Below are 57671 nucleotides of genomic sequence, written 5' to 3' on the forward strand. Positions count from 1 at the left end.
GTTGGTAATGGCCTGGCAACTGCAGCGTCGCGCGAGCACCCTTCAGTCAGAGGTAGCACTGCTGCAAGAGCGCTTGTCCACAGCCCAGCTGGCGCAGGATGGATTGAACGCCCAGCTCGACGCCTGTCGCGATGAAATCGGTGATTTGAGTCAGGTCAACACCCTGCGGCAATCGGATCTGGCGGCTTTGCGTCGTGAAGTCGAGCTGCTGCAGATCGAACGCGATGACGCACGCGATGCATCGCACGCATGGAATATCGAACGTGCCGGCAAAGAGGCAGATTTGCGTCGCCTCGACGCGCAGACCGCTTCGCTCAACGCCGAGCTGCGGGAGCAGCGGGAAAGCCACCAGCAGCGTCTCAATGACCTGCAAGGCTCGCGAGACGAGCTACGTGCGCAGTTTGCCGAGTTGGCGGGCAAGATTTTCGATGAGCGTGAGCAGCGTTTTGCCGAATCCAGCCAGCAACGTCTTGGTCAACTGCTCGATCCGTTGAAAGAACGCATTCAGTCCTTTGAAAAGCGCGTTGAGGAAAGCTACCAGGCGGAAGCGCGAGAGCGTTTCTCCCTGGCCAAGGAGCTCGAGCGCCTGCAGCAGTTGAACCTGCGGTTGAGCGACGAGGCGACGAACCTTACCCGCGCCCTGAAGGGGCAGAAGACTCAAGGCAACTGGGGCGAGCTGATTCTTGAGCGCGTGCTGGAGCACGCAGGACTGGAAAAGGGCCGTGAGTACCAGACTCAGGTCAATCTGAAAGGCCCGGACGGCGAGCGTTTTCAGCCGGACGTGATCATTTATCTGCCGGGTGACAAGCAGGTGGTGGTCGACTCCAAGGTCAGTCTTACGGCCTATCAGCAATACGTCGCGGCCGAAGACGATGCCATCGGCCAGATCGCCATCAAGCAACACGTGCTGTCCCTGCGCAATCACGTGAAAGGCTTGGCGGGCAAGGATTACAAGCGGCTGGACGGCTTGCACAGCCTGGATTTCGTCCTGCTTTTCGTGCCGATAGAAGCGGCGTTTTCCGCGGCACTGCAGTCCGAGCCAACGCTGTTTCAGGAGGCGTTCGACCGCAATATCGTGATCGTCAGTCCGACAACCTTGCTCGCCACGCTGCGTGTCATCGACAGCCTGTGGAAGCAGGAGCGCCAAAGCCAGAACGCTCGGGAAATTGCCGAGCGGGCGGGTTGGCTGTACGACAAATTCGTGTTGTTCATTCAGGATCTGGATGAAGTCGGCAATCGCCTGCAGCAGTTGGACAAAGCCTACAGTTCGGCGCGTAACAAGCTGACAGAGGGCCGTGGCAACCTGGTGAGTCGCAGTGAACAGCTCAAGTTGCTGGGCGCGCGGGCGAGCAAGAGTCTGCCAGCTGATTTGCTGGAGCGGGCGATGACGGATGTGGACGGATTGGCTGAGTTGCCAGAATAAAGATCAAAAGATCGCAGCCTTCGGCAGCTCCTACAGATGCACGTAGATCCCTGTAGGAGCTGCCGAAGGCTGCGATCTTTTAGGGCTTACAACGGCAGATGTCGACTCAATAACGCCCGCAGCGCCGCCGGCTTCACTGGTTTCGCCAGGTAATCCAGCCCCGCCGCATGCACCTGGGCCACCGTCTCCGGCCGGCCATCAGCGCTGATCACTACGCCCGGCACAGGCTCACCCAGACGGGTTCGCAGCCACGCCATCAGGTCCGTCCCGGTTTCACCATCATCCAGGTGATAATCCACCAGCGCCAACTGCGGACGTACGCCTTCATTGAGCAACGCGGCGCATTCTTCACGATTGCGCGCCGTCCAGACCTGGCAACCCCAACGGGTCAGCAAACTGTTCATGCCGATCAAGATGCTGTCTTCATTATCGATACACAGCACCTGAGCCCCGCTGAGCAATTTACCGTTGAGTTCGGCGACTTTGACGGGCATTGCGGTTTGCGTTCGGGCCAACGGCACGCGGACGCTGAACACACTGCCGCGACCCGGCCAGGAGCGTACCTGCAAGGTATGTCCCAGAACGCGGCATAACCCGTCAGCGATCGCCAGCCCGAGCCCAAGGCCTTTCTCGGCACGCGTCTGGTGACTGTCGAGGCGTTTGAACTCTTCGAAAATCACCTTTTGCTTGTCTTCCGGAATGCCCGGCCCGCGGTCCCACACTTCCAGGCTCAGCTCGCCTTTGTGTCGCCGAACACCTAGCAACACCGGCCCTTTGGCGTAGCGAAAGGCGTTGGTGAGGAAGTTTTGCAGAATTCGCCTCAGCAATTTGCTGTCGCTTTCGACACGCAGCGAACTGCCTCTGATGCGGAAATTCAGACCTTGGTCCCGAGCCAGCGCTTTGAATTCCGCACCGAGAATGTCGAAGAGCTCGTTAAGCACGAACGGTTTTGAATCGGGATTTATCTTGCCGTTTTCCAGGCGGGAAATGTCCAGAAGGTCGCTGATCAGGTCTTCGGCCGAACGTAGCGAGGTGTCGAGGTGTTGCACCAGTTTCTGGGCATCTGCGGACAGGCCGTCGTCCTGGTGGGAAAGGGCGGCTGAAAACAGTCGAGCAGCGTTCAGTGGTTGCATCAAGTCATGGCTGACGGCGGCCAGAAACCGGGTTTTCGACTGGTTCGCGGACTCGGCGGTGCCTTTGGCTTCGGTCAGGGCCACGTTCAATTGCGACAGTTCATGAGTACGTTCGGTGACGCGACGCTCCAGGCCTTCATTGGCTTCAGTCAGCGCCTGCTCGGCCTCGCGAAACGCGGTGATGTCGGTGAAACTCATGACGAAGCCGCCGCCCGGCATCGGGTTGCCGATCAGCTCGATCACCCGCCCATTCGGAAACAGTCTCTCAGACGTGTGGGCGCGGCCCTGGCGCATCCAGTGCAGGCGCCTGGCGACGTGCACTTCGGCCTCCCCTGGGCCGCACAGGCCACGCTCGGCGTTATGGCGAATGATGTCTGCGATGGGGCGACCGACGCTGATCAATCCATCCGGATAGTTGAACAATTCCAGGTAGCGACGGTTCCACGCCACCAACTTGAGCGACTGGTCGACCACGCTGATGCCCTGGGTAATGTTCTCGATCGCGCCTTGCAGCAATGCACGGTTGAATTGCAGGACTTCAGAGGCTTCGTCGGCGATTCGCACGACATCCTCGAGTTGCATTTCACGACCTTCAATGGCCGCCTTCACCACGGCGCGCGTCGATGAAGCGCCCAGTACACCTGCCAGCAGGCGTTCGGTGTGTGCGATCCACTCGCCGTCGGCATTCTGGTTCGGATTGAAGCCTTTGCCTTGGCGATAGGCGAAGCGGATGAAGCTCTGACGAGCGCGTTCCTCACCGACAAAGCGTGCCGCGAGTTGCAGCAAGTCGTCGATCTGTACGGCCAGCATTGAGCGTGCGCTTGGGCGTGCACTGATTTCCTGTCCGATAAAACGACCGGCCTGCCAGTGTTCCGACACCCGCGTGCGTGACAGCACCGAGACCCAGGCGAACAGCGTGAAGTTGGCCGCCAGCGATAACACCACGCCCTGGGTCAGCGGAGTCAGTGGCAGATTCAGCGGGTTGCTGTGCAGCCATGCCAGTCCCGGGAAGGTGTTGAGCGACCAACCCAGGCTGTGGGCGGCAATGGGCAGGATCAGGGTGTAGAACCAAATAAATGTCCCGGCGGCGAGGCCGGCGAACACACCTCGGCGGTTGGCCTGTTTCCAGTACAGCGCGCCGAGCATGGCCGGGGCCAGTTGGGTCACCGCAGCGAAGGCGATCTGGCCAATGGTCGCCAGGCTCGCGGTGGAGCCCAGCAAGCGATAGCTGACATACGCCAGGAGCAGAATCACCACGATGCTGACGCGACGTACCGACAGCATCCACTGACGGAACACTTCGAATGGACGCTCGGCATTGTTGCGGCGCAATAGCCATGGCAACAGCATGTCGTTGGAGACCATGGTCGACAGCGCCACGCTGGCGACGATCACCATGCCGGTCGCGGCCGAGGCGCCACCAATAAACGCCAGGAGTGCCAGGGCAGGGTGGGACTGGGCCAGCGGCAGGCTGATAACGAACGAGTCTGGCAGCACCGAGCTGGGCAGCAACATCTGACCTGCCAGTGCGATGGGTACGACAAACAGAGCCGCGAGTGCCAGGTAGGCGGGAAACACCCACTTTGCCAGGCGTAAGTCCTGAGGCTCGATGTTCTCGACCACGGTCACGTGGAATTGCCGGGGCAGGCAGATAATCGCCATCATCGCGACACCGGTCTGGACAACCATGGACGGCCAGTTGATCGTTTCCTTCCAGTATTGCTCCAGCCGCGGGGCAAGCATGGCCTGATTGAACAGGTCGTCGAATCCGTCGTAGAGGCCATAGGTCACGAATGCACCGACGGCAAGAAAAGCGAAGAGCTTGACCAGCGACTCGAACGCGATCGCCAGAACCATGCCCCGGTGGTGTTCCGTGGCATCGAGGTTGCGGGTACCGAACACGATGGTGAACAGCGCAAGCACCAGCGACACGATCAGCGCCGTGTCCTGGGCGCGTACACCCATCGCGTCAGCACCAGCGCCGATCAGCAAATTCACGCCGAGCACGATGCCTTTGAGTTGCAAAGCGATATAGGGCAAGACCCCGACCAGGCAGATCAGCGCAACGACCACGGCCAGCGACTGGGATTTGCCGTAGCGCGCAGCGATAAAGTCGGCGATGGAGGTGATGTTCTCCTGTTTGCTGATCATCACCATTTTCTGCAGGACCCAAGGGGCGCAGACCAGCAACAGGATCGGCCCGAGGTAGATTGGCAGGAACGACCAGAGTTGTTCGGCGGCCTGGCCTACGGCCCCGAAAAAAGTCCAGCTGGTGCAATAGACCGCCAGCGACAGGCTGTACACCCAGGCACGCACGCGCGGTGGCAACGGCGCGGCGCGGCGGTCACCGTAGAAGGCGATAGCGAACATGATGGCCATGTAGGCCAGGGCGACGGCGGCGATCAGCCCGCTGGACAGCGACATGAGAACTCCAGACAAAAGACACCCGGGACTCCAGCCCGGTCAGACAGTCTCGCACGATGTCGGGGGTTCGTCAGTGTCGACCAAGGTCGAGGCGTGGCGGGGTGTCGCAGGGTAGAAAGGCCGGTAGTTTTTCTGGTGTTTTTGCGGGCCTTATCGCGAGCTCGCTTGCGATGACGTCGTCACTGATCCAGCGCGATCTCGAGCAACGTGTGCAATTCCTCAACCTCAAGCGCCTTCTCTGAAAATAGAATGCGAAAAACGGTTGGCGCCGCCACCAGATTGATCAGCCGGTCAACGCTCGGCTTCGGCACATCGGGGTAGCGATCCAGAATCGTCTGCAACTGCGCGCCAATGATCGTCACACAGTAACCGGGTGTAAGGCTGGATTGAACATCGCGCAGCATGTTGCGACCGGGTTCGGAACTCATCTCGTCCAGATATTGCTCGGCCCATGCCCGTACATCACCGCGCAAGCTGCCGGTGTTGGCGGGCTCGCCATCCGGCTGCATACGCGCCAGGGCAACGTCGGCCAGCAACACGGACAAATCGCCCCAACGCCGATAAATGGTCGACGGCGTAACCCCTGCACGGGCAGCGATCTGCGGCACGGTCACGGTTGAGCGCTCCTGTTCTTCCAGAAGTTCGCGGACCGCCGAGTGAATCGACTCTTGCACCCGGGCGCTGCGGCCGCCGGGGCGTAAACCTTCTTTAATAGCCATGCATCGGACCTTAACACAAAGAATTTGCTTTAAGGGCTGGTCAGTAGCACACTCCGCAAAAGCAAAATATTAGCTTTTACGGAGACAGTCCATGCCCAGCTCAGCCTCACAAAAGACCAGCCTGTGGTTTCTGGCGTTTACCTTACTCAGTTTTCTGGCAGCTTCCACCGCGCCGACGCCCCTCTATCACTTGTACCAGGAACATCTCCAGTTCTCGGCCGCAACCCTGACAGTGATTTTTGGTGTCTACGCCATCAGCTTGCTGGTGGCGCTGCTGACCGTCGGTTCGCTGTCGGACTTCCTCGGACGAAAACCGGTCATTTTCGCAGCGGTTTTACTGAACATGCTCGCGATGTTGCTTTTTATCAATGCCGACAGTGTCCCGTGGCTGATCGCCGCCAGGGTGCTGCAGGGATTTGCCACCGGGATGGCGACAGCGGTGCTGAGTGCGGCGCTGCTGGACACTGATCGTCAGCAAGGCCCGTTGGTCAATAGCGTTGCGCCACTGCTGGGGATGGCAATGGGCGCGATGGGGTGCGGCTTGCTGGCCGAATTCGCGCCACTACCGTTGCAGCTCACCTATTGGGTACTGCTAGTGCTGTTCGTAATGCAGGCCCTGTACGTGTGGCGGCTGCCGGAAAGCGTCAGTCGGCAACCGGGTGCCTTGGCTTCGCTGCGCCCGACCTTGCACGTTCCGACTCAGGCCCGGCGTGCGCTATGGCGAGTGTTGCCCATCGACATCGCCGTGTGGGCACTGGGTGGTTTTTACGCCTCGCTGGCACCGTCGCTGGTGCGCACCGCCACCGGATCGACTTCGAACCTGATCGGTGGTGCAACGGTCGCCGCATTGACGGTCACGGGCGCCCTGATGATCTACACGTTGCGTAACCGTCCTGCCGACAAGGTTCTGCAGTTGGGCGCCAGCCTGTTGCCGGTGGGCGTCGCGTTGATTTTGATCGCCGTACACAGTGCGAGCCTGTCGCTGTTTTTCGTGGGGACGCTGGTGGCGGGCTGTGGCTTCGGCGCGGGTTTTCTAGGTGCATTACGCAGTGTTGTGCCGCTGGCACTGCCCCATGAACGAGCGGGGTTGATGTCGGCGTTTTATGTGCTCAGTTATCTGGCGTTCTGCTTGCCATCGTTGTTGGCGGGCAATCTGACGCGGACCTTCGGTCTGGTGGCAACCACTGATGGGTATGGCGCTGTGCTGATTATTCTGTCAGTGGGCGCACTGCTCACGTTGATGCGCCAGCGCTCGTATATCTGCAAAACAGATAACAGTTAGAGATATTACCCGTTATATAGATATTCGATTCGGTTCTACCATGGCTTCCACCTCACCAGAGGACAGGAGACCGCCATGACATGCACTCACGCCAAAACCGGCATCAAACCTTTCAGCCACCTCCAACACCCGCGCGAAGTGATTCGCCAATTCACTCCGAACTGGTTCGCCGCCACCATGGGTACAGGCGTTCTGGCTTTGGCGTTGGCGCAGGTGCCTGTCGCCATCCCCGGCTTGCACGCCCTCGCCGAAGCGCTGTGGCTGTTCAATATTTTCCTGTTCGTGCTATTCACCGTCCTCTATGCGGCGCGCTGGACGTTGTTCTTCGATGAGGCACGGCGGATCTTCGGGCACTCAACGGTATCGATGTTCTTCGGCACCATTCCCATGGGGCTGGCAACGATCATTAACGGTTTTCTGGTGTTCGGCCTGCCGCGGTGGGGCGATGGCGTGATTCATATCGCCGAAGTGTTGTGGTGGTTGGATGTGGCGATGTCCCTGGCGTGCGGGGTGTTGATCCCTTACATGATGTTTACGCGCCAGGAACACAGCATTGACCAGATGACGGCGGTCTGGCTGTTACCGGTGGTCGCTGCGGAAGTTGCAGCGGCCAGCGGGGGCTTGCTCGCACCGCATCTTGTCGACGCCCATTCGCAGCTGGTGATGCTGGTGACCAGCTACGTCCTTTGGGCGTTTTCCCTGCCGGTAGCCTTCAGCATTCTGACGATCCTGTTGCTGCGCATGGCGCTGCATAAATTGCCCCACGAAAACATGGCCGCTTCGAGCTGGCTCGCGCTGGGTCCCATCGGTACTGGGGCGCTCGGGATGTTGCTGCTGGGCGCCGATGCACCGGCGATCTTCGCGTCCAACGGTTTACCGGGTGTCGGTGAAATCGCTGCCGGACTGGGGCTGGTGGCGGGCATTACGCTATGGGGATTCGGCCTGTGGTGGATGCTGATAGCCGTGTTGATCACCGTCCGTTACCTGCGGGCCGGTATTCCTTTCAATCTGGGCTGGTGGGGCTTTACCTTCCCGCTGGGCGTGTATTCGCTGGCGACGTTGAAACTGGCCAGCACTTTGAATCTGGCGTTCTTCGAGGTCTTCGGATGCGTGCTGGTGGGATTGCTGACGCTCATGTGGCTGATCGTCAGCAAACGTACGGTGCGGGGAGCCTGGCGAGGCGAGCTGTTTGTCTCACCCTGTATTGCAGGATTGAAGAAATAACCGGCGAAGATTAGGTAATGTGTGGCCTGGATCGAGCTTCGGCATTCCAATGTCTGTATCCACGCCACTCTTTACTGCAAAAGGGACACACGGAAGATGAGCCACCCCTCACAGTTCACCTTGCTTCGCACCCGCCGTTTCCTGCCTTTTTTCGTGACCCAGTCGCTTGGGGCGTTCAACGACAACATCTTCAAGCAGTCACTGATCCTCGCCATTCTTTACAAATTGACCATCGACGGTGATCGTTCGATTTGGGTCAATCTCTGTGCATTACTGTTCATCCTGCCGTTCTTCCTGTTCTCGGCGTTGGCGGGTCAGTTTGGCGAGAAGTTCGCCAAGGACGCATTGATCCGTCTGATCAAGCTTGGGGAAATCGCCATCATGGCGGTCGGTGCGGTCGGCTTCATGTTCGATCATCTGTCGTTGATGCTGGTGGCGCTGTTCGCCATGGGCACTCACTCGGCGCTGTTCGGGCCGGTGAAGTATTCGATACTGCCCCAGGCCTTGCGTGAGGAAGAGCTGGTCGGCGGCAATGGACTGGTCGAGATGGGAACGTTCCTGGCGATCCTCGCCGGAACCATCGGCGCCGGCATCATGCTGTCATCCACTCATTACGCTCCCATCGTTTCTACCGCGATTATTGGCATCGCCGTACTCGGCTATCTTGCCAGCCGCAGCATTCCTCGCGCGGCGGCCTCATCGCCGAACATGCGCCTGAACTGGAACATTTTCAGTGAGTCCTGGGCCACCTTGAAGCTTGGCCTCGGACAGACGCCAGCGGTGTCGCGCTCCATTGTCGGCAACTCGTGGTTCTGGTTCGTCGGGGCGATTTATCTGACGCAGATCCCGGCGTATGCCAAGGAATGGATGCACGGCGACGAAACCGTGGTGACCCTTATTCTGACGGTGTTCTCGGTGGGTATCGCGCTCGGCTCGATGCTCTGCGAGAAGCTCTCGGGCCGAAAGGTCGAGATCGGCCTGGTGCCGTTCGGATCGTTCGGCCTGACGGTTTTCGGACTACTGCTGTGGTGGCATTCCGGTGGAATCCCGGACAGCGTCGCGGGCCACGGCTGGCTCGAAGTGCTGGGGTTCGGGCACACCTGGCTGGTGCTGTTCGACATTCTCGGTCTGGGTGTATTCGGCGGTTTCTACATCGTGCCGCTTTACGCGCTCATCCAGTCCCGTACTGCCGAGAACGAGCGGGCGCGCGTGATAGCCGCCAACAACATTCTTAACGCGCTGTTCATGGTGGTCTCGGCGATTGTATCCATCGTGCTGCTGAGCATGGTCAAGCTGTCGATCCCCCAGCTGTTCTTGGTGGTGTCACTGCTGAACATCGGCGTGAATGCCTACATTTTCAGCATTGTTCCCGAATTCACCATGCGTTTCATGATCTGGCTGCTGAGCCATTCCATGTACCGTGTCGAGCATCGAAATTTGCAGCTGATTCCCGATGAGGGGGCGGCGTTGCTGGTCTGTAATCATGTGTCGTTCGTCGATGCGTTGCTCATTGGTGGTGCGGTGCGTCGGCCGATTCGCTTTGTGATGTATTACAAGATCTACAACCTGCCGGTGTTGAACTTTATCTTCCGCACGGCCGGCACGATTCCGATCGCGGGGCGCCAGGAAGACATCCAGATCTACGAAAAGGCTTTCAAGCGGATTGCTCAATATCTGAAGGATGGCGAGTTGGTGTGTATCTTTCCGGAGGGCAAGCTGACTACGGATGGCGAGATCAACGAGTTCAAGGGCGGGTTGACGCGGATTCTCGAAGAGACACCGGTGCCAGTGATCCCGTTGGCGTTGCAGGGGTTGTGGGGGAGTTTTTTCAGTCGCGATCCGGACAAAGGTGTGTTTCGTCGGTTGTGGTCGCGGGTGACGCTGGTCGCCGGACCGGCAGTGCCGGTTGAAGCTGCGGAGCCAGCCAAATTGCAAGGTCTGGTGGGGGCATTACGCGGCGCTGTGCGCTGATTCATTCTTTCGCGGGCCGCCCTGAACGCGTGCCCGCTGGGGGGATTTAGCCCGCCATCGCCAACCGGTTGCGTCCCTCGCGCTTGGCCACGTACAGCGCACTGTCGGCGCGGCGCAACAGGCTTTCGGCCGACTCTCCAGGCAACAAGGTTGAACAACCAAGGCTGACCGTCAGTTCGACCGACTTGCCGTCGGCCGAATACTCTTTGGCCTGCGTCGCAAAACGCAGCCGTTCGCCCACCAGGGCCGCGGCTTCACGGCCAGTGTTGGACAGCAGGATCAAAAACTCTTCACCGCCGAAACGGAACACCATGTCTACGTTGCGCAGTTGGCTTTTGATCGCGGCGGCGACGGCTTTGAGGACATCATCACCGGCACTGTGACCATGGTTGTCATTGACGCGTTTGAAGTGATCGATGTCCAGCATCAACAGCGATAAAGGCTGCAGGTGACGGCGCGACATGTCGATTTCCCGTTGCAACGTCTGGTCCATGGCAATGCGGTTACCGGTATCAGTCAGCGGATCGCGTAATGCACTTTGGGTGGCGGCCCGGTAGAGCAGGGTGTTGCGCATCGGAAACAGCAGTGCAGACAACAGGGACTCGAGATGACCCTGTTCCTGATCGCTGAAACGCTGATTGCGGCGAAAAACCAACTCTCCCAGATGCTCACCTTCATGGCTGAGGCTGTAACTGATCGAATGATGACCGCGCTGGCCGAATTCCAGGCGCAGATCAGTGGCCTTGTGTTCGTAGCTCAAGGCGTCGAGCGGTACCAATCGTTGAATTTCGCGGAAAAAGAGACCGAGTATGCGTTGCGGCTCAAGGCTGGTCTGAAGTTGCAGGCAGAGCTGTTGACGCAACTGCGCAAGGCTGACCGGTCTTTCCAGAATCGGGGGCTGCTGTCCAAAGCCCAGGCGTTGCAATTTCGCGCTATCGAAGTCAATCGCGTTGGTCTGGGATGGTGATTTCATATGGCATGCGCCCCTAAGCAGCAAGACAGTCTTACAAGCTGGGTGAGAGCGGCGTTGGGCAGCGCATCATACTGGTCCATCAGTCCCGTAGGACGTTTGAATCAAGTCTAGTCCGCTTTGGCGACGATTATTAACCTATCGACTTACGCATCGCCCGATGTGCCTTCACTCGGCGTGTCTGAGCAAAATTAGAGCGAAAGTCGTGCCATTCAGTTCAGTCGATTTAAAAGCTTTTGAAATCAATAGGCTGAGTATTTGATCGGGCGGTTTTGGCAAATTAGGTGACGGTTGTTTGACGAAGAACTCGTGCATTTGCGACGGCTGTTACGCACCGCGACGGGAAGTCGCCGCGATGCGTAGGGCGACGCACGGTGTTACTGGGCGTTGAATGCCTGACCGTTGACGCCGGTGCTGTCCGGCCCCATCAGGTAGAGGTAGACCGGCATGATCTCCTCGGGTGTCGGGTTGTTCAGCGGGTTTTCACCAGGGTAAGCCTGGGCACGCATGCTGGTGCGAGTTGCGCCGGGATTAATGCTGTTGGAACGCATCGGGGCGACTGTATCGACCTCGTCAGCGAGCGTTTGCATCAGGCCTTCGGTGGCGAACTTGGAGACGCCATAGGCCCCCCAATACGCCCGGCCTTTACGTCCTACGCTGCTGGACGTGAACACAACCGACGCATCCGCAGACAGCTTGAGCAATGGCAAGAGGGTACTGGTGAGCATGAACATGGCGTTGACGTTGACGTGCATGACGCGCATGAAATTTTCGCCGGACAACTGTTCGATCGGCGTGCGCGGACCAATGATCGACGCGTTGTGCAGCAAGCCATCGAGGTGACCGAATTCGGTTTCGATCATCGCTGCCAGCTCATCGTATTGATGGGGCAGGGCGGTTTCGAGGTTGAACGGGATCACGGCCGGTTGTGCATGGCCGGCGGCTTCGATTTCATCGTAGACCTGGGTCAGGTTGGCTTCTGTCTTGCCCAGCAGCAACACGGTGGCGCCGTGAGCGGCGTAGGTCTTGGCGGCAGCAGCGCCGATGCCACGGCCAGCGCCGGTGACCAGAATGACCCGGCCTTTGAGCAGGTCGGGACGGGCGGAATAATCAAACATAAAAAAACCTCAACAAAATCGTGCATCGAACTAGTGGCGAGGGGATTCATCCCCGTTCGGCTGCGAAGCAGTCGTAAATCGTTGCATGCCGCGTATCTGACCGACAGCAATGACGGGCTTGGGGTCGCTTCGCAACCCAGCGGGGCGGTGCGACGTTTCGCTGAATCCCCTCGCCACAGAAGCATCCTTCAGCCAGTCAGGTCAGCACCCACACAAGGCGCTATCCAGCACCTTGCGCAACTCCAGGGGATGATCAACCACCACATCTGCGCCCCAGTGCCGCGGGTTGTCGTCTGGGTGGATGTAGCCATAGGTCACTGCAGCCGTTTTGGTGCCGGCATCGCGACCGGACTCGATATCGCGCAGGTCGTCACCCACAAACAACACGCTCGCCGGATCCAGGTCGAGCATCTTGCAGGCCAGAATCAGCGGTTCCGGATCCGGCTTGCTGTTCTTCACGTGGTCAGGGCAGATCAACAACGCCGAACGCTCGGCCAACCCCAGTTGCTGCATGATCGGCTCGGCGAACCGCAGGGGCTTGTTGGTGACCACTCCCCAGATCAAATTGGCTTTTTCGATATCGGCCAGCAGTTCACCCATGCCGTCGAACAATTTGCTGTGAACGGCACACCCTTTGACGTAGCGATCCAGGAACTCCAGACGAAGCTCCTCGAAGCCAGGCGATTCCGGGTCCATGGAAAAGGTCACTGCGACCATCGCCTTGGCGCCACCGGAAATCTCGTCCCGAATGTGCTTGTCGTTCATCGGCGGCATGCCGCGGTCGGCACGCATCGCCTGACAGATGGCGATAAAGTCCGGCGCGGTGTCGAGCAGCGTGCCGTCCATGTCAAAAAGGACTGCTCTGATACGCATCGGCTTACTCCTCGCGCAGGGTCTGGATCATGTAGTTGACGTCCACATCGGAGGCCAGTTTGTAGTGCTTGGTCAGCGGGTTGTAAGTCAGCCCGATGATGTCCTTGACGGTCAGGCCGGCCATGCGGCTCCAGGCACCGAGCTCCGAAGGGCGGATGAATTTCTTGAAATCATGGGTGCCACGCGGCAACAGCTTCATGATGTATTCAGCGCCGACAATGGCGAACAGGTAGGCTTTCGGGTTGCGATTGATCGTGGAGAAGAATACCTGGCCGCCCGGCTTGACCATCTTGTAGCAAGCGCGGATCACGGAGGACGGGTCCGGCACGTGTTCGAGCATTTCCAGGCAAGTGACTACGTCGAATTGCTCGGGCATTTCTTCCGCCAAGGCTTCGGCGGTGATCTGCCGGTATTCGACCGTCACGCCCGACTCCAGTTGATGCAGCTGCGCCACCGCCAGCGGTGCTTCGCCCATGTCGATGCCCATGACGGTCGCGCCGCGTTGGGCCATGGCCTCGCTCAGAATGCCGCCGCCGCAACCGACGTCGAGGACTTTCTTGCCGGCCAGTTGGACCCTTTCGTCAATCCAGTTGACTCGCAGCGGGTTGATGTCGTGCAGCGGTTTGAACTCGCTCTCGCGGTCCCACCAGCGATGGGCCAGGGCTTCGAATTTGGCGATTTCGGCGTAGTCGACGTTGCTCATGGTTCAGTCCTCTAAAACTTGAAAAATCCTGTTGCCCCGGCAGGTGCCCCGGGGTGCTTACGATTCGGTATGGCCGCTGATCCGCTGGCCCCAGGCCTTGGCGGTAGCGCACAACTGTTCTTCATCCAGACGGGTCAATCGACGGTCGTCGAGCAGTTGCTTGCCGGCCACCCACAGGTGTTTTACGCAATCGCGGCCGGTGGCATATATAAGCTGTGAAACCGGGTCATAGATGGGTTGCTGGGCCAGGCCGGACAGGTCAAAGGCGACAATGTCCGCGGCCTTGCCGACTTCCAGCGATCCTACCTCGGCCTCGATCCCCATTGACCGGGCGCCGTTCAGCGTGGCCATGCGCAATGCGCGGTGCGCGTCGAGTGCGGTGGCAGAGCCCGCGACGGCTTTGGCCAGCAACGCGGCGGTGCGGGTTTCGCCCAGCAAATCCAGATCATTGTTACTGGCGGCGCCATCGGTGCCGATGGCCACATTGACGCCGGCCTGCCACAGACGCTCGACCGGACAAAAGCCGCTGGCCAGTTTCAGGTTCGACTCCGGGCAGTGAATAACGTTGGTGTTGCTTTCTACCAGCAATGCCAGGTCGTCGTCGCTGATCTGAGTCATGTGCACCGCCTGGAAGCGCGGTCCCAGCAAGCCCAGGCGGCCGAGACGAGCGAGAGGACGTTCACCGGTCTGGTCGACCGCCTGTTGCACTTCGAATGCAGTCTCGTGGACGTGCATGTGAATCGAAGCGTCCAGTTCTTCAGCGATCACCCGGATCTTCTCCAGGTTTTCGTCGCACACGGTGTAGGGCGCATGCGGGCCGAAAGTAATCCTGATGCGTTCGTGGTGCTTGAGGTCGCCGAACAATTCCACGCCCTGACGAATGGCTTCGTCCGCCGTGCTTGCGCCTGGAATGGGAAAGTCGAGGATCGGAATCGCGATTTGTGCGCGAATGCCACTGTTGTGCACGCGCTCGCTGGCGACCTTCGGGAAGAAGTACATGTCAGAGAAACAGGTAATGCCGCCTTTGATCTGCTCGGCAATCGCCAGATCGGTACCGTCACGTACGAACGCTTCGTCGACCCACTTGGCTTCAGCCGGCCAGATGTGGTTTTCCAGCCAGGTCATCAGTGGCAGATCGTCAGCCAGGCCGCGGAACAGTGTCATTGCCGCATGGCCGTGCGCATTGATCAGGCCGGGGCAGACCAGCATGTCCGGCAGTTCGCGCACTTCGGTCGCATCAAGCTTGAGTGCGGTGGCGCGTGGGCCGATAAAAACGATGCGCCCGTCGCGGATGCCGATGGCATGCTCCTTGAGGACAACGCCTGCGGGTTCGACAGGTACCAACCAGGTCGGCAGCAGCAACAGGTCGAGCGCAGCGGGAGTGTTCGGCATCGAAGATCGGTTCCAGTGCTTTTGTAAAGGATGGCGAAGTATACCCGAGCGTCTTCGCCGGGGGCTCGCTATAATCGGCGGCTTTGTTACTGAGTACGGGGTGTGGGATGCGCGATCGACTGTTGGCTGCGGAGAAGGTAAAGGCCATCGATTGGCGTGATGGCGCCCTGTACCTGCTGGATCAGCGCGTTTTACCGTTCGAGGAAACCTGGATCGCCTGCACCAGCGCCGCCGGCGTGGCCGAGGCCATTCGCTCGATGGTGGTGAGGGGTGCTCCGGCCATTGGCATCAGCGTCGCCTACGGCGTGGTGCTGGCAGCCCGCGCCCGGTTTGCCGAAGGAGGCGACTGGCAGGCGGCGCTGGAAGCTGATTTTGCACTGCTGGCGGACTCCCGGCCAACGGCGGTCAATCTGTTCTGGGCGCTGGGCCGCATGCGCGACCGCCTGGAACGCTTGAAGAATCACGCCGATCCACTGGCAGTGCTGGAAGCCGAGGCAATCGCCATTCATGAAAGCGATCGGGAAGCCAACCTGACCATGGCGCAGCTGGGTGTGGACCTGATCCGCAAGCATCAGGGAAACGCTCAGGCGATTCTGACTCACTGCAACACCGGCGCGCTGGCCACCGGCGGCTTCGGCACCGCATTGGGGGTGATTCGCGGAGCGTTCATCGAAGGTATGGTCGAGCGCGTTTACGCCGATGAAACCCGCCCATGGCTTCAAGGCTCGCGCTTGACCGCGTGGGAGTTGGCCAACGAAGGCATTCCCGTCACGGTCAATGCCGACTCTGCTGCAGCCCACATCATGAAAACCAAGGGCATTACCTGGGTGATCGTGGGCGCCGACCGGATCACCGCCAATGGCGACGTGGCCAACAAGATCGGTACCTATCAGCTGGCAGTGAACGCCATGCACCACGGCGTGCGCTTCATGGTCGTGGCCCCGAGTTCAACCATCGACATGAACCTGGCCAGTGGCGACGACATTCCCATTGAAGAGCGCGACGGTCGCGAATTGCTGGAAGTGGGTGGCAAGCGCGTCGGCGCGGACGTGGATGCGTTCAATCCGGTATTCGACGTGACCCCTGCGGACCTGATTGATGTCATCGTCACCGAAAAAGGCATTGTCGAGCGGCCAGACACCGCGAAAATGGCACAGTTGATGTGCCGCAAGCGTCTGCATTGATTTTCGTAGCGTCTGAAAGGACGTCATCGCCAGCAGGCTGGCTCCCACAGGGTTTGTGATCGACTTAGATCTAATGTGGGAGCCAGCCTGCTGGCGATTGGGGGCTGAAAGTCAATAAACAACCTTAATTCGGTCGCCAATTCGGCATTCGCAGTAGCTCTAAGCCTCTCTGATCCCCTTCAAGCCTGTCACCGGTCAACTAACTATGCTCCATGCGCATCAGAGGGATAGGTGCGTGGCGGCTCTTGTGATAACATCCGGCGTTTTCCGAGGCAGTCCCGCGGGGTTGTCTTTACTGCGCAAATCCATGGCACAACTCGTTGATTTGTCGTAAGTCGGTGTATGGCACTCCAGCCTGCAGCGGCGAGCTTCGTTCGTCCCATATGGATGTGACGAGGTTTCACCAGAAAAAGGAATCAGGCTTCTCATGGGCGAACTGGCCAAAGAAATCCTCCCGGTCAATATCGAAGACGAGCTGAAGCAGTCCTACCTCGACTACGCAATGAGCGTAATTGTCGGGCGGGCACTGCCGGATGCGCGCGATGGCTTGAAGCCCGTGCACCGGCGTGTGCTGTTCGCGATGAGCGAGCTGGGCAACGACTTCAACAAGCCGTACAAGAAATCTGCCCGTGTTGTCGGTGACGTGATCGGTAAGTATCACCCGCACGGTGATACCGCGGTGTACGACACCATCGTTCGTATGGCGCAGCCGTTCTCGCTGCGTTACCTGCTGGTGGACGGGCAGGGCAACTTCGGTTCGGTGGACGGCGACAACGCCGCGGCCATGCGATACACCGAAGTGCGCATGACCAAGCTGGCGCACGAGCTGCTGGCTGACCTGCACAAAGAAACCGTGGACTGGGTGCCGAACTACGACGGCACCGAAATGATCCCGGCGGTCATGCCGACCCGTATTCCCAACCTGTTGGTCAACGGCTCCAGCGGCATCGCCGTGGGCATGGCCACCAACATCCCGCCGCACAACCTCGGTGAAGTCATCGACGGTTGCCTGGCACTCATCGACAACCCCGAGTTGACCATCGATGAGCTGATGCAATACATCCCCGGTCCGGACTTCCCGACCGCTGCGATCATCAACGGTCGTGCCGGCATCATCGAAGCCTACCGTACCGGTCGCGGCCGCATTTACATGCGCGCCCGCTCGACGATCGAAGACATCGACAAGGTCGGTGGCCGTCAGCAGATCGTCATCACCGAACTCCCTTACCAGCTGAACAAGGCCCGTCTGATCGAGAAGATCGCCGAGCTGGTCAAAGAGAAGAAGCTGGAAGGCATCACTGAATTGCGCGACGAGTCCGACAAGGACGGTATGCGCGTCGTGATCGAGCTGCGTCGTGGCGAAGTGCCTGAGGTGATCCTCAACAACCTCTACGCCCAGACCCAGCTGCAAGCGGTGTTCGGCATCAACATCGTTGCGCTGATCGACGGCCGTCCGCGGATCCTGAACCTCAAGGACCTGCTGGAAGCCTTCGTTCGCCACCGTCGTGAAGTAGTTACCCGTCGTACCGTGTTCGAACTGCGTAAGGCGCGCGAACGGGGTCACATCCTTGAAGGTCAAGCGGTAGCTCTGTCGAACATTGATCCGGTCATCGCCCTGATCAAGGCTTCGCCGACGCCGTCGGAAGCCAAGGAAGCGCTGATCAAGACCGCGTGGGAATCTTCCGCTGTGGTCGCGATGGTCGAGCGCGCCGGTGCGGACTCTTGCCGTCCAGAGACCCTGGACCCGCAATACGGTCTGCGCGAAGGCAAGTACTTCCTGTCGCCAGAACAGGCGCAAGCCATTCTCGAGCTGCGTCTGCACCGCCTGACCGGTCTGGAACACGAGAAGCTGCTGGCCGAGTATCAAGAGATCCTCAACCAGATCGGCGAGCTGATCCGCATCCTCAACAGCGCCACGCGCCTGATGGAAGTGATCCGCGAAGAGCTGGAAGTGATCCGCGCCGAATACGGCGATGTGCGTCGCACCGAAATTCTTGATGCCCGTCTCGACCTGACTCTGGGTGACATGATCCCGGAAGAAGAGCGCGTCGTGACCATCTCCCACGGTGGCTATGCCAAGACCCAGCCATTGGCTGCGTACCAGGCCCAGCGTCGTGGCGGTAAAGGAAAATCGGCTACTGGCGTCAAGGATGAGGACTACATCGCTCACCTGCTGGTCGCCAACAGTCATACCACGCTCTTGCTGTTCTCCAGCAAAGGCAAGGTGTACTGGCTGAAAACCTACGAAATCCCGGAAGCCTCCCGCGCGGCCCGTGGTCGTCCGCTGGTCAACCTGCTGCCGCTGGACAGTGATGAATACATCACCACCATGCTGCCGGTCGAGGAGTACACCGAAGGTCACTTCATCTTCATGGCCACCGCCAAAGGCACCGTGAAGAAGACCCCGCTGGAATCCTTCAGCCGTCAACGCAGCGTCGGTCTGATCGCGCTGGAGCTGGACGAAGGTGACGTACTGATTTCTGCCGCCATTACCGATGGCGAGCGCGAAGTCATGCTGTTCTCCGACGGCGGTAAAGTGACTCGCTTCAAGGAAACCGACGTCCGCGCCATGGGCCGTACTGCTCGCGGTGTTCGCGGCATGCGTCTGCCAGAAGGCCAGAAGTTGATTTCCATGCTGATCCCCGAAGAAGGCAGCGAAATCCTCACCGCTTCGGCGCGTGGTTACGGCAAGCGCACGGCGATCAGTGAGTTCCCTGAGTACAAGCGTGGCGGTCAGGGCGTTATCGCCATGGTCAGCAACGACCGTAACGGCCGTCTGGTCGGTGCGGTCCAGGTGCTCGATGGCGAGGAAATCATGCTGATTTCCGACCAGGGCACGCTGGTTCGTACCCGTGTCGACGAAGTGTCGAGCCTGGGTCGTAATACTCAGGGCGTGACCCTGATCAAGCTGGCCAGCGATGAAACACTGGTTGGTCTGGAGCGGGTTCAGGAACCGTCGGAAGTCGAAGGCGAAGAGCTGGAAGACGGTGAAGAGGGTGCAGTGTTCGACGGTGATGTCGTGATCGACGACAACGTTGCCGAAGACCAGCAACTCGACGCCGCAGCCGACGAAGAACCGCAGGAATAAGCGGACAAGCAGGGGGCGGATGAGAATTCGCCCCCTTGTTGTTTGTCCGAACGGAAAATTTCGATATCAGTGGAGATCCCTTGTGGGAGCGAGCCTGCTCGCGATGCAGGCGCTGCGGTACCTCTGAAATACCGCGGTGATGCATTCGCGAGCAGGCTCGCTCCCACAGGTTTTCTGCTTCGGCAGGAACTCTGTGTCGATTGATGTTGTGATTTATTGCGTGATACCACCAAATCAGAGCGAGATTGGATGTGAGCAAGAGAGCCTATAACTTCTGTGCCGGTCCTGCGGCGCTTCCCGAAGCTGTCCTGAAGCGCGCTCAGGGTGAACTCCTTGATTGGCACGGCAAAGGCCTGTCGGTCATGGAAATGAGCCATCGTAGTGATGAGTTCGTGTCCATTGCCACCAAGGCCGAGCAGGATCTGCGTGATCTGCTGAATATCCCCTCGAACTATAAAGTGCTGTTTCTGCAGGGCGGCGCCAGCCAGCAATTTGCTCAGATCCCTCTGAACCTGTTGCCGGAAAACGGCACGGCCGACTATATCGATACCGGTATCTGGTCGCAGAAAGCCATCGAAGAGGCTTCGCGCTACGGTCACGTCAATGTTGCCGGTACCGCCAAGCCCTACGACTATTTTGCAATTCCCGGTCAGAACGAATGGAAGCTGTCGAAAGACGCGGCCTACGTTCACTACGCACCGAACGAAACCATCGGTGGCCTGGAGTTTCAGTGGATTCCGCAAACCGGTGATGTTCCGCTGGTCGCCGACATGTCCTCGGACATCCTTTCGCGCCCGGTGGATGTGTCGCGCTTCGGCATGATTTACGCCGGCGCACAGAAAAACATCGGCCCTAGCGGCATCGTGGTGAACATCGTTCGCGAAGACCTGTTGGGTCGCGCCCGTTCCCTGTGCCCGACCATGCTCGATTACAAGGTCGCGGCCGATAACGGCTCGATGTACAACACTCCGCCAACGCTGGCCTGGTACTTGTCTGGTCTGGTATTCGAGTGGCTGAAAGAGCAGGGTGGTGTTGAAGCCATCGGCAAGCTCAATGAAGTGAAGCAGCGCACGCTGTACGAATTCATCGACGCCAGCGGCCTGTACAGCAACCCGATCAACACGTCGGACCGCTCGTGGATGAACGTGCCGTTCCGCCTGGCGGACGACCGTCTGGACAAGCCGTTCCTGGCCGGTGCCGAAGAGCGTGGCCTGCTGAACCTCAAGGGTCACCGTTCCGTAGGGGGCATGCGCGCCTCCATCTATAACGCCGTGGACATCGTTGCGGTCAACGCACTGATTTCGTACATGGCAGAGTTCGAGAAGGAACACGGCTAATGTCTGAGCAAGAACTCAAGGCACTGCGCGTTCGCATTGACGCTCTGGACACCAAGGTCCTGGAGCTGATCAGTGAGCGCGCGCGCTGCGCCCAGGAAGTTGCGCGAGTAAAGATGGCCTCGCTGGCCGAAGGCGAAGTGCCGGTGTTCTATCGTCCCGAGCGTGAAGCTCAGGTGCTCAAGCGAGTGATGGAGCGCAACCAGGGGCCGCTGGGCAATGAAGAGATGGCGAGGCTGTTCCGCGAAATCATGTCTTCGTGCCTGGCGCTCGAGCAGCCGCTGAAAGTGGCTTACCTCGGCCCCGAAGGTACCTTCACTCAAGCGGCGGCCATGAAGCATTTTGGCCACGCAGTGATCAGCAAGCCAATGGCGGCAATCGACGAAGTCTTCCGTGAAGTCGCGGCGGGTGCGGTGAATTTCGGCGTGGTTCCGGTGGAAAATTCCACCGAAGGCGCGGTTAACCACACCCTCGACAGCTTCCTTGAGCATGACATGGTCATTTGTGGCGAAGTCGAGTTGCGGATTCACCATCACCTTCTGGTGGGCGAAAACACCAAGACCGACAGCATCAGCCGCATCTATTCCCATGCCCAGTCCCTGGCCCAGTGCCGCAAGTGGCTGGACGCCCATTATCCGAATGTCGAGCGTGTGGCGGTGTCCAGCAACGCCGAAGCGGCGAAACGGGTCAAGGGTGAGTGGAACTCGGCGGCAATTGCCGGCGACATGGCGGCCGGTCTTTACGGGCTGACCCGTCTGGCCGAGAAAATCGAGGATCGCCCGGACAACTCCACGCGTTTCCTGATGATCGGCAGCCAGGAAGTGCCGCCGACCGGCGACGACAAGACTTCGATCATTGTTTCCATGAGCAACAAGCCCGGCGCGCTCCACGAGTTGCTGGTGCCTTTCCACGACAATGGCATCGACTTGACGCGAATCGAGACGCGCCCTTCGCGCAGCGGTAAATGGACCTACGTGTTCTTTATCGACTTCGTCGGCCACCACCGCGATCCATTGATCAAAGGTGTATTGGAAAAGATCAGTCAGGAAGCAGTAGCACTTAAAGTGCTCGGTTCCTACCCGAAAGCAGTTCTCTAAGGGCGACAGCAAAATGAGTGGTGACTTCCTCGCTCTGGCACAGCCGGGCGTGCAACAACTTTCGCCTTACGTTCCGGGCAAACCCGTGGACGAGCTGGCGCGTGAGCTGGACATCGATCCGGCCAGCATCGTCAAACTGGCGAGTAACGAAAATCCGTTGGGTGCCAGCCCCAAAGCTTTGGCTGCGATTCGCGAAGAGCTGGCCGAGCTGACCCGTTATCCAGACGGCAACGGTTTCGCGCTTAAAACCCTGCTGGCCGACCAGTGCCGCGTCGAACTGAATCAAGTGACGTTGGGCAACGGTTCCAACGACATTCTGGAGCTGGTCGCGCGCGCCTATCTGGCGCCCGGTTTGAACGCAGTGTTCAGTGAGCACGCATTTGCGGTGTATCCAATCGTGACCCAGGCTGTGGGTGCTGATGCGCGTGTGATTCCTGCTAAAGACTGGGGGCATGACCTTTCGGCCATGCTGGCGGCAATCGACGCCAATACACGCGTGATCTTTATCGCCAACCCGAACAATCCAACCGGGACCTGGTTCGGTGCCGAAGCGCTGGACGAGTTCCTGCAGGATGTACCGGAGCACGTCCTGGTGGTGCTGGACGAGGCGTACATCGAATACGCCGAAGGCAGTGACCTGCCGGACGGTCTGGACTACCTGGCGGCTTATCCGAACCTGCTGGTTTCGCGCACATTCTCCAAGGCCTACGGTCTGGCGGCGCTGCGCGTGGGTTATGGCTTGTCTACCGCCGTGGTGGCAGACGTGTTGAACCGTGTCCGTCAACCGTTCAACGTCAACAGCCTGGCTCTGGCTGCAGCCTGTGCCGCGCTGCAAGATACCGATTACCTGGCTGAAAGCCGTCGTCTGAATGACGCGGGCATGCAGCAACTGGAGGCGGGATTTCGCGAACTGGGGTTGAGCTGGATTGAGTCCAAAGGCAACTTCATTTGCGTCGATCTGGGGCGTGTTGCTGCTCCGGTGTTCCAGGGCTTGCTGCGCGAGGGCGTGATCGTGCGTCCGGTGGCGAACTACGGAATGCCCAACCACCTGCGCATCACCATCGGCCTGCCGGCGGAAAACAGCCGCTTCCTCGAGGCGTTGACCAAGGTTCTGGCTCGTGGTTGATGTCACTGCACTGCAATCTGCTGAACCTATGATCGGTCGCCTGGTGGTGGTCGGTCTGGGATTGATCGGCGGTTCGTTTGCCAAGGGTTTGCGTGAAAGCGGCGTTTGTCGGGAAGTGGTCGGTGTCGATCTCGATCCGCAATCGCGCAAGCTGGCGGTTGAGTTGGGTGTGGTGGATCGCTGTGAAGAAGATCTGGCTGTTGCATGTCAGGGTGCGGACGTCATTCAGTTGGCCGTGCCGATCCTTGCCATGGAAAAAATGCTCGGCCGTCTGGCGGGCATGGATCTGGGGCAAGCGATTCTCACCGACGTCGGCAGTGCCAAGGGCAACGTCGTGCGCGCGGCAACCGAAGCGTTTGGCGGCATGCCGGCGCGCTTTGTGCCGGGCCATCCGATTGCCGGTTCCGAGCAGAGCGGGGTGGAGGCCTCCAATGCCGAATTGTTCCGTCGCCACAAAGTGATTCTGACGCCGCTGGATCAAACCGATCCGGCAGCCCTGGCAGTGGTCGACCGGTTGTGGCGCGCACTGGGTGCCGATGTCGAGCACATGCAGGTCGAGCGCCATGATGAAGTGCTGGCAGCGACCAGCCATTTGCCGCACTTGCTGGCGTTCGGTTTGGTCGATTCGTTGGCCAAGCGCAATGAAAATCTTGAGATCTTCCGTTACGCTGCCGGCGGTTTCCGCGATTTCACAAGAATCGCCGGAAGCGATCCGGTCATGTGGCACGACATCTTCCTCGCCAACCGCGAGGCTGTCCTGCGCACACTCGATACATTTCGCAGCGACCTCGACGCCTTGCGCGACGCGGTCGATGCAGGGGATGGGCACCAATTGTTGGGCGTCTTCACTCGCGCCCGGGTTGCTCGCGAACATTTCAGTAAAATCCTGGCCCGCCGGGCTTATGTGGACGCTATGAACTCCAACGACCTGATTTTCCTGGGACAACCTGGTGGCCGCCTGACTGGGCGGATTCGTGTACCGGGTGATAAATCGATTTCCCACCGCTCGATCATGCTGGGTTCCCTGGCCGAAGGCGTCACTGAAGTCGAAGGCTTCCTTGAGGGCGAAGACGCACTGGCGACCTTGCAAGCGTTCCGCGACATGGGCGTCGTGATCGAAGGTCCGCACCACGGTCGCGTGACCATCCACGGCGTCGGCCTGCATGGCCTGAAGCCTGCGCCGGGCCCGATCTATCTGGGCAACTCCGGCACTTCGATGCGTCTGCTGTCCGGTCTTCTGGCCGCGCAGAGCTTCGACAGCACCCTGACCGGTGATGCCTCGCTATCCAAGCGCCCGATGAACCGCGTGGCCAACCCGCTGCGGGAAATGGGTGCCGTTATCGAGACTGCTGCTGAAGGTCGTCCACCGATGGTTATTCGTGGTGGCAACAAGCTTAAAGGCCTGACTTACACCATGCCGATGGCCAGCGCCCAGGTGAAATCCTGTCTGCTGCTGGCGGGTCTGTATGCCGAGGGCAAGACTACCGTTACCGAGCCTGCGCCAACCCGCGACCATACCGAACGCATGCTGCGCGGCTTCGGATATCCGGTGACCGTCGACGGCGCTACGGCGTCGGTCGAGTCTGGCCATAAGCTCACCGCGACCCACATTGAAGTACCGGGCGACATCTCGTCGTCGGCGTTCTTCCTGGTGGCGGCTTCGATTGCTGAAGGTTCCGAGCTGGTGCTCGAGCACGTCGGCATCAACCCGACGCGCACCGGCGTGATCGATATCCTGCGTCTGATGGGCGCTGATATCACTCTGGAAAACCAGCGTGAAGTCGGTGGCGAGCCCGTCGCTGACCTGCGCGTTCGTGCAGCTAAACTGAAAGGTATCGAGATTCCGGAAGAGCTGGTTCCGCTGGCGATCGACGAATTCCCGGTATTGTTCATCGCGGCTGCGTGTGCTGAAGGTCGAACCATCCTGCGTGGGGCCGAAGAGCTGCGCGTCAAGGAATCGGACCGTATCCAGGTCATGGCGGATGGCTTGCTGGCGCTTGGCGTCAAATGCGAACCCACTCCGGACGGCATCATTATTGATGGTGGCCTGATCGGCGGCGGCGAAGTGCACGGTCACGGCGATCACAGGATTGCCATGGCATTCAGTGTTGCCTCGCTGCGCGCTACCGCGCCGATCCGCATCCATGATTGTGCGAACGTCGCGACGTCGTTCCCCAACTTCCTAGCGCTTTGCGCGCAGGTCGGCATCCGCGTTGCTCTAGAGGCTCAGTCGTGAACATCAAGCCACCGGTCATCACCATCGACGGCCCAAGCGGGTCGGGCAAGGGCACTATCGCCGGTATTCTGGCCAAGCGTCTTGGCTGGTGTCTGCTGGATTCCGGTGCGTTGTACCGTCTGCTGGCATTCGCTGCGCGCAATCATGGCGTTGACTTGACCAACGAAGAGTCGCTGAAGCTGTTGGCGGCTCATCTGGACGTGCAGTTCGTCGGCGCGACGGAAGGTCATCCGCAGCGAATCATCCTCGAAGGTGATGACGTCACTGATGATTTGCGCAATGAGCAGGTTGGCGCGTGGGCCTCGCAAGTGGCCGCGTTGCCGGCCGTGCGCGACGCTTTGCTGCAGCGCCAGCGGGCGTTTCAGGAGGCTCCGGGCCTGGTGGCCGATGGGCGCGACATGGGCACCGTGGTTTTTCCGGATGCGCCGCTGAAGATATTCCTCACTGCCAGTGCCGAGGAGCGTGCGCGCCGTCGATACTTGCAGTTGAAGGGCAAAGTCGATGGTGTTAGTCTGTCGAGTCTGCTAGATGAGATACGTGTCCGCGATGAGCGTGACACCCAGCGAGCGGTAGCCCCGCTCAAGCCGGCGGCTGACGCCATCCAGCTGGATTCCACGGAATTATCCATCGATCAGGTGCTGGAACGCATCATGAGCGAAATCGCAATCCGCGATATCGCCGGGTGACCAAGAAGCGCAGCAGGGGACCAGTCAAAGTCCTGCGGTGCTTCTTTAAATGAACGTAACCCACGTCGTCTGGGATGTGGAGATGGGCGTATTCTTCGCCCTTATACTCAGGAATTAAAATGAGCGAAAGCTTTGCGGAACTCTTTGAAGAAAGCCTAAAAACCCTGAACCTTCAGGCAGGCTCCATCATCACCGGTGTTATCGTTGATATCGATTACCAAGCTCGCTGGGTAACCGTTCACGCTGGCCTGAAGTCTGAAGCACTCATCCCGCTTGAGCAGTTCTACAACGACGCTGGCGATCTGACTATCAATGTCGGTGACGAAGTTCACGTTGCTCTGGACTCGGTTGAAGACGGCTTTGGTGAAACCAAGCTGTCCCGTGAAAAAGCCAAGCGCGCTGAATGCTGGATTGTTCTGGAAGCAGCCTTCGCAGCCGAAGAAGTGGTCAAGGGCGTTATCAACGGTAAGGTTAAAGGCGGCTTCACTGTCGACGTTAACGGCATCCGTGCGTTCCTGCCAGGTTCTCTGGTTGACGTTCGTCCAGTGCGCGACACCACGCACCTGGAAGGCAAAGAGCTGGAATTCAAGGTCATCAAGCTCGACCAGAAACGCAACAACGTTGTCGTTTCCCGTCGTAGCGTCCTCGAAGCCGAGAACTCCGCTGAGCGTGAAGCTCTGCTGGAATCCCTGCAGGAAGGTCAACAAGTCAAAGGTATCGTCAAAAACCTCACCGATTACGGCGCATTCGTCGATCTGGGTGGCGTCGATGGCCTGCTGCACATTACCGACATGGCTTGGAAGCGTATCAAGCATCCTTCCGAAATCGTCAACGTTGGCGACGAGATCGATGTCAAGGTTCTGAAATACGATCGCGAACGCAATCGTGTTTCCCTGGGCCTGAAGCAACTGGGCGAAGATCCATGGGTTGCTATCAAAGCCCGTTACCCAGAAAGCACTCGCGTTACCGCTCGTGTAACCAACCTGACCGACTACGGCTGCTTCGCTGAGCTGGAAGAAGGCGTTGAAGGTCTGGTACACGTTTCCGAAATGGACTGGACCAACAAGAACATCCACCCTTCGAAAGTCGTACAAGTCGGCGACGAAGTGGAAGTTATGGTTCTGGACATCGACGAAGAGCGTCGTCGTATCTCCCTCGGCATCAAACAGTGCAAATCTAACCCATGGGAAGATTTCTCTGGCCAGTTCAACAAGGGCGATAAAATCTCCGGCACCATCAAGTCGATCACCGATTTCGGTATCTTCATTGGTCTGGACGGCGGCATCGACGGTCTGGTTCACCTGTCCGACATCTCCTGGAACGAAGTGGGCGAAGAAGCCGTTCGCCGCTTCAAGAAGGGCGACGAGCTGGACACCGTTATCCTGTCGGTTGACCCAGAGCGCGAGCGTATCTCCCTGGGTATCAAGCAACTGGAAAGCGATCCGTTCTCCGAGTACGTTCAAGAGAACGACAAAGGCGCAATCGTTAAAGGCATCGTGAAAGAAGTTGACGCTAAAGGCGCCATCATCACTCTGGCCGACGATATCGAAGCGACTCTGAAAGCCTCCGAAATCAGCCGTGACCGCGTTGAAGACGCGCGCAACGTTCTGAAAGAAGGCCAGGAAGTAGAAGCCAAGATCATCAGCGTTGACCGCAAGAGCCGCGTAATCCAGCTCTCCATCAAGTCGAAAGACGATGCTGAAGAGAAAGAAGCAATCCAGAGCCTGCGCGACAAGCCAGCGACTTCGGAACCTGCTGCTGGTCCTACCACTCTGGGCGACCTGTTGCGTGCACAAATGGAAAAACAGAACTAAGTTCTGTCAGACCATAGAAAAAGGGCGACTTCGGTCGCCCTTTTTTGTGGCTGCGATTTGGCACCAACGCAGCATGGTAGACCGTTACACGCCAGGTCATCTTTGATGTCTCCTGTCCGGCATTCCACCTTGAACCAATCCCCTTCCAAAATTGTCCCTTTCTTTAACAGGATCAATTGCTTAATTGCAGCTAGTCTATAACCCAAGGTGCACATGCCTTCCGGTAGGCTGCCTGACAATAAGGAAGTGGATGAACAAGCTCATTGTCGTAGTAGTAGCGGTACTGACATTGGCGGGCTGTACCACAAGTGCCAAGACGCATGCCGTCCGTGGAGTCAGTGGAATAGAGATTGATTGTTCGGGTTTGGGGTCGGGGTGGGAGAAGTGCCAGAAACGCGCAGCGAGGGAATGCAAGGCCTCGGGTTACAAGGTGGTTGCAAGATCCGATGATGCCAAAGAGGAGGATGAATTCCCTTTCGGCTTTAATCCTGCGGGTTATCTGACACGCACGATGCTGGTTATCTGTCGGTAGTGGATGAAGGCATCATCTGACGCCTGATGCGCTGAAATAACGCGGCTTATTCCCCGTGAAGATATGTCGAAGCCTGGACTGTTCAAATAGCTCCGAGCGTGCTAAAACCTTTGAAGCGCTGATCTAGCTGCTTGAAAAAGAAGGGAAAAATATGACGAAGTCGGAGTTGATCGAACGAATTGTCACCCATCAAGGGCTGCTCTCATCCAAGGATGTGGAGCTGGCCATCAAGACCATGCTTGAACAAATGTCCCAATGCCTGGCTACTGGCGATCGTATCGAGATCCGTGGCTTTGGTAGCTTCTCCTTGCACTACCGCGCACCGCGGGTAGGGCGTAATCCCAAGACCGGGCAGTCGGTTAGCCTGGATGGGAAGTTTGTTCCTCATTTCAAGCCGGGGAAGGAGCTGCGGGATCGGGTTAATGAGGATGAGGAAGAGGGGCTTTGACAGCCTTTTTATTTCGAGGAATTGCTGATGCATAATTTGAAGCGGGCACTGCTCGCCATATTTGCCCTGTTGTTGGTTTTGGTAATACTGGCGTTCGTGCTCGAAAATCAGCAATCGGTTGCCTTGCTATTTCTCGGCTGGTCAGGCCCGCAATTGCCCGTAGCGTTGTTGATGATTCTTGCGCTCCTCGTGGGAATGGTGATCGGGCCGGTTTTGAGTTTGTTGCTCGGCCGCAGGTCTATGCGTTCCCGTAAGTACGTTGGCTGATTGCGGCTAGCGCCAGACAACGAATTAAACTTTGCCCGCTGCTTGTCTACATCCATTAGTAAAACCGTCATTAAGCTGTAAAATGCTTCGCTTGCCCGAAAGCGGCAAGTTCTGGTGTCGGGCAGGCTGATTCTGCCAGAAGCCTCGGGTCATCCTGAGCTTTTGCATTCATGGATTAGACAGTGCTCGGTTGGCGGCCCTGTCGGTAACTCAAGGGTATAAGTTCGCGTGAAAATTCTAGTAACCGGCGGTGCCGGATTTATCGGTTCGGCGGTCATCCGTCATATCATCTCCAACACTAACGACTCGGTTGTTAACGTTGATAAGCTTACTTATGCCGGTAACCTTGAATCCTTGAGTAGCGTCAGTCGTGACTCTCGCTATGTGTTTGAACGTGTAGACATATGCGACCGCGACCAGATTGATCGAGTCATTCGTGAACATCAACCGGATGCCATCATGCACCTGGCTGCAGAGTCACACGTTGATCGTTCGATAACCGGACCATCCGAGTTTATCCAGACCAACATCATTGGCACCTACACATTGCTCGAAGCTGCACGCCAATACTGGGTGTCGCTGGACGATGAACGCAAAGCCATTTTCCGTTTTCATCACATTTCGACTGACGAGGTTTACGGAGATCTGGAAGGTCCGGAAGACCTCTTCACCGAAACCACACCCTACCAGCCGAGCTCGCCTTACTCGGCCAGCAAGGCTAGCTCAGATCACCTTGTTCGCGCCTGGGCCCGTACCTACGGCCTGCCGACCCTCGTTACAAACTGCTCGAACAACTACGGGCCGTACCACTTCCCCGAAAAACTGATCCCGCTGATCATCCTTAATGCATTGGAAGGCAAGCCGCTACCAGTGTATGGCAAAGGCAATCAAGTGCGTGACTGGCTCTATGTCGAAGACCACGCCCGCGCATTGTATAAAGTCCTGACTGAAGGCGTGATTGGCGAGACATATAACATTGGTGGTCATAACGAAAAGCAAAACATTGAAGTCGTGCACGCGCTGTGTGCGTTGCTCGATGAGTTGCGTCCAGATTCCGCGCATCGTCCGCACGCCAGCTTGATCACGTATGTTCAGGACCGTCCAGGGCATGATCAGCGTTATGCGATCGATGCCAGCAAAATCCAGCTCGAATTGGGCTGGAGCCCGGAAGAAACCTTTGAAACCGGTATCCGTAAAACGGTTGAATGGTATCTCAGTAATACAGAGTGGGTTTCTCACGTGAAAAGCGGAAGCTATCAGCAGTGGATTAGTGAGAACTACAGCTCGCGAGGATAAACTAGATTTAATTTGCAGTGACGGAATTTCGATTGGCTGCAAATTAAAAAATTTTTATTAAATAAAAACCTATCAGTTCGTTGCAAAGATAGGGGATGTGTTTTTAGTGATTTTTAGAGGGCTAACAAGGTATGCAGAATTACTCCGCTACATCCCAAGGTTCGAATGAGGTCGACCTGAGGGTGTTAATGGTTGCTCTTTGGCGTCAGCGATTAGTTGTAGTTGGAGCTGTGATACTGACAACAGCGATTGCAGCGGCCTATGCGTTTCTTAGTACACCTATTTATGAAGCAAAAGTGGTCGTCGTTCCCCCAACACAAAATGATGTTGTGAACTATAATTATGGTCGAACAGCGGAAAATGAACTTGCGCCATTTTCAGTAAAAGATGTGTATGCGGTTTTCCTTCGAAATTTGCAGGCCGAGTCGCTTCGGCGTGAGTTTTTCAATAAGGTTTATTTGCCTTCCTTGTCAGAGTCGGAACGAAAAAAATCGTTGGAAACTTTGTATAACGATTTTACCAAAGTGCTGACGGTGGCTTTAGCAGGGAAAGATAATCCAGATCGTTACGCCGTGGTGGCAAAAGATGAACATCCGGACCAGGCTGTTATATTGATTGGCAAGTATATTGGCCGTGCAAGCGAACTAGCAAAAAAAGAAATGATCAAAAACATTTCTAGTGAGGCGGATGTCCTCGCTCGTAATCTTCAGCAGCAGATCGTTTCAATTCGTGAAGTTGGATTAAAGGCCCGTGAAGATTCAATAACCAAACTGCGCGAAGCATTGGTAGTAGCGGAAGCAATCGGTTTAGAGAAGCCTCCAATAGTCAGCGGGAACACAGAAGTAAAGGTTGCTGGAAGCTTGGATGAACAGCCACTTTATATGCGTGGGACCAAGGCTCTGAAAGCTGAAATTGAAAACCTGGAAACACGAAAGTCGGATGATCCTTTTATCAACAAGCTTCGGGTTTTACAGACTAAATCCAAGTTTTATACCGACCTCGAGTCAAATATTCGGAATGTTGAAGTATTCAGAATGGATGGCCAGGTAGAACTCCCGGATAGTCCTGTTCAACCTAAAAAAGCGCTAGTGCTGGTGCTTGGCATATTGTTGGGGTTGATATTGGGTGTGATATTTGCCCTGTTTCGGATGTTTTTTACAAGCGAAAAGAACATTCTGTCTCGCAATTGACGAAAGCTATAAGTTACGAAGTAAGATTTCGTCGAAATTTCAAGATGTTGTGCAGGTATTCTGCGCAACATTTTTCGGATATTTGCTCCAAGGCGGCGATAAGAATGATATCGGAAGTCTCAGCGTCGGATTAATAGAATAAAATTTTTAAGATGGTTTTAATAGTTGGTTAAGTAAAACTCGACGCGGGGGTTGAGAATTTCTTCTACCTCATCGCGATTTGTTCTATGTTCAGAATCAAAAAAGCTATGTTTAGTATCGCTGAAGATTCCTGGCAAGCAGTGTTGTTGATACAAGCACATATCAGTTCTTCGCCATATTCTAAAAGGCTATGAATTTAGCATTAGGGAGAAAATATGAAAGGTATTATTTTGGCTGGCGGCTCAGGGACTAGATTGTATCCCATTACCAAAGGCGTTTCGAAACAACTGCTACCGATCTACGATAAGCCTATGATTTTTTATCCATTGTCAGTCCTGATGCTCGCAGGAATTAGGGATATTCTGGTTATTACAACGGCGGAAGATCTCAATGGTTTCCAGCGCTTACTTGGTGATGGAAGTCAAATTGGAATAACTCTGGAATACGCTGTTCAGGATAAACCGGATGGTTTGGCACAAGCATTCCTTATAGGTGAAAATTTTATAGGTAATGATCGGGTATGCCTGGTTTTGGGAGACAATATTTTTTATGGGCAAGGGTTCACTCCATTGCTTCGGTCTGCAGTCAATCTCGAGCGTGGCGCTACTGTATTCGGTTATCAGGTTAAGGATCCGGAACGATTTGGTGTAGTACAGTTTGACAGTAATAAACGTGCAATATCCATTGAAGAGAAGCCTAGTAAACCTAAGTCAAATTTCGCGGTGACAGGTCTGTATTTTTACGACAACGATGTCATCGAGATTGCCAAACAAGTGAAACCTTCAGAGCGCGGAGAACTGGAAATCACCAGTATCAATCAAGCTTATCTGGATCGCGGTGATCTACAAGTGGAACTGTTAGGGCGTGGATTTGCCTGGTTAGACACCGGCACTCACGAAAGTCTTCTAGAGGCATCGCACTTCGTCGAAACCATTGAGAAACGTCAAGGGTACAAGATCGCGTGCCTTGAAGAAATTGCATTTAATAATGGATGGCTAACCGCTGACCAATTGTTAAAAATAGGTACTGAATTGAGCAAAAATAGCTACGGGCAGTACTTGATCAGTATTGCTAGCGAGTCTCAAAAATAGTAATGAACTAGTCAATATGCTCAGGCCTTAACATAAGCCAGTACAATGTTGTGGCCTGTGTACATTGCCGCTTACATACTAAGTCTCTTTTTTGGCTGATGAGGCGATCTGCCAGTGTTAGGCTGTGCGCGGTCGTTTCAACATGATATTGAGTTAAATTTAGTATTACATATTACTGTGACAACTGGTATTCGGCAATATGCAAAAATCTGCCATCCGATTGTCCTCTAGCAACGTGCTGTTTATAAAATCATCTTGGTTGCTACTTCTCTTCCTACGGATATCATACGCTATCGGCATGATTCGCGTGGATTGTTGAGCTTGCTGCATCAAATATAGGACCTCGCTGAAATTTACCCTTAACTGGCTGCATACCTTTCAGGCATCTAGCGCTGGAATAATCCAAAAAGTTTACTAAAATACGATCATGAGCGCTTGGTTGCGATGTTACTTTTTGGATACTAGGTGATCGTGTTGCTCGTCTTGGGTTACTCGGTGACCGCTTCGATCACCGTGCTTCGTCCAATCTTCTGTGTTCAGCAGATCGGTAAATCTGTAGTCTCTACAACAATTGTTGAACTCCAAGTTTTTTGTAACCACATCAAACAAAAGGATATGCGATAAAAATGAGCGAGCCTAAAGACTATTTTGTGCACTCTCACGGCTTATGCGAGACCCCGAATGTTGGGAGAGGCTCGCGAGTCTGGGCATTCACACATATCTTGCCAGGCGCTACAATCGGTGAGAACTGTAATGTGTGTGATCACGTTTTTATCGAAAATGACGTTGTTATTGGTGATCGAGTAACCATTAAATGCGGTGTTCAAATTTGGGACGGAATTACCATCGCGGACGATGTGTTCATCGGTCCAAACGCGACATTCACTAATGATATGTTTCCAAGAAGTAAAGTCTACCCAGAGAAATACGAAAGAACCGTTATTTGTAAAGGCGCATCCCTGGGCGCCAACTGTACAATACTTCCAGGCGTAACAGTTGGTGAAAATGCAATGGTCGGCGCCGGAGCTGTGGTCACTCGCTCAGTCCCGCCAAACGTAACTGTTATTGGTAATCCTGCAAGAATATTGAAAACTAATTAGTAATAGATTTAGCGCAAAATCATTTAAATTGTCGTGCCTGGTTTATTGATTACCGGCTCCTGTTCCCCAGGGGCCTTTTCATTACGGTAGATCCTTTCCCGATGCCAATGGGCTGCTGTTCAGGTACGTGAGCTTTGTTCATTTTCACGGCGGATTATCGAGACACCTAGCGATATTCATCGTAGTCAGAAGTATTCCGAAGGATCGCTTGCATTATAATGTAGAGCTGATCCGCTTCTGATTTGCGCCGCATCCAGCCACAGCCTGCTTCAGGGGGGGTAATGGTGCGGCCCGCGTACTGCTAGTCGCCGCCAAACCACTTCAATACCGCGCGTGCAACCTCTCGTACGTCAACAGAAGACGCGCGGCATCCAGCCACGCACTCCACGCCGCCGTATGGCTCGCGTCAGTGATTTCGAGTTAGCCTTGATGGCATTGACTACGTCATTATCGTACTGCTTCAGACCGAAACATCGAACATCGATGGAGTAATTCATATAGGATCTATTAATCGCATATTGAAGGAATTAATCAATGCAATTGAGCTCAAAAACCATAAAGTTAAGGCTTGTTGAAGAAGTCGATGCCGAATTTATTGTTGGTTTACGTACCGACGTTGCATATAACAAGCACCTTTCTGGTGTCAGTGGAGATATCAACGCCCAGGTTAAGTGGGTAAAAGACTATAAAAAAGACGAGGCAAATGGTACGCAGTTTTATTTCATAATTGAGAGGAACGATGGGGTTCGATGCGGTACTGTTCGGATATATGACATTAGAGCCGATTCTTTCAGCTGGGGTAGTTGGATTCTAAACGAAGACAAAACACGCTACTCTGCAATAGAAAGCGCATTTCTCGTCTACAGTTTTGGATTCGACCACCTTGGATTTGAAAAAAGTCACTTCGAGGTTAGAAAGGGCAACGAGAAAGTCATTTCCTTTCACAAGAAGATGGGCGCTCAATACACTGGTGAGACAGAAAATGAATACCTTTACTACATTACAAAACAAGCGGTTGAAATCTCTCGACTAAAACTTGCAAGGATGATCCAGTGATTTTGTTATTTGAAAATATGCTGATCTTGAACAGTAATTTATATCTTTCCAATACCTTTCGCCGTATTTTCGCGTCTGCTTGGCAGTTATGTCGGTGGTAATTGCTATTTGCGAGTCTTTTAACTACTTTCTGCGGTCTCAAGCAATATGCAAATTTTCAAGTTAGACCTCCTCCGAAGTCAACACCGCATTAATTCGGCCTGTCGAAGTGTGTAAATAGGTACTTGTTGTTTCAGGCACTGGGCACTTAACATTATCAGACTCGGCCAGAAGCGCCCAGCATAGAAGTCGTTCCTTAACTTGTGACCAGAAGCTTCAGCTTCTGGTCACAATCGATAATTACGACACCAAGGACGCACGCATTTCGGCAGCATTTTCCTTGAGTTGGTTTTTTCAAAATATGGTAGGGGCGCAAGCAAAATCTGCTTCAGGCATGGAGTTCCCGATCAATGCTTAAAGTCCACACACGTTGCTTGCCTTTTTATTTCATCCGGTCTGAGGCAGACGAAAACTGTAGCGGCGTAAAAAATTACTCCCCCGTATGGCTGTATATGCAAAGGACCTGCAAACAACATATTTACTAGAATTAATAAGTAAATAAAGATAGAAACTTTTATAACTGTATGAGAGTAACTCTGAGGAACACAATAATTTCCAAGCTTCTTAAGCCGCCACAAAATAAAAAATGCCAACATAGAAAACGCTAGAAGATTTAAAATACCCCCAATGAACAGCAGGTCAAAAATCCCGTTATGCGCCATCGGATAATCTGGAAACCCCAGAGTGCCCGAACCTCCTACCATCCCCACACCAAAAATTAATCCGGAAGATCCATGCATCTCATACAACTGTGAAGGCAAAAACCATAGCCGATCAAGTAAACTCTGAGCGAATGTCACATCTGATGCGCCTGAGCCTTCTTTAAATCTAAAAATGTTATCTACAGTTGCCACTACATAACTAACCTCTAGAAAGTAGAATACGAAGATCAATAAAGGCAGGATGAAAACGACGAAACCGACAATCTTTAGCTTATTGATCATTGCGCCGGAAAAAAACAAAAGCATGAAAAATAATGCAATGTTTACAATGGCAGCTTTCTGTAATGTACAGAGCATGGCAATTATAACAATCACTAACGAACAGTTTCTAACAGTCTTGTTATCAAACAAAAAGTATATAATCGGTAAAGCTAAGCCACCGAAAATTCCATATGCGGTTAGATTGCCTGCCAGTGAGGAGAATCGCACGAGGCCTTCACGTTCAGAAGCCTCGGGGAACCAGGATATTGCGCCAAAAACAATCTGATAAAATATCGAAAATCCACCAAATATAATGAAAATTGAAAAAACCTTGAGTAAAAATACGTAGTGAGCAGTGCTCTTTATTGCGTAAATACAGAATAATGCAAAGGGGATCATGTAAAGATACCTTGCGAATGAAATTGTATAACTTTCATCGGGGTACCATAGGGAGGAGTAAGTCAAAGGTAACAAGTAAGATAAAATAAATAGAAGTAGCGCGTAAAAACCAACGCTGTCAACCTTTGTCTTGTTAAGTGAATATAATAAAAAACCGGAAACAGAAATTATAAGTGGAAGTCCGGAATATAATTCAGATATGTTCCTGAGTGTGTGGAGTAAATAAGATCCTACTGCAAAAAAAATGAAGAAATAATCTTGCGGGCTTATTTCTTTTCTGATGTTATCCATAAATATGCCCAAATAAAGTATTGAGATTGCTTAAGTGAGCCATCTTTGGAGTGTCTAGGTCGTCGACGGTAAGTTGATTATTATTTGATGGCTTCATCATTCGGTGCCTGTTCGTCGTTCGTCTGGTAAGCTCTGATCGAGAGTATAGAGGCCTGGTATTGAGCAGGTCTCGATTAGTTTGATTTTCAATTAAAGCCGGGAAAAATTTATTCAATTGCCAGGCTCTCCAAGTACATTGCGAGATGATGGCTGGACACAATATAAGTCGCAATCTGTAATATCGATCCGAATCTTGGAAATCTGTCTGCTAAACTATTTTCTTCAGTGAGTTTTTTATAGAGCGAAATAGCCAGCTAGAGAAAGGCAGAGCGCCAAGTGAGTGAATTAATCGAGGGGCGTGACCTCCCGCTTTCTTGTAAATCTCAATATATTTGGTCAAAGCGAATTTGTTTTTCACTAGGATTGCGTTGTAGATAATGCCAAGTAAGAATCTTTTGCGACCTTTGTTGCACGCAGCTACAACTTTCGGATCCTTGCCATACTTTTCCTCAACAAGATCTAACGTTTGTAGAAAATTGTCAGCATATGAAAAAATTTTGTGGCCGATATTGTTATCATGTTTTCTATAAATAGAAAGAACTTCGTTTAGTCGAATAACTTTACCTTTAGAGCTTATTTCGATGAACAGTAACCAGTCACAAGCCGTAGAGATTTTTTCGTTGAATCCACCAGCAGGTATGGCCGCTCTGGCAACCATGGGGACTGGCCCTGGAATTTGAGCGCCATAGTTCGCCATCATTTCATAGAAATTCGTGACTATATCCTTCGCTCTGTCACCTACGGTCCCAGTGATTACACCATTTTTCAGAATATGGCAGGGGTGGTAACAAAAAACCACTTCTGGATCAGCTATAAAAGCTTCAACCTGTCGACTGATTTTTGTTGGGTATAAGATGTCATCTCCACCCATGAATGCTACAAGTTCGCCTGAGCAATTTGAAAGTGCAACATTTGAGTTTTTAACAATACCTTGGTTAATTGGGTTCAAAATCAAATTTATTTTATCAGGATGTTTATCTTTGAATCCCGCCAAAATTTCAGCTGTCCCATCGGTAGATCCGTCGTCAGAGATCACTATCTCGATATTGCTATAATCTTGTGCTAGGCAAGACAACACAGCTTCTTCTATCAGAGTGCACTGGTTGTACGAAATCATAAATATGCTGACTTTCGGGGAATTGCTAATCATATCGAGCCCGCTAAGTAAAAAATTAAATTTGTTGTGTTATTTTCTGAAGGTAGCGTCGCACAAAATATGCCATAACGAGCCAGTAGGCGGCATAGTTCACCGCGTGAGCAACAGCTACTCCTTCTAGCCCCATTACTCCAGTAAACATCCAGGTGAGTGCAACAAACCCGGCTGCGAACACAATCTCAGTGACAATAAATAGCTTGAACATTGCCTTCCCTAACATCAGGTAGGCCAGTATCCAACTACCGATTTTCAAGGTGTCACCCAACATCTGCCATGCGAATAATTCGCGCATAGGGGCAAAATCTTGGGTGAACAGCAGCATAATAATCAGGTCGCGTAGCAAGTATATAATCAGGCCGCATGCTGCTGCGACGGGAAGGACGATTTTGTAGCCTTGGATGATTTCTTTTTTTATTTCCGTAGATTGTTTCAATTCGGAAAGTCTGGGTAAGTAATACACGCTCAATGTGGTAGTAACTAGCATTAAGTAAGCTGTGCTAAGGCGCCAGAGTGCCTCCCAGTAACCTGCCGCGTTCCAGCCGAACGTTTCGCCTAGATGGTTGCGGACCAGAATGTGGCTGACTGGCACGCATGCGGCAGAGGTCAGCGCCATTAATGTGTATTTGCCAAGGTTGATCACTGTCGTCTTGTCGACGCCGCCCACCAGGAACCGTATTTTGAACCAAGGGGCTTTGTAGCAGATAAACAACGTGACGAAAAAACTGATCGATTGGTATATGGCCAATGCAACCAGTGCGCCATAGAGGCCTAGCTGAATGGCCATAACCGTGGTCACCAGCAATGCGAAAATGCTGCCCGCAATATTGGCGATTACATAGCGAACTATTTCTTTTTTACCATTGAGTATCGCGAGTAAGAGGGTATTAAAAGTAAAGAGTACCAACGTTGCAGAAAACCATAGGAACACGCCGCCATAGCTGGCATCTTTCAAAAACCAGATCGCAAGTGTCTGGTTGAAAAGGGCTAATATCAGCCCTGTTGCTACCGAGCCAGCTAATGCAATAGTTCCAGCGGTCCGCCACACCAAATGCTGCTTGGGTTCGTCGTCAAAATACTCTGCGGTGTATCTTGTGACACCATTATTAATCGCCCCACTCGCAAAAGTGGTAATCATCTGCACCGCATTCTGAAACTGACCTATTGCGGCGTATCCAGATGGCCCGACGTAGACCGCGAGAATTTTGTTTATACCTAACAACGTCAAGATCTTTATGATGACAGCAATGCCATTGAGCAGGCTGGTCTTTATTAGGGTCATACTCAGCCGACCTTAAGAGGAAAAGCTGTTGCAGGCTTCTACAACCTGGGCAGCCTCTTCGAGAGTGAGTGTCGGACCCATCGGTAGACTCAAAACCTGCTGGTGAATCTTCTCCGTAATGGGAAAGCTCATTGCATTTAGTTGCGGATAAGCCTGTTGTTGATGCGGTGGTATCGGATAATGGATCAGGGTTTGCACACCCTTACTCAACAAATGCTGTTGCAATGCGTCGCGTCGCTCGCAACGGATCACGAATAAGTGCCAAACGTGTGAGGTCAGGCTAAGCGGGGAGTCAGTAATTGTCAGCGGTAGGGTAATCGCAGGATTCACAATGCCTTTAATATATAGCTCGGCAATTCGGCGTCGGTGTGAAGTCTGTTCATCTAGATATTTTAATTTTACGCTGAGCATCGCCGCCTGAATCTCATCAAGTCGGCTATTAACACCTTGATGTAGATTCTTGTATTTTTCATGTGAACCATAATTACGCAATGCACGGAGTGTCTGCGCCAGTTCATCGTCATTTGTGGTAATGGCACCAGCATCACCGAGCGCACCAAGGTTCTTGCCAGGGTAGAAACTGAATCCAGCGGCGTCGCCCCAATTGCCCGCTTTGCGACCTTCGATGCTTGCTCCGTGGGCTTGGGCGCAGTCTTCGAGCACCAACAGGTCGTGTTGCTTGGCAATATCGAGAAGCGCAGGCATATCAGCTAATTGGCCGTACAAGTGCACCGGCAGGATTGCGCGAGTTCTTGTAGTAATTGCTAGTTTTACCTTCTTCGGGCACAAATTGTAACTGGCTTCGATTGGTTCGACTAATACCGGCACAAGATTATTTTCAGTGATGGCGAGAATACTTGCGATGTAGGTGTTGGATGGCACGATGACTTCGTCACCATCCTTTAGCTTGGAGAGTTCCTTCCACGCGCGCAGAGTCAGTATCAACGCATCTAAACCGTTAGCGACCCCAATACAATGCTTGCTACCGCAATAGTCAGCAAACTCGCTCTCAAAACGGGCCAGTTCGCTTCCAGCGATGTACCACCCGGAGTCAATCACACGGGTGCAGGCCTCAATGAGCTCAGCACGCGCATTTGAGTTAATTTTTTTAAGATCTAGAAAATTGATCATTTTTATATCCGGTTTGTTAGCGTGCGAGAGCAATTAAATTGATTCAATACTGTTGGTAAAGACTTCATAATCACGAATATAGTCGCCTTCATCGTAGTGTTCACTAGCGAAGACGAGCAGCACACAGTCAGGGCTGAAATCGTGCATTTCATGCCACACCATGGCGTCGATGACCATCCCTTTTGTCGGTGAGTCGAGCCACTCATCAATGCGTTGTTTGCCGTCGTCCAAAATCATTCGGCATCGGCCACTTACGCATACTGCAACTTGCTGAAGTAGTCGGTGAGCATGAAACCCGCGAGCCACCCCCGCTTGAGTACCAAAAATGTAATACGCACGTTTTATCTCGAACGGGATTGTTTTAGACCCTTCCAAGATGACAAGTGAGCCACGTGCATCACCAATATGTGGAAAATCTACCCATTTGAGCAAACTCATGTTGCTACTCCAGTAAGTTTCAAAAGTACTGCACAAAATTTTTGTTCGCCGTCGAAGGCACCAACCAAAACTGGGAATTCATTATTAAACAAAAATTATTGGGTGCGATTTCTACCAAATAAACCGCAAAGCACGCTAATGATTTCAACGTCTGCACGAATTTTAAGGTTTCCGTGTGCGCTCCAGCGCCGTTAGGTTTTGAGTCATACAAGGATACCTTCCCGCAGCGCGGCATTCCGACCCGCATTGAACCGATAGATTTATTAAGGTTGATGGTTTCAGACTTGTCACCTGATCTGGGCTGTGGAGCCAATGCATCAGCTTGGATCCCGGGCAGCGGCAGGGGGGCGGAACCTACCTCAATAGGCGAGTAGCGCGGACTGAAGGTGTGGGCTGCGATTCCGCAGGCCTCAGTGGGACTTTTCAAAGCCTCGCAATTCGGTCCTGGAGTCATTTGGGAAATAGATTGGTAGCGTTGCGAGTTGATGCTTTGCCTGGCCAACGCCGATTTATGAATTTCACCGTTGCGGAGGTGCTTGCGAAGGTTAAAGGATGCAGGGCCGAAGGCGATGGCATTCACGAGTCAGATCCAACTGAAATCGGCTTCCTAGCACCGTTGACAGGGAGGCAACGATCCTTGAAGCCTTTTGCTGTCTTGCCCTGCGCGTTTCCTCTGAGCGAATGAGGAGCAGTTCGGGATAAGGCTGTGCTTCGTTTCCGGCACTATAGAATTCATAGCATTCTGTAAGCAGATAATGATATTACACTTCTCTACAAAGCCTGGGCAACCGGAAGAAGTAAGGAGAGCTAGGTCGGAGAGCAAAGGTGGTGAAAAGGTGTCAATTCACCTCCAGCCGGCGCTCGTAATTGCCCGAATCGCGTCCGAGGACGATCGTCGGCGGGACGAAGCTCGTTTAAGAGCAGATCGGATGCTTTGCATGCTCTGGAGATGAGACGGTTCCCTCCAGTAACGCGACGTGGTGGCAGGCTGAACCGGGCACGACAACGACCTTTTTGAGTCTCTGAGGCAGCTCACTAAATTACTCCTTGCCAGATGAGGCATTTAAAGCCCCAAAAGCTTGGTGGTACGGCTTTTTGCTAGCTTTGGATTAGTCTTAATCGGCGAAGAGATCTTCTTCAAAAATCCCAGGATGGTATGGTAAAGTTTCGTATATTTTTTCGGGAAGGTTCAGTGTGGAAAATTTTGCAAACAAGACATTGCTAATCAGCGGCGGCACTGGATCCTTCGGAAATGCCGTTTTAAAGCGTTTCCTCAGCAGCGAAATTGCGGAGATTCGCATTTTCAGTCGCGATGAAAAAAAGCAAGATGACATGCGCAAACGCTATGCCCATCCCAAGCTTAAGTTCTATATTGGCGACGTACGGGACTATCAAAGTATTCTGACTGCTACCCGTGGCGTTGATTACATATTCCATGCTGCAGCACTTAAGCAAGTACCATCCTGTGAGTTTCACCCGATGGAAGCGGTCAAGACCAATGTTATCGGTACTGATAACGTGCTTGAGGCTGCGATTCAAAACGGCGTCAAGCGAGTTGTCTGCCTGAGTACCGACAAGGCCGTCTATCCAATCAATGCCATGGGTATTTCCAAGGCAATGATGGAGAAGGTTATGGTCGCGAAGTCTCGCAATGTTGATGAAACAAAAACGGTAATATGCGGCACTCGTTACGGCAACGTGATGGCTTCGAGAGGCTCGGTTATTCCCCTGTTTATCGAGCAGATACGTGAAGGGAAGCCGCTGTCCATCACTGATCCTAATATGACTCGCTTCATGATGACCTTGGCGGATGCGGTCGATTTGGTTTTGTACGCTTTTGAGCACGGCAACAATGGTGATCTTTTTGTACAAAAAGCGCCTGCTGCAACGGTTGAGACGCTGGCTCGCGCATTGACGGTAATGGTAGGAAAGCCAGAGCATCCGATTCAGATCATTGGCACTCGTCACGGCGAGAAACTTTATGAGGCTTTGCTAAGTCGTGAAGAAATGGCCTGTGCCGAAGACATGGGGGACTACTTCCGAGTACCACCGGATTTGCGTGATTTGAATTACAGCAAGTTTGTTGAGCAGGGGGAGGAGAAAATTTCTCACATGGAAGATTACAATTCGCATAATACCGAGCGTCTGGACGTTGAAGGTATGCAGCGTTTGCTTCTCAAGCTCGAGTTCATGAAAGCGATTCAGCGCGGTGAACATGCAGTAGCTGAGGAATAAGGCATGAAAGTATTGATCACCGGTGCCAATGGGTTCATTGGCAAGAATCTTGTTGCTCATTTACAAGAGAGAAATGATGTCGAAGTGCTGACGTTTTGTCACGAAGATGACATGACCTCCCTGGATGCACTCGTCATGGAAGTGGATTTTATTTTTCACTTGGCCGGGATCAATCGACCTCAAAGTGTCGACGAATTCAAAACCGGGAACACTGACTTGACCAAAGCCTTGTGTGCTTCGGTGGCGGCCAGTGGTCGAAATATTCCTGTGGTTTACACTTCCTCTATTCAGGCTGAACTGGATAATGCCTACGGCTCCAGTAAGCGTGATGCCGAACAGGCTCTAACTGCACTTTCCGCAGAGAATGGAGTTGATGTACACATTTTTCGGTTGCCCAATGTTTTTGGCAAGTGGGCTCGTCCAAATTACAATTCTGCCGTCGCGACGTTTTGCCATAATATCGTTAACGGCTTGCCTATCAGTATCAACGACGCCAATGCGAAAATTTCGTTGGTTTATATTGATGATGTCGTAAGCAGTTTCATTGCTGTCATGGATGGCAAACATCCTGCCGGTTCTACCGCAGTTGTCGAGCCGAACTATTCCATTTCCGTTGGAGAGCTCTCTTCAGTGCTTTATGCATTCAAGGAGAGTCGCGAGTCGATGATTACCGAGCGGGTCGGCACCGGCCTCGTACGGGCGCTGTATTCTACTTACCTCAGTTATATGCCCCCGGCAGCGTTTACCTACAAGGTTCCGAAGCATGGGGACGCCCGCGGCGTATTCGTCGAAATGCTCAAGACCAAGGATTCGGGGCAGTTTTCATATTTTACCGCACATCCCGGCATCACGCGCGGGGGGCATTATCACCATTCGAAAACTGAAAAATTCCTGGTTGTCAAGGGCAAGGCTTGTTTTCGCTTCCGGCATATTGTGTCGGGCGAGTTCTACGAATTGTTCACTGATGGTGAGACGCCTGAAATCGTCGAGACCGTACCCGGGTGGAGCCACGACATCACTAACGTGGGTGATGAAGAAATGGTTGTCATGCTGTGGGCTAACGAAATCTTTGATCGTGAGCTTCCGGATACTTACACGATGGCAGTCGGCACCCAGGCCTGAGCGCATAAGGAACTAGCATTACAATGAAAAAATTGAAGATTGTTACTGTCGTAGGCACACGCCCTGAGATCATCCGCTTGTCACGCGTCATGGCTGCTCTGGATAAGTATTGTGACCACGTACTGGTCCACACCGGGCAGAACTATGACTACGAACTCAATGAGATTTTTTTCCAGGACCTGGGCATTCGCAAGCCAGATCATTTTCTCAATGCGGCGGGTAGCAGTGGTGCGGAAACAATCGGGAACGTGATCATTGCTGTCGATCGTGTCCTTGCGTCCGTTCAGCCTGAGGCGCTTTTAGTGCTGGGCGATACCAATAGTTGCATGGCTGTTATTCCTGCAAAGCGCCGCAAAATCCCGACATTCCATATGGAAGCTGGCAATCGCTGCTTCGATATGCGCGTGCCTGAAGAAATCAATCGTCGCATTGTGGATCATACCGCTGACATCAACCTCACCTACAGCACTATCGCCCGCGATTACTTGCTCAAGGAAGGTCTGTCGCCCGACATGGTCATCAAAACCGGCAGTCCAATGTTTGAGGTTTTGAACCATTATCGTGATGGGATCGAGTCTTCGGATGTCCTGACTCGTTTAGGGCTTGAAGCCGGTAAGTTTTTTGTCGTCAGTGCTCACCGCGAAGAGAACATCGACTCTGACAAAAACCTCCTGAAACTGGTGGATGTTCTCAACACCGTTGCCACAACCTTTGGTTTTCCGGTCATTGTTTCGACCCACCCACGCACTCAGAAACGTGTGGATGCCATGGGCATTGTGTTTCATGAAAATGTGAAACTTCTGAAGCCCTTGGGATTCAAAGACTACAACAAGCTGCAGCTGGAATCGAAAGCGGTACTTTCTGACAGCGGCACCATCAGTGAAGAGTCTTCGATACTGAATTTTCCCGCGCTGAACATTCGTGAGGCACACGAGCGTCCTGAAGGCATGGAAGAGGCTGCGGTAATGATGGTGGGGCTTGAAGTCGAGCGGGTATTACAAGGGCTGATGGTCCTTGATTCCCAAGCATCAGGCGAGGAGCGTACCTTGCGTCTGGTTGCAGATTACAGCATGCCAAATGTATCCGAAAAAGTAGCGCGGATCGTTCACAGTTACACTGACTATGTCAATCGAATCGTCTGGAAACGCTATTAATTCGAGTTTTGATCATGCCTGAGAAGAAGTTGAGGATCCTGGTGGTTACGCAGTATTTTTGGCCAGAAAATATGCGTATAAACGATTTGGTTCGTGATTTTACTGATAAGGGACACTCGGTCACAGTACTGACTGGTTTGCCCAACTACCCTGAAGGCGAAGTTTTCGCAGAGTTCAAGGCAGCGCCAGAACGTTTTAATACCTACTATGGTGCCAGGATTGAGCGCGTTCCGATGCTCCCTCGGGGCAAACGTAGCATCAATTTGATACTCAACTATCTCAGCTTCTTTACCAGTGCATCAGTTGTCGGTGCCTATAAGCTGCGCGGCGAGCGCTACGATGCCGTTTTTGTCTACGCGGTATCACCCATAATGGCTGCCATACCAGCGCTGGTCATCGGTCGGTTGAAAAAGGCCCCGGTTTTCGTCTGGGTTCTGGATCTCTGGCCCGAAACACTCAGAGCGGTAGGTGTTTTAAAGAAACCAGCGCTGTTATCAATCGTCGGAAAAATGGTTTCGTGGATTTATAATCGTACTGATTATTTGCTGATGCAGTCGCACGGATTTTTCGACAACGTAAAAAAATACTGCACGAAAGATATTGCTTCCGAACGGCTGGTCTATTTTCCTAGTTGGGCCGAAGACGATTTTTCCGGGGCTACTCCAACCGAGTCGACGTTATTGGCACGTGATGATTCGGTCTTTACGGTAGTTTTCGCTGGAAATCTCGGAGAGGCTCAAGATTTCCCTGCTGTGTTGGACGCAGCGCAAGCACTCGTTGGCGAGGTAGCTGTGCGCTGGGTAATCGTCGGCGATGGGCGTATGAGTGACTGGCTGAGTCAACAGGTCCAGGCCAGAGGGCTCACAAATGTCCTGTTGCTGGGGAGACATCCCCTGGACGAGATGCCGGCACTGTTCGCTTGCGCGGATGCACTGCTGGTGTCGCTCAAGACCAATGACGTTTTTGAGAAAACAATACCGGGGAAAGTGCAGGCTTACCTCGCATCTGGCCGGCCGCTTCTTGGGATGATCAACGGAGAGGCCGCGAGAGTTATTGTTGAGTCCGGTGCCGGCCTCACATGCTCCTCTGGCGATGCGAAAGGTTTGGCAGAGATTACGTCGACCTTGGCCAGGAGTGATGCAGGTGAGTTACAGGCAATGAGTCAGTCCGGTCGTCGATATTACTTGAGTAATTATTCGAAGCCTTTGCTTCTCGCCCGTCTTGAAGATCTTTTCCGAACCGCAACTTTAAGAAAGGCCGGTCATTAATGTCGAATTCTATTTTATTGACCGGGGCGACCGGCTTCGTCGGTGGCGCCATTCTCAAGCGCCTGTGCAACGACAGGATACAACCGGTCGTGGCGGTGGTTCGGGGTGAGTCTCAGATCAAGGTGCAAGACGTTTCGACGTTGCGTATCGACAGCTTTGATGGCACAACCCCGTGGGAAGGAAAGCTCGCTGGTTCTAGTGTGATTATTCACTCAGCGGCTCGGGTTCATGTCATGAATGATGCTGAGTCCGACCCGTTGGCTGCGTTCCGCAAGGTTAATGTCGAAGGTACGTTGAATTTGGCGCGGCAGGCGGCCGCTTCAGGGGTACAGCGTTTTATTTTTATCAGCTCAATCAAAGTCAACGGGGAAGGGACCGCATCAGGCACAGCTTATACCGCTGATGATGCACCTGCTCCGGTAGACCCCTATGGCATTTCGAAAATGGAAGCTGAGCAGGGGCTTCGGAAAATAGCAGCGGAAACCGCGATGGAGGTCGTTATTATCCGTCCGGTCCTGGTTTACGGACCTGGGGTCAAAGCTAATTTCCTTAGCATGATGCGCTGGTTGAGCAAGGGTATACCTTTGCCTTTTGGAGCGATCAACAACAGTCGAAGCCTTGTTGCGCTGGATAATCTCGTGGATTTGGTCATCACCTGTATCGATCACCCCGCGGCCGCGAATCAAACCTTCCTCGTGAGTGACGGAGAGGACTTATCCACGACGGTTCTGCTCAGTAAGATGGCAAACGCACTTGAAAAACCGGCTAGACTCATCCCGGTGCCTAGTTGGCTACTGCAGGGCGGCGCCCTGTTACTGGGTAAAAAAGGGCTTTCCCAGCGACTATGCGGATCGCTGCAAGTCGATATTACGAAGACTCGCACTCTATTAAGCTGGACGCCGCCTATCAATGTTGATGAGGCTTTAGCGGCTACTGCATTACATTTTCGGGAACATCAATAATAATGATTTACTTGTGGTTAATTCCGGCTGTTGCGGTTCTTTCCTTGGGACTGACTGCAGCGTTACGTCGTTATGCGCTCAGCCGAAGCATTATCGATATCCCCAACGCACGTAGTTCACACTCTGTCCCAACGCCACGCGGTGGCGGGGTGGCAATCGTGATCGCTTTTCTTCTGTCGCTACCTGTTCTGGGATTAATGGACCTGGTTCCATGGCCGCAGTTGCTCGGCTTAGGCGGGGCCGGTGCTTTGGTCGCTGTCGTCGGATTTATGGATGACCACGGACACATTGCAGCTCGTTGGCGACTACTTGGCCATTTTAGTGCAGGTATTTGGGCGCTGTTCTGGTTGGGGGGCTTTCCACCTTTGGTGGTGTTTGGCATGAGCGTAGACCTGCACTGGTTTGGCCATGTTCTTGCGGCAATCTATTTAGTCTGGATCCTCAATCTGTACAACTTCATGGACGGCATTGACGGGATTGCGAGCGTTGAAGCTTTATGCGCCTGCCTTGGCGCCTGTTTGCTGTATTGGGTCAATGGCACTCCCGCATTGATCTGGGGGCCGCTGATTTTGGCTATGGCGGTTCTAGGCTTTCTTTATTGGAATTTTCCACCAGCGCGCATTTTTATGGGAGATGCAGGCAGTGGATTCCTCGGCGTTACTCTAGGCGTGTTGTCTCTTCAGGCCGCCTGGGAGTCGTCAGCGCTATTTTGGGCCTGGTTGATTCTTTTAGGGGTCTTCATAGTCGATGCCACGTTTACTTTGTTACGTCGATTGATCCGTGGCGACAAAGTCTATGAGGCTCACCGTAGTCACGCTTACCAATTCGCTTCTCGTCATTTTGGCAAGCATTTACCCGTCACCCTGGCGGTAGGTGCAATTAATCTGTTTTGGTTGTTGCCCATAGCGTTCTGCGTAACCTACTGGGGGCTTGATGGCGCACTTGGTCTGGCCATCGCTTATTTCCCATTGATAATTCTCGCTGTGAAATATCACGCCGGGGAGCTTGAGCGCTCCGTTCCCGCATCTGCTGATTGAGCCTCCGGTACTGATTTAGCAGGTGTCGGTCGTGTTTGAAACGGTACAATGATTGAGTCATAGCCAGGTTAGGAGCGGGACAAGGTGGTTGAAACGTTAATGGATAGGTTGCGAGCTTTTCTACTGGGGCTGCCTCGCCGCCATAAGCGACTGATACAGGTTACGACCGATGTTGTTTTGGTTTGGGCTGCACTTTGGCTGGCTTTTGTCGTTCGCCTTGGCATTGACGAGATGGTGAACCCCTTTGTTGTCCATCTTTGGCTTTTCGTCAGTGCGCCGATCGTTGCGATACCGCTGTTCATCCGTTTCGGCATGTATCGAGCGGTCATGCGCTATTTCGGCAATGACGCGCTGATTGCCATTATCAAGGCAGTCACCTTGTCATCCCTGATTCTTGGGGTAATCGTTTACTGGTACAGCAACCACCAGAATCTCGTCCCTCGCTCCATCATCTTCAATTATTGGTGGCTGAGCCTGATCATGATTGGCGGCTTGCGCTTGGCAATGCGTCAGTATTTCCTGGGGGACTGGTTCACTGCAGTTCAGCATGTTCCGTTTGCCAATCGGGACAATGGCCTGCCCAGAGTGGCGATTTATGGCGCTGGTGCTGCGGGAAATCAGCTCGTCGCGGCATTGCGGATGGGGCGGGTCATGCGGCCGGTGGCGTTTATTGATGATGACAGCGGCATAGCCGAGCGCATTATCTCAGGCTTGCATGTCTATAAGCCCAAGCACATTCAACGAATGATCGATGTCACAGGAGCCCAAGAGATTCTGCTCGCGATTCCGTCGTCGAATAGAGGACGTCGTCGCGAAATCCTCACCTTCCTTGAAGGCTTTCCTTTGCACGTTCGAAGCGTGCCTGGTTTTATGGATCTGGCAAGCGGCCGAGTAAAGGTCGACGACATTCAGGAGGTCGATATCGCTGACTTGCTGGGTCGGGACTCGGTGCCCGCACAAGCTGAGTTGCTCGAACATTGCATCAAAGGGCAGTCGGTTCTTGTCACCGGGGCTGGTGGCTCCATCGGTTCAGAGCTTTGTCGTCAGATACTGGTTTTGCGTCCGACAACACTTTTACTGTTTGATCATAGTGAATTTAATCTCTACAGCATCGTGTCTGAACTTGAACAGCGCATCGCGCGCGAATCATTGCCAGTTCGTCTGCTGCCAATTCTTGGTTCTGTCCGCAATCCGGACAAACTGCTCGACGTGATGAAAACCTGGCACGTAGACACGGTCTACCATGCGGCGGCTTACAAACACGTGCCGATGGTCGAGCACAACATTGCCGAAGGCGTTCTTAACAATGTGATTGGCACGCTCAACACCGCCCAAGCTGCGCTCCAGGCCGGCGTTGCAAACTTTGTGCTGATCTCAACTGATAAAGCCGTGCGGCCGACCAATGTAATGGGCAGCACCAAGCGCCTTGCTGAATTGACCTTGCAGGCATTAAGCCACGAGGTTGCACCGGTGCTCTTTGGTGATACGGGCAATGTCTCGCGTGTTAACAAAACACGCTTCACGATGGTCCGGTTCGGTAATGTGCTTGGGTCTTCCGGTTCGGTTATTCCGCTGTTCCACAAACAGATAAAGTCGGGTGGGCCGCTTACCGTTACCCATCCGAAGATCACTCGTTATTTCATGACCATCCCCGAAGCGGCACAACTGGTGATCCAGGCAGGTTCCATGGGGCAGGGCGGTGATGTTTTTGTTCTGGACATGGGCGAACCCGTGAAAATCGTGGAGCTGGCCGAAAAGATGATTCATCTGTCCGGCCTAAGTGTTCGCTCGGAAAAAAACGTGCAGGGTGACATTTCCATTGAGTTCACAGGTTTGCGTCCCGGAGAAAAGCTGTACGAGGAATTGTTGATCGGTGACAACGTCTCCGCCACACAACACCCAATGATTATGAGCGCTAATGAAGATCATCTGCCTTGGGATGTACTCAAGTCCAAGCTGATCGAATTGCTCGGTGCCGTTGATCAGGATGACTATGCCCGGGTCCGTCAGCTCTTGCGCGAAACCGTCAGCGGCTACGCCCCCGACGGCGAGATCGTCGACTGGATCTACCAGCAACGTCGTCTCGAACCCTGATTGTTTCACATCCCGCAATAGACACACTTTTGACAGGCTCCATACATCGCCTAGATTTGGGAGGCAGCTTCGGAAAAGCTGCTTTCCTAATCGATGTCATGGAGCTTCAAATATGCGTACCGGTTACCTCTCCTCTCTGATTTTTGCCCTGCTCACCAGCCTCTCGATCAGCGCCACTGCTGCGCCCGCAGCCAAGCCCGAGACTGGCAATCCTCCTGCAGTGATGGAAGCTGCTCCAAAGGAAATGTCAGGCAAAGTCGACCTCAATGGTGCCGACGCGCCAACTTTGCAGCGCGAACTGACAGGTGTTGGTGAAGCAAAGGCCCAGGCAATTGTTGCGTATCGCGATATGAACGGGCCGTTTGCATCCGTTGATGAGCTGCTGGAAGTGAAGGGGATCGGCAAAGCGATTCTGGATAAAAACCGTGAGAAGCTCGAGGTGAACTAAGCTGATTGTTCAGCGCTAGGAAGGCCGGTCATTGACCGGCCTTTTTTCGTTATGGCGCAGCACAAAATTCATGTGCAATTTAAGGAGAGCCACTCGGCAAGGCACCTCCTTTCGTCGGCACCTAAAAAATTACGACTATCATATCTACTTTGGATTATGCCTATAATAAATAGGTCTTCCAACGAGCCACTCATACGTTCTCGCCCTCAGCCTCTCCCCAGGAGCACCCTTTATGAACTCTCCCAAAGCCCAAGGAACCGCTCTCGTCACCGGTGCATCCTCCGGCATCGGTGCGATATACGCCGAGCGCCTGGCCGCCCGTGGTTTTGACCTGCTCCTGGTCGCACGCGACCAAGAGCGCCTCGACGCAGCCGCAACCAGGCTGCGCACAGAGCACGGCATACAAGTCGAAGTGCTCAAGGCGGATCTGACGCGGAAGGACGACGTGTTAAAACTCGAACAGCGCCTGCGCAGCGATTCCAGTATCAGCCTCCTGCTAAACAATGCCGGCGTCGCGGCCGATGGTCTGCTGGCCAACTCCGACATGGACCAGCTTGAGCGTTTGATCCAGCTCAACATCACGGCAGTCACGCGCTTGGCCTCGGCGGCGGCGGCAAGTTTTTCCAAGGCGGGTCGTGGGACGATCATCAACATTGCTTCGGTCGTGGCATTGTTTCCCGAGCGCTTCAACGCGACTTACAGCGCCAGCAAGGCATATGTGTTAAGTCTGACCCAGTCGTTAAACGCCGAACTGGACGGCACTGGTGTCAAGGTCCAGGCCGTATTGCCAGGGGTGACGCGCACCGAAATCTGGGAGCGTTCCGGTATCGATGCGACGCAAATTCCTGCGGATATGGTGATGGAAGCAGGTGAAATGGTAGATGCGGCGTTGTCTGGTCTGGACCAAGGTGAGCTGATCACCATTCCGTCATTGCCGAACGCTGGCGATTGGGAAGCCTTTGTAGCGGCGCGTCATGTGATGGCGCCGAACCTGTCTAAAAGCAAGGCGGCCACGCGTTACAAGTGAGGCGCCATGAATCGGATCGAGGTGTGTGCGGTATGAGTGATCGTCGAATAGTTGTAACGGGTATGGGTCTGGTGTCGCCTTTGGGCAGCGATGTTCAAGCGGTCTGGGAGCGCCTTCTGGCCGGGCAATCCGGGTTGCGTATTTTGCCGGAGGAGGTGGTTGCGGATTTGCCCGCCAGGGTGGGCGGCGTGGTGCCGACGCTGGCTGAAGATGCCGAGGCGGGGTTTGATCCGGATCGGGCGACGCCTCCTAAAGAACAGAAGAAGATGGATCGCTTTATTCTGTTTGCGATGGAAGCGGCGCGTCAGGCGCTGGAGCAGTCGGGTTGGCAAGCGGTGGACGCCACCGCTCAGGAGCGCACTGCAACCATTATCGGTTCAGGCGTTGGCGGTTTCGGCGCTATTGCGGATGCGGTGCGCACCACCGACAGCCGTGGGCCTCGGCGTTTATCACCGTTCACTATTCCATCGTTCCTGGTCAATCTCGCTGCAGGTCATGTGTCGATTCAGCACGGGTTCAAGGGCCCTTTGGGTGCTCCGGTGACGGCTTGCGCGGCTGGGGTGCAGGCGATTGGTGACGCCGCGCGGTTGATTCGCAGCGGTGAGGCGGACATTGCAGTCTGTGGTGGTGCCGAAGCTGCAATCGATCGCGTTAGTCTTGCCGGATTTGCTGCTGCTCGCGCCTTGTCCAGTGGTTACAACGACACACCTGAGCGTGCGTCGCGGCCATTCGACAGTGGCCGCGATGGCTTTGTCATGGGGGAGGGCTCAGGCCTTCTGGTGATCGAGTCTTTGGAACATGCGTTGGCTCGTGGTGCTCAACCATTGGCAGAATTGGTCGGTTACGGCACCAGCGCTGATGCTTATCACCTGACCGCAGGCCCTGAAGACGGCAGTGGTGCAAGGCGGGCAATGTCGCTGGCGTTGGCACAAGCCGGCATATCGCCGGCGCAGGTGCAGCATCTCAATGCTCACGCGACGTCGACACCGGTCGGTGATCTGGGGGAGTTGGCGGCCATCAAGTCGTTGTTCGGTACCGACAATAAAATTGCGGTGACATCGACCAAATCCGCAACAGGGCATTTACTTGGCGCAGCGGGCGGGATCGAGGCAATCTTCACGTTGTTGGCGATTCGCGATCAAGTGGTTCCCGCGACGCTCAATTTTGAAAATCCTGACCCGGCAGCACAAGGCGTGGACATCGTTCATGGTAAGGCGCGCCCGATGGCCATCGAGTATGCCTTGTCCAACGGCTTCGGGTTTGGCGGGGTCAACGCCAGCGTGCTGTTCAAGCGCTGGCAGGGTTAATCCTGCGATCGCTTGAGGTGATTGCGAGTGACGTCGAGAATCCGCCGGGCCAGTTCGGGATTCTCGACGCTGCGTGACAGCAGCAGTGCGCCGACCAGCGTCGACATGATGACAATGCTGCGATCTTCGGCGTCGTCACCGTCCAGCGTTCCTTGCACCTGCTCCAACCTTGCATTGAGGATGGCATCGGAGGTTGCGCTGGGCTGTCCGCGCAGGCCCAGTTCCGATGACATGGTTGGGAGCGGGCAACCCTGATGCGGCGATGTCTGATGCCATTCGGAGAGATAGCGGTCGATGAAGGCTTCAAGCGGCCGTTCCTCGGCAAACAACATGGCGCAAACGCCTTCCACTTCTTCGCCCGCAGCTTGCAGCGCCTTTTCTACCAGTTCGTCCTTGGAGGCGAAGTGCGAGTAAAAGCCACCGTGAGTCAGGCCCAAAGCTTTCATCAAGGGTTGCAGGCCAGTGGCGCCAATCCCATCGCGGCGAAAGCGTGCAGCAGCTTCCTTGATGATACGTTGGTGGGTTTGGGCTTTGTGATCCTGCGAGTAACGCATCTGACATCTCCACGGCAATGCGTCAGTTTAACCAACGAAACATAGATGGTGACTGTACTTCTACTTCTAAAAAAGCACACAGATGCTTCGAATCGAATTCCGGATATTTAGTTGCTGGCACGAATAGTGATTACTCGTTTGCCGACTGACCACTGAGGCCGTCGAACTTGCGCGGCGTTCACTGACTGAGGATTCGTGCCATGTACAAATACTATCCAGCGGCCTATCAGGTCAGCAAAGGCTCTGCGTTGCAGGTTGATACTGCCTTTTACGACCGGATTCGCGAGGCGAAGGACGGGCGCACGCTGGTCGAACAGTTCGAGGTACCCATTCGCACCGGCCGCGCCTGGAATGTGCCGGCCGGACATGTGTTTCGTGTGACCACACCCGTCGGGCCACAAGTCGGGGACTTCAACGTATGGAACGCCAATGATCCTCGGGAACGCTTGTGGGCAGCACGTACCCGGCAACTGCAGGGCGCTCATGTCAGCACTCATGACCGGCTCTGGTCGAACCTGCCTTTTTTACGGCCATTGGTGACCATTACGGATGACAGTCTGGCCGGTTACGGCATCGACGAACATGGTGGACGCCTGCACGATTTACTCGGTACTCGCTGCGACCCGTATGTGAACAAAATGCTCACGGGTGAGGACTTTAATCATCACTGTCATTCGAACCTGACTCGCGCTGTGCTGCCCCATGGCCTGACAGAGTTCGATGTGCATGACGTGCTGAATATTTTTCAGTGCACCGGTCTCAATCATGACGATATGTACTTCATGAAGGCGTGTCCGGCGCAGAGGGGCGATTACCTGGAGTTCTTTGCCGAGATCGATCTGCTGTGCGCACTTTCGACCTGTCCGGGCGGCGATTTGTCATTGGCCATGTGGGGGCCGGATGCACAGGATCCGCTGAGCGTGTGTCGTCCGCTGGGCGTCGAGATTTATCGGTTGGAAGATGCGTTGCTGGAAGGCTGGAGCCAGCCGGAGCGTGCGGCGTACAACGGGATGCATGGCTTGCAGATGGCTAAAGCCGATTGGGAAAAGTAGAAACGCAATGTGGCGAGAGAGCCGAGTCCCTCGCCACATTTACACTTCAGCGGTCTTTCGCTTCCTTGGCATCCATTTCCGCATTGCGTTCGGCGACGCGTTTCCGTTGCTCTTCGGTTAGATCGACCTTGGTGGCGGTGTCGCGCAACATCATCAAACCACCAACGATCGAGCCGATTGCAACGACCAGAATCAACCAGGCATACCAGGGCATAGGGCTCTCCTTGAGGGGCAGGCCGGTGGGCGGATTTCGCCAACCGATCGTGCATACCACTTTGAGCGATTTATTTTCGCAGTGGTTCCATTCTATGCCTGATACGACTTACGCATACCCCTGTGGGAGCTGCCGCAGGCTGCGATCTTTTGATCTTGGCATGATCACTCTCACTGAAGATCAAAAGATCGCAGTCTGCGGCAGCTCCTACAGGGGTTGCACTACCAGCCTTGCGGCGAGTTGGACCGGTTGTTACAAACCGGTCAACATCGCATCCGCCGGCGCATCGGCACGCAGTTGCGCCGTCAGCATGAAGTACACAAATCCCACCGCCATGAACCCCAGGAAGATCAACCCGATCAGCGTGTTGAACCATGCCATCGCCACCAGGCACACCACCGCCAGCAGCAGCGCAATGAACGGCACCAGGGGATAGCATGGCGCGCGGAACGTCCGCTCGAGATTCGGTTCTGTTTTACGCAGTTTGAACAGGCTGAGCATGCTCATGATGTACATCACGATGGCGCCGAACACCGCCATGGTGATCATCGCCGCCGTCAGGGTCATTCCGCCGAGGTTGATCAATCCGTCACTGTAAATCGCGGCGATTCCGATCACGCCGCCAGCAATGATTGCCCGGTGCGGGGTCTGGAAACGGGAGAGTTTGGCCAGGGATTTAGGCAGATAACCGGCCCGGGCCAACGCGAAGAATTGCCGTGAGTAACCCAGGATGATCCCGTGGAAACTCGCTACCAGGCCGAACAAGCCGATCCAGACCAGCATGTGCAACCAGCCGGAGCTTTCGCCAACCACGGTTTTCATGGCTTGCGGCAGCGGATCGTTGATGTTCGACAAAGTGCGCCAGTCGCCAACGCCTCCCGCAAAGAACATCACCCCCATCGCCAGTACCACCAGGGTCAGGATGCCGCTGATGTAAGCTTTTGGAATCGTGCGTTTTGGGTCCTTGGCTTCTTCAGCCGCCATGGCCGCGCCTTCGATGGCCAGGAAGAACCAGATGGCGAAAGGGATCGCTGCGAACATCCCGGCAATCGCCGGCGCTCCGAACACATCAGACCCCGCCCAGCCGTTGAGAGCAAAGTTGCTGAAGCTGAACGCCGGCGCGACCACGCCCATGAACACCAGCAATTCCGCGACCGCAAGTACACAGACCACCAGTTCAAAGGTAGCGGCCAGTTTCACCCCGAGAATATTCAGCCCCATGAACACGATGTACGCCCCCACGGCAGCGTGTTTCGGATCGAGAGCGGGGAACTGCACGTTCAGGTAAGCGCCGATTGCCAATGCAATCGCCGGCGGGGCGAAAACGAATTCGATCAGTGTCGCCAGCCCGGCAATCAAACCACCTTTTTCGCCAAAAGCACGACGGCTGTAGGCAAAGGGACCACCGGCATGGGGTATCGCGGTGGTCAGCTCGGTAAAACTGAAGATGAAGCAGGTGTACATCGTGGCGATCATGAAGGATGTCACCAGAAAACCGAGTGTACCGGCCACGCCCCAGCCATAACTCCAACCGAAATACTCACCGGAAATCACCAGCCCGACCGCAATGCCCCAGAGGTGCAGCGTGCCGAGCGTGGGTTTGAGTTGTGTGTTCATGCGCTTGCTCCCTGAACGGTTTGGAAAGCTCGGGGAGGGCGCGTGCAGTGGGCGTGCCAGTGTGGGTTTGTACGTCGTAAAGCGCCGAAAGGCGTCGTATCGAGGATGTTCGACACTGGATGTGGGCTGGATGTGGGCGAATGCATGCGCCAGTTGGGAGCGTGCATGTCTGCGATGCCGTCTTCGCGAGCATGCACGCCACAGGTGACCAGCGTGTCCTAAATGATTTGCTCAGCCAGACACTCGCGCAGCGCAACTGACCATTCAGGCTGACTCACACCCCATTCCCGTTGCAGACGCGTGCAGTCCAGTCTCGAATTTAGCGGGCGGACCGCCGGCGTCGGATACTCACTGGAAGGGATAGGCAGTAGCTTCGCGCAAGACGCTCCCTGTTCGCGTAACGCATCGCCGATGGCCTGGGCGAACCCGAACCACGATGTTTCACCCTGGGCGGTCAAGTGGTAAGTACCCCAAGCGCCTGCATCGCCGGACTGCCAGCGCTCAATCAGCGCGAGGGTGCTGTTGGCGATGGTGCCGGCCCAGGTAGGCGCGCCAACCTGATCGGCCACAACGCGCAATTCCGGCTTTTCCTGTATCAAGCGTTGCATGGTCAGCAGGAAATTGCGCCCGTGTGCCGAATACACCCAACTGGTGCGCAGAATCAGGTGTTGCCCACGCTTCTCTGTGATTGCCCGCTCGCCTGCCAGCTTGCTTTTACCGTAGACGCCGAGGGGATTGGGGGCATCTTCCTCCGTGTAGGGAGTACCCTTCCTGCCATCGAACACGTAATCGGTCGAGTAATGAATTAGCGGGACGCCGAGCGCCAACGCCTCCTCGGCGAGGATCC

General features: G+C 54.4%; 48 protein-coding genes (1 of these 48 running past the window's edge). 31 read left to right on the top strand and 17 right to left on the bottom strand.

The window, feature by feature from the left end:
* The first annotated feature begins 58 nt into the window (after positions 1-58).
* On the top strand, positions 59-1423 hold the full coding sequence (locus tag ACA063_RS08270) for a DNA recombination protein RmuC (protein WP_178114271.1): 1365 nt from the start codon (positions 59-61) through the stop codon (positions 1421-1423).
* Positions 1424-1509: 86 nt separating this feature from the next.
* On the opposite strand, the gene ACA063_RS08275 is transcribed toward ACA063_RS08270, so the two are convergent.
* Positions 1510-4980, bottom strand: a complete 3471-nt coding sequence (locus ACA063_RS08275) for a hybrid sensor histidine kinase/response regulator (RefSeq protein ID WP_497665453.1) — start codon at positions 4978-4980, stop codon at positions 1510-1512.
* A 179-nt stretch (positions 4981-5159) separates the two neighbouring features.
* The gene (locus ACA063_RS08280; protein ID WP_162436096.1) at positions 5160-5699 is read right to left on the bottom strand and encodes a TetR/AcrR family transcriptional regulator; all 540 of its coding nucleotides are present in this window, start codon (positions 5697-5699) and stop codon (positions 5160-5162) included.
* A gap of 91 nt (positions 5700-5790) precedes the next feature.
* Between ACA063_RS08280 and ACA063_RS08285 the strand changes: the two genes are divergently transcribed.
* The 3 genes from ACA063_RS08285 (at position 5791) to ACA063_RS08295 (ending at position 10176) form a co-directional block, all read left to right on the top strand.
* A complete protein-coding gene (locus tag ACA063_RS08285; RefSeq protein WP_497665454.1) occupies positions 5791-6981 on the top strand; it encodes an MFS transporter in 1191 nt (396 codons plus the stop codon).
* A gap of 75 nt (positions 6982-7056) precedes the next feature.
* A complete protein-coding gene (locus tag ACA063_RS08290; RefSeq protein ID WP_497665455.1) occupies positions 7057-8205 on the top strand; it encodes a TDT family transporter in 1149 nt (382 codons plus the stop codon).
* 96 nt (positions 8206-8301) lie between these two features.
* Positions 8302-10176 carry an MFS transporter gene (locus tag ACA063_RS08295; protein WP_497665456.1) on the top strand — a complete coding sequence of 625 codons (1875 nt, stop codon included), beginning with the start codon at positions 8302-8304 and terminating at the stop codon, positions 10174-10176.
* 46 nt (positions 10177-10222) lie between these two features.
* Here the strand turns inward: ACA063_RS08295 and ACA063_RS08300 are convergent, their stop codons facing one another.
* From ACA063_RS08300 to ACA063_RS08320, 5 genes are all read right to left on the bottom strand, one after another.
* Positions 10223-11149, bottom strand: coding sequence for a GGDEF domain-containing protein (locus ACA063_RS08300; protein ID WP_497665457.1), 927 nt, complete (start codon positions 11147-11149; stop codon positions 10223-10225).
* A 374-nt stretch (positions 11150-11523) separates the two neighbouring features.
* Entirely contained in the window at positions 11524-12264 is a 741-nt protein-coding gene (locus tag ACA063_RS08305) for a YciK family oxidoreductase (protein ID WP_162436101.1), read from the bottom strand.
* Positions 12265-12465: 201 nt separating this feature from the next.
* Entirely contained in the window at positions 12466-13137 is a 672-nt protein-coding gene (gene mupP / locus ACA063_RS08310; RefSeq protein ID WP_497665458.1) for an N-acetylmuramic acid 6-phosphate phosphatase MupP, read from the bottom strand.
* Between the two features lie 4 nt (positions 13138-13141).
* Complete coding sequence (ubiG, locus tag ACA063_RS08315) at positions 13142-13840, bottom strand: bifunctional 2-polyprenyl-6-hydroxyphenol methylase/3-demethylubiquinol 3-O-methyltransferase UbiG (protein WP_162436103.1); 699 nt, start codon at positions 13838-13840, stop codon at positions 13142-13144.
* Between the two features lie 57 nt (positions 13841-13897).
* On the bottom strand, positions 13898-15232 hold the full coding sequence (locus ACA063_RS08320) for a TRZ/ATZ family hydrolase (RefSeq protein WP_497665459.1): 1335 nt from the start codon (positions 15230-15232) through the stop codon (positions 13898-13900).
* A 107-nt stretch (positions 15233-15339) separates the two neighbouring features.
* Between ACA063_RS08320 and mtnA the strand changes: the two genes are divergently transcribed.
* The 16 genes from mtnA to ACA063_RS08400 all read left to right on the top strand — a co-directional run bounded on the left by mtnA (position 15340) and on the right by ACA063_RS08400 (position 34918).
* Positions 15340-16416, top strand: coding sequence for an S-methyl-5-thioribose-1-phosphate isomerase (mtnA, locus tag ACA063_RS08325; RefSeq protein ID WP_497665460.1), 1077 nt, complete (start codon positions 15340-15342; stop codon positions 16414-16416).
* Between the two features lie 427 nt (positions 16417-16843).
* On the top strand, positions 16844-19504 hold the full coding sequence (gene gyrA, locus ACA063_RS08330; RefSeq protein ID WP_162436106.1) for a DNA gyrase subunit A: 2661 nt from the start codon (positions 16844-16846) through the stop codon (positions 19502-19504).
* Between the two features lie 251 nt (positions 19505-19755).
* The gene (serC, locus tag ACA063_RS08335) at positions 19756-20841 is read left to right on the top strand and encodes a 3-phosphoserine/phosphohydroxythreonine transaminase (RefSeq protein WP_497665461.1); all 1086 of its coding nucleotides are present in this window, start codon (positions 19756-19758) and stop codon (positions 20839-20841) included.
* The gene (pheA, locus tag ACA063_RS08340; RefSeq protein WP_028620536.1) at positions 20841-21935 is read left to right on the top strand and encodes a prephenate dehydratase; all 1095 of its coding nucleotides are present in this window, start codon (positions 20841-20843) and stop codon (positions 21933-21935) included. Before serC ends, pheA begins: the two co-directional genes overlap by 1 nt.
* Positions 21936-21948: 13 nt before the next feature.
* Positions 21949-23061 (top strand): histidinol-phosphate transaminase, encoded by a 1113-nt coding sequence (gene hisC / locus ACA063_RS08345; protein ID WP_497665462.1) that lies wholly within the window; start codon positions 21949-21951, stop codon positions 23059-23061.
* Positions 23062-23089: 28 nt separating this feature from the next.
* Positions 23090-25297, top strand: coding sequence for a bifunctional prephenate dehydrogenase/3-phosphoshikimate 1-carboxyvinyltransferase (locus ACA063_RS08350; RefSeq protein WP_497666489.1), 2208 nt, complete (start codon positions 23090-23092; stop codon positions 25295-25297).
* Positions 25294-25983 (top strand): (d)CMP kinase, encoded by a 690-nt coding sequence (gene cmk / locus ACA063_RS08355; protein ID WP_084322379.1) that lies wholly within the window; start codon positions 25294-25296, stop codon positions 25981-25983. The genes ACA063_RS08350 and cmk overlap by 4 nt, the downstream gene beginning before the upstream one ends.
* A 119-nt stretch (positions 25984-26102) precedes the next feature.
* Positions 26103-27797, top strand: coding sequence for a 30S ribosomal protein S1 (rpsA, locus tag ACA063_RS08360; RefSeq protein WP_162436111.1), 1695 nt, complete (start codon positions 26103-26105; stop codon positions 27795-27797).
* 250 nt (positions 27798-28047) lie between these two features.
* Entirely contained in the window at positions 28048-28329 is a 282-nt protein-coding gene (locus ACA063_RS08365) for a hypothetical protein (protein WP_497665463.1), read from the top strand.
* Between the two features lie 151 nt (positions 28330-28480).
* Positions 28481-28777 (top strand): integration host factor subunit beta, encoded by a 297-nt coding sequence (ihfB, locus tag ACA063_RS08370; RefSeq protein ID WP_003369729.1) that lies wholly within the window; start codon positions 28481-28483, stop codon positions 28775-28777.
* A gap of 27 nt (positions 28778-28804) precedes the next feature.
* Positions 28805-29044: a LapA family protein gene (locus ACA063_RS08375; protein ID WP_497665464.1), complete on the top strand. Its 240-nt coding sequence runs from the start codon at positions 28805-28807 to the stop codon at positions 29042-29044.
* 228 nt (positions 29045-29272) lie between these two features.
* Positions 29273-30340: a dTDP-glucose 4,6-dehydratase gene (gene rfbB / locus ACA063_RS08380; protein WP_497665465.1), complete on the top strand. Its 1068-nt coding sequence runs from the start codon at positions 29273-29275 to the stop codon at positions 30338-30340.
* Positions 30341-30471: 131 nt separating this feature from the next.
* Complete coding sequence (locus ACA063_RS08385) at positions 30472-31530, top strand: LPS O-antigen chain length determinant protein WzzB (protein WP_497665466.1); 1059 nt, start codon at positions 30472-30474, stop codon at positions 31528-31530.
* A gap of 356 nt (positions 31531-31886) precedes the next feature.
* Positions 31887-32762 carry a glucose-1-phosphate thymidylyltransferase RfbA gene (gene rfbA / locus ACA063_RS08390; RefSeq protein WP_497665467.1) on the top strand — a complete coding sequence of 292 codons (876 nt, stop codon included), beginning with the start codon at positions 31887-31889 and terminating at the stop codon, positions 32760-32762.
* A gap of 626 nt (positions 32763-33388) precedes the next feature.
* Positions 33389-33862: an acyltransferase gene (locus ACA063_RS08395; protein WP_497665468.1), complete on the top strand. Its 474-nt coding sequence runs from the start codon at positions 33389-33391 to the stop codon at positions 33860-33862.
* Positions 33863-34396: 534 nt separating this feature from the next.
* Entirely contained in the window at positions 34397-34918 is a 522-nt protein-coding gene (locus ACA063_RS08400) for a GNAT family N-acetyltransferase (protein ID WP_497665469.1), read from the top strand.
* A gap of 446 nt (positions 34919-35364) precedes the next feature.
* Here the strand turns inward: ACA063_RS08400 and ACA063_RS08405 are convergent, their stop codons facing one another.
* The 6 genes from ACA063_RS08405 to ACA063_RS08430 all read right to left on the bottom strand — a co-directional run bounded on the left by ACA063_RS08405 (position 35365) and on the right by ACA063_RS08430 (position 41313).
* Complete coding sequence (locus tag ACA063_RS08405; RefSeq protein ID WP_497665470.1) at positions 35365-36339, bottom strand: hypothetical protein; 975 nt, start codon at positions 36337-36339, stop codon at positions 35365-35367.
* Between the two features lie 598 nt (positions 36340-36937).
* On the bottom strand, positions 36938-37879 hold the full coding sequence (locus ACA063_RS08410; RefSeq protein ID WP_497665471.1) for a glycosyltransferase family 2 protein: 942 nt from the start codon (positions 37877-37879) through the stop codon (positions 36938-36940).
* Between the two features lie 22 nt (positions 37880-37901).
* A complete protein-coding gene (locus ACA063_RS08415; RefSeq protein ID WP_497665472.1) occupies positions 37902-39164 on the bottom strand; it encodes an O-antigen translocase in 1263 nt (420 codons plus the stop codon).
* A gap of 12 nt (positions 39165-39176) precedes the next feature.
* The gene (locus tag ACA063_RS08420; RefSeq protein ID WP_497665473.1) at positions 39177-40295 is read right to left on the bottom strand and encodes a DegT/DnrJ/EryC1/StrS family aminotransferase; all 1119 of its coding nucleotides are present in this window, start codon (positions 40293-40295) and stop codon (positions 39177-39179) included.
* A 33-nt stretch (positions 40296-40328) separates the two neighbouring features.
* On the bottom strand, positions 40329-40733 hold the full coding sequence (locus ACA063_RS08425) for a sugar 3,4-ketoisomerase (protein ID WP_497665474.1): 405 nt from the start codon (positions 40731-40733) through the stop codon (positions 40329-40331).
* A gap of 19 nt (positions 40734-40752) precedes the next feature.
* Entirely contained in the window at positions 40753-41313 is a 561-nt protein-coding gene (locus ACA063_RS08430; RefSeq protein ID WP_497665475.1) for a hypothetical protein, read from the bottom strand.
* 614 nt (positions 41314-41927) lie between these two features.
* Between ACA063_RS08430 and ACA063_RS08435 the strand changes: the two genes are divergently transcribed.
* From ACA063_RS08435 to fabF, 10 genes are all read left to right on the top strand, one after another.
* Positions 41928-42968, top strand: coding sequence for a polysaccharide biosynthesis protein (locus ACA063_RS08435; protein WP_497665476.1), 1041 nt, complete (start codon positions 41928-41930; stop codon positions 42966-42968).
* A gap of 3 nt (positions 42969-42971) precedes the next feature.
* Positions 42972-44090 (top strand): UDP-2-acetamido-2,6-beta-L-arabino-hexul-4-ose reductase, encoded by a 1119-nt coding sequence (gene wbjC / locus ACA063_RS08440; protein ID WP_497665477.1) that lies wholly within the window; start codon positions 42972-42974, stop codon positions 44088-44090.
* A gap of 23 nt (positions 44091-44113) precedes the next feature.
* Complete coding sequence (gene wecB, locus ACA063_RS08445; RefSeq protein WP_497665478.1) at positions 44114-45244, top strand: non-hydrolyzing UDP-N-acetylglucosamine 2-epimerase; 1131 nt, start codon at positions 44114-44116, stop codon at positions 45242-45244.
* A gap of 14 nt (positions 45245-45258) precedes the next feature.
* Complete coding sequence (locus tag ACA063_RS08450) at positions 45259-46512, top strand: glycosyltransferase family 4 protein (RefSeq protein ID WP_497665479.1); 1254 nt, start codon at positions 45259-45261, stop codon at positions 46510-46512.
* On the top strand, positions 46512-47474 hold the full coding sequence (locus ACA063_RS08455; RefSeq protein ID WP_497665480.1) for a UDP-glucose 4-epimerase family protein: 963 nt from the start codon (positions 46512-46514) through the stop codon (positions 47472-47474). Before ACA063_RS08450 ends, ACA063_RS08455 begins: the two co-directional genes overlap by 1 nt.
* A 2-nt stretch (positions 47475-47476) precedes the next feature.
* Positions 47477-48511, top strand: coding sequence for an MraY family glycosyltransferase (locus ACA063_RS08460; protein WP_497665481.1), 1035 nt, complete (start codon positions 47477-47479; stop codon positions 48509-48511).
* 99 nt (positions 48512-48610) lie between these two features.
* Complete coding sequence (locus ACA063_RS08465) at positions 48611-50605, top strand: polysaccharide biosynthesis protein (protein ID WP_497666490.1); 1995 nt, start codon at positions 48611-48613, stop codon at positions 50603-50605.
* A 112-nt stretch (positions 50606-50717) separates the two neighbouring features.
* Positions 50718-51053, top strand: a complete 336-nt coding sequence (locus tag ACA063_RS08470) for a ComEA family DNA-binding protein (RefSeq protein WP_162436129.1) — start codon at positions 50718-50720, stop codon at positions 51051-51053.
* Between the two features lie 232 nt (positions 51054-51285).
* Positions 51286-52080, top strand: coding sequence for an SDR family NAD(P)-dependent oxidoreductase (locus tag ACA063_RS08475; RefSeq protein WP_497665482.1), 795 nt, complete (start codon positions 51286-51288; stop codon positions 52078-52080).
* 32 nt (positions 52081-52112) lie between these two features.
* The gene (gene fabF / locus ACA063_RS08480) at positions 52113-53387 is read left to right on the top strand and encodes a beta-ketoacyl-ACP synthase II (RefSeq protein WP_497665483.1); all 1275 of its coding nucleotides are present in this window, start codon (positions 52113-52115) and stop codon (positions 53385-53387) included.
* Here the strand turns inward: fabF and ACA063_RS08485 are convergent.
* Complete coding sequence (locus ACA063_RS08485; protein ID WP_497665484.1) at positions 53384-53941, bottom strand: TetR/AcrR family transcriptional regulator; 558 nt, start codon at positions 53939-53941, stop codon at positions 53384-53386. The genes fabF and ACA063_RS08485 overlap by 4 nt on opposite strands.
* Positions 53942-54141: 200 nt before the next feature.
* On the opposite strand from ACA063_RS08485, the gene ACA063_RS08490 reads away from it, so the two are divergent.
* Positions 54142-54993 (top strand): urea carboxylase-associated family protein, encoded by an 852-nt coding sequence (locus tag ACA063_RS08490; protein WP_497665485.1) that lies wholly within the window; start codon positions 54142-54144, stop codon positions 54991-54993.
* A gap of 46 nt (positions 54994-55039) precedes the next feature.
* On the opposite strand, the gene ACA063_RS08495 is transcribed toward ACA063_RS08490, so the two are convergent.
* From ACA063_RS08495 to rfbD, 3 genes are all read right to left on the bottom strand, one after another.
* The gene (locus ACA063_RS08495) at positions 55040-55207 is read right to left on the bottom strand and encodes a DUF2897 family protein (protein ID WP_497665486.1); all 168 of its coding nucleotides are present in this window, start codon (positions 55205-55207) and stop codon (positions 55040-55042) included.
* 252 nt (positions 55208-55459) lie between these two features.
* Positions 55460-56824: an ethanolamine permease gene (gene eat, locus ACA063_RS08500; RefSeq protein WP_497665487.1), complete on the bottom strand. Its 1365-nt coding sequence runs from the start codon at positions 56822-56824 to the stop codon at positions 55460-55462.
* Positions 56825-57042: 218 nt separating this feature from the next.
* Positions 57043-57671, bottom strand: partial view of a dTDP-4-dehydrorhamnose reductase gene (gene rfbD, locus ACA063_RS08505; protein WP_497665488.1) — the 3' portion only. The gene runs 244 nt beyond the window's last position; only the last 629 of its 873 coding nucleotides appear in the window; its start codon lies off the right edge, out of view — the gene reads right to left on this strand; its stop codon occupies positions 57043-57045.

It is taken from the genome of Pseudomonas sp. LBUM1643, assembly GCF_059716215.1.

Bases quoted from the DNA above. Each gene is read 5' to 3' on its own strand.
- wbjC (WP_497665477.1), top strand. From the start codon at position 42,972: ATGAAAGTATTGATCACCGGTGCCAATGGGTTCATTGGCAAGAATCTT.
- ubiG (WP_162436103.1), bottom strand. From the start codon at position 13,840: ATGAGCAACGTCGACTACGCCGAAATCGCCAAATTCGAAGCCCTGGCC.
- ihfB (WP_003369729.1), top strand. From the start codon at position 28,481: ATGACGAAGTCGGAGTTGATCGAACGAATTGTCACCCATCAAGGGCTG.
- rpsA (WP_162436111.1), top strand. From the start codon at position 26,103: ATGAGCGAAAGCTTTGCGGAACTCTTTGAAGAAAGCCTAAAAACCCTG.
- ACA063_RS08475 (WP_497665482.1), top strand. From the start codon at position 51,286: ATGAACTCTCCCAAAGCCCAAGGAACCGCTCTCGTCACCGGTGCATCC.
- ACA063_RS08425 (WP_497665474.1), bottom strand. From the start codon at position 40,733: ATGAGTTTGCTCAAATGGGTAGATTTTCCACATATTGGTGATGCACGT.
- ACA063_RS08365 (WP_497665463.1), top strand. From the start codon at position 28,048: ATGAACAAGCTCATTGTCGTAGTAGTAGCGGTACTGACATTGGCGGGC.
- ACA063_RS08465 (WP_497666490.1), top strand. From the start codon at position 48,611: ATGGATAGGTTGCGAGCTTTTCTACTGGGGCTGCCTCGCCGCCATAAG.
- ACA063_RS08385 (WP_497665466.1), top strand. From the start codon at position 30,472: ATGCAGAATTACTCCGCTACATCCCAAGGTTCGAATGAGGTCGACCTG.
- ACA063_RS08490 (WP_497665485.1), top strand. From the start codon at position 54,142: ATGTACAAATACTATCCAGCGGCCTATCAGGTCAGCAAAGGCTCTGCG.
- ACA063_RS08375 (WP_497665464.1), top strand. From the start codon at position 28,805: ATGCATAATTTGAAGCGGGCACTGCTCGCCATATTTGCCCTGTTGTTG.
- ACA063_RS08275 (WP_497665453.1), bottom strand. From the start codon at position 4,980: ATGTCGCTGTCCAGCGGGCTGATCGCCGCCGTCGCCCTGGCCTACATG.
- ACA063_RS08285 (WP_497665454.1), top strand. From the start codon at position 5,791: ATGCCCAGCTCAGCCTCACAAAAGACCAGCCTGTGGTTTCTGGCGTTT.
- ACA063_RS08395 (WP_497665468.1), top strand. From the start codon at position 33,389: ATGAGCGAGCCTAAAGACTATTTTGTGCACTCTCACGGCTTATGCGAG.
- ACA063_RS08420 (WP_497665473.1), bottom strand. From the start codon at position 40,295: ATGATCAATTTTCTAGATCTTAAAAAAATTAACTCAAATGCGCGTGCT.
- rfbA (WP_497665467.1), top strand. From the start codon at position 31,887: ATGAAAGGTATTATTTTGGCTGGCGGCTCAGGGACTAGATTGTATCCC.
- ACA063_RS08305 (WP_162436101.1), bottom strand. From the start codon at position 12,264: ATGTTTGATTATTCCGCCCGTCCCGACCTGCTCAAAGGCCGGGTCATT.
- ACA063_RS08485 (WP_497665484.1), bottom strand. From the start codon at position 53,941: ATGCGTTACTCGCAGGATCACAAAGCCCAAACCCACCAACGTATCATC.
- ACA063_RS08300 (WP_497665457.1), bottom strand. From the start codon at position 11,149: ATGAAATCACCATCCCAGACCAACGCGATTGACTTCGATAGCGCGAAA.
- ACA063_RS08455 (WP_497665480.1), top strand. From the start codon at position 46,512: ATGTCGAATTCTATTTTATTGACCGGGGCGACCGGCTTCGTCGGTGGC.
- ACA063_RS08405 (WP_497665470.1), bottom strand. From the start codon at position 36,339: ATGATCCCCTTTGCATTATTCTGTATTTACGCAATAAAGAGCACTGCT.
- hisC (WP_497665462.1), top strand. From the start codon at position 21,949: ATGAGTGGTGACTTCCTCGCTCTGGCACAGCCGGGCGTGCAACAACTT.
- ACA063_RS08290 (WP_497665455.1), top strand. From the start codon at position 7,057: ATGACATGCACTCACGCCAAAACCGGCATCAAACCTTTCAGCCACCTC.
- ACA063_RS08280 (WP_162436096.1), bottom strand. From the start codon at position 5,699: ATGGCTATTAAAGAAGGTTTACGCCCCGGCGGCCGCAGCGCCCGGGTG.
- pheA (WP_028620536.1), top strand. From the start codon at position 20,841: ATGTCTGAGCAAGAACTCAAGGCACTGCGCGTTCGCATTGACGCTCTG.
- ACA063_RS08495 (WP_497665486.1), bottom strand. From the start codon at position 55,207: ATGCCCTGGTATGCCTGGTTGATTCTGGTCGTTGCAATCGGCTCGATC.
- ACA063_RS08320 (WP_497665459.1), bottom strand. From the start codon at position 15,232: ATGCCGAACACTCCCGCTGCGCTCGACCTGTTGCTGCTGCCGACCTGG.
- mtnA (WP_497665460.1), top strand. From the start codon at position 15,340: ATGCGCGATCGACTGTTGGCTGCGGAGAAGGTAAAGGCCATCGATTGG.
- ACA063_RS08470 (WP_162436129.1), top strand. From the start codon at position 50,718: ATGCGTACCGGTTACCTCTCCTCTCTGATTTTTGCCCTGCTCACCAGC.
- ACA063_RS08350 (WP_497666489.1), top strand. From the start codon at position 23,090: ATGATCGGTCGCCTGGTGGTGGTCGGTCTGGGATTGATCGGCGGTTCG.
- ACA063_RS08410 (WP_497665471.1), bottom strand. From the start codon at position 37,879: ATGATTAGCAATTCCCCGAAAGTCAGCATATTTATGATTTCGTACAAC.
- ACA063_RS08400 (WP_497665469.1), top strand. From the start codon at position 34,397: ATGCAATTGAGCTCAAAAACCATAAAGTTAAGGCTTGTTGAAGAAGTC.
- ACA063_RS08460 (WP_497665481.1), top strand. From the start codon at position 47,477: ATGATTTACTTGTGGTTAATTCCGGCTGTTGCGGTTCTTTCCTTGGGA.
- wecB (WP_497665478.1), top strand. From the start codon at position 44,114: ATGAAAAAATTGAAGATTGTTACTGTCGTAGGCACACGCCCTGAGATC.
- gyrA (WP_162436106.1), top strand. From the start codon at position 16,844: ATGGGCGAACTGGCCAAAGAAATCCTCCCGGTCAATATCGAAGACGAG.
- fabF (WP_497665483.1), top strand. From the start codon at position 52,113: ATGAGTGATCGTCGAATAGTTGTAACGGGTATGGGTCTGGTGTCGCCT.
- ACA063_RS08450 (WP_497665479.1), top strand. From the start codon at position 45,259: ATGCCTGAGAAGAAGTTGAGGATCCTGGTGGTTACGCAGTATTTTTGG.
- eat (WP_497665487.1), bottom strand. From the start codon at position 56,824: ATGAACACACAACTCAAACCCACGCTCGGCACGCTGCACCTCTGGGGC.
- ACA063_RS08295 (WP_497665456.1), top strand. From the start codon at position 8,302: ATGAGCCACCCCTCACAGTTCACCTTGCTTCGCACCCGCCGTTTCCTG.
- mupP (WP_497665458.1), bottom strand. From the start codon at position 13,137: ATGCGTATCAGAGCAGTCCTTTTTGACATGGACGGCACGCTGCTCGAC.
- ACA063_RS08415 (WP_497665472.1), bottom strand. From the start codon at position 39,164: ATGACCCTAATAAAGACCAGCCTGCTCAATGGCATTGCTGTCATCATA.